The sequence below is a fragment of the Streptomyces sp. NPDC028331 genome, assembly GCF_055565775.1.
Genome location: NZ_JBVHTR010000018.1, coordinates 92,223 through 146,627, shown reverse-complemented (window position 1 = coordinate 146,627; position 54,405 = coordinate 92,223). Strand labels below are relative to the sequence as shown.

The 54,405-nt window shown below is 72.0% G+C and carries 54 protein-coding genes and 1 pseudogene (1 of these 55 cut by a window edge); 32 read left to right on the top strand and 23 right to left on the bottom strand.

Features of this window, described 5'->3' with window-relative positions; translation table 11 throughout:
* Positions 1–20, top strand: partial view of an ABC transporter ATP-binding protein gene (locus ACZ4SW_RS25515; RefSeq protein WP_468250171.1) — the 3' portion only. Its footprint begins 1,123 nt before the window's first position; 20 of the gene's 1,143 nt are visible here — the last part of the coding sequence; the start codon falls outside the window, past its left edge; its stop codon occupies positions 18–20.
* A gap of 291 nt (positions 21–311) precedes the next feature.
* Here ACZ4SW_RS25515 and ACZ4SW_RS25510 read toward each other — a convergent pair whose 3' ends face one another.
* Genes ACZ4SW_RS25510 through ACZ4SW_RS25490 form a run of 5 tightly spaced genes read right to left on the bottom strand, consistent with a single transcriptional unit; the run spans position 312 to position 6,130 of the window.
* Positions 312–1,328, bottom strand: a complete 1,017-nt coding sequence (locus ACZ4SW_RS25510) for an oligopeptide/dipeptide ABC transporter ATP-binding protein (RefSeq protein WP_468250168.1) — start codon at positions 1,326–1,328, stop codon at positions 312–314.
* Entirely contained in the window at positions 1,325–2,323 is a 999-nt protein-coding gene (locus tag ACZ4SW_RS25505; RefSeq protein ID WP_468250165.1) for an ABC transporter ATP-binding protein, read from the bottom strand. Before ACZ4SW_RS25505 ends, ACZ4SW_RS25510 begins: the two co-directional genes overlap by 4 nt.
* Positions 2,320–3,276 carry an ABC transporter permease gene (locus tag ACZ4SW_RS25500; protein ID WP_468250162.1) on the bottom strand — a complete coding sequence of 319 codons (957 nt, stop codon included), beginning with the start codon at positions 3,274–3,276 and terminating at the stop codon, positions 2,320–2,322. The genes ACZ4SW_RS25505 and ACZ4SW_RS25500 overlap by 4 nt, the downstream gene beginning before the upstream one ends.
* Positions 3,273–4,283, bottom strand: a complete 1,011-nt coding sequence (locus tag ACZ4SW_RS25495) for an ABC transporter permease (RefSeq protein ID WP_468250160.1) — start codon at positions 4,281–4,283, stop codon at positions 3,273–3,275. The genes ACZ4SW_RS25500 and ACZ4SW_RS25495 overlap by 4 nt, the downstream gene beginning before the upstream one ends.
* Positions 4,283–6,130: an ABC transporter substrate-binding protein gene (locus ACZ4SW_RS25490; RefSeq protein WP_468250156.1), complete on the bottom strand. Its 1,848-nt coding sequence runs from the start codon at positions 6,128–6,130 to the stop codon at positions 4,283–4,285. The genes ACZ4SW_RS25495 and ACZ4SW_RS25490 overlap by 1 nt, the downstream gene beginning before the upstream one ends.
* 354 nt (positions 6,131–6,484) lie before the next feature.
* Here ACZ4SW_RS25490 and ACZ4SW_RS25485 point away from each other — a divergent pair, with 354 nt between their 5' ends.
* From ACZ4SW_RS25485 to ACZ4SW_RS25465, 5 genes are read left to right on the top strand one after another with little or no spacing between them, the layout of a single operon-like run.
* Positions 6,485–8,101 (top strand): peptide ABC transporter substrate-binding protein, encoded by a 1,617-nt coding sequence (locus ACZ4SW_RS25485; RefSeq protein ID WP_468250153.1) that lies wholly within the window; start codon positions 6,485–6,487, stop codon positions 8,099–8,101.
* A 36-nt stretch (positions 8,102–8,137) separates the two neighbouring features.
* Positions 8,138–9,061 (top strand): ABC transporter permease, encoded by a 924-nt coding sequence (locus ACZ4SW_RS25480; protein ID WP_468250149.1) that lies wholly within the window; start codon positions 8,138–8,140, stop codon positions 9,059–9,061.
* Positions 9,054–10,022 carry an ABC transporter permease gene (locus ACZ4SW_RS25475; RefSeq protein WP_468250145.1) on the top strand — a complete coding sequence of 323 codons (969 nt, stop codon included), beginning with the start codon at positions 9,054–9,056 and terminating at the stop codon, positions 10,020–10,022. The genes ACZ4SW_RS25480 and ACZ4SW_RS25475 overlap by 8 nt, the downstream gene beginning before the upstream one ends.
* A gap of 5 nt (positions 10,023–10,027) precedes the next feature.
* A complete protein-coding gene (locus ACZ4SW_RS25470) occupies positions 10,028–11,008 on the top strand; it encodes an ABC transporter ATP-binding protein (RefSeq protein ID WP_468250141.1) in 981 nt (326 codons plus the stop codon).
* The gene (locus tag ACZ4SW_RS25465; protein ID WP_468250137.1) at positions 10,995–12,113 is read left to right on the top strand and encodes an ABC transporter ATP-binding protein; all 1,119 of its coding nucleotides are present in this window, start codon (positions 10,995–10,997) and stop codon (positions 12,111–12,113) included. Before ACZ4SW_RS25470 ends, ACZ4SW_RS25465 begins: the two co-directional genes overlap by 14 nt.
* A 215-nt stretch (positions 12,114–12,328) precedes the next feature.
* Here the strand turns inward: ACZ4SW_RS25465 and ACZ4SW_RS25460 are convergent, their stop codons facing one another.
* Entirely contained in the window at positions 12,329–14,449 is a 2,121-nt protein-coding gene (locus ACZ4SW_RS25460; RefSeq protein ID WP_468250133.1) for a S9 family peptidase, read from the bottom strand.
* Positions 14,450–14,626: 177 nt separating this feature from the next.
* On the opposite strand from ACZ4SW_RS25460, the gene ACZ4SW_RS25455 reads away from it, so the two are divergent.
* Positions 14,627–14,821 (top strand): hypothetical protein, encoded by a 195-nt coding sequence (locus ACZ4SW_RS25455; protein WP_468250129.1) that lies wholly within the window; start codon positions 14,627–14,629, stop codon positions 14,819–14,821.
* Positions 14,822–14,899: 78 nt separating this feature from the next.
* Here ACZ4SW_RS25455 and ACZ4SW_RS25450 read toward each other — a convergent pair whose 3' ends face one another.
* Positions 14,900–15,055: a hypothetical protein gene (locus ACZ4SW_RS25450; RefSeq protein ID WP_468250126.1), complete on the bottom strand. Its 156-nt coding sequence runs from the start codon at positions 15,053–15,055 to the stop codon at positions 14,900–14,902.
* Between ACZ4SW_RS25450 and mshB the strand changes: the two genes are divergently transcribed.
* The 7 genes from mshB (at position 15,054) to ACZ4SW_RS25415 (ending at position 22,538) form a co-directional block, all read left to right on the top strand.
* The gene (gene mshB, locus ACZ4SW_RS25445; protein ID WP_468250123.1) at positions 15,054–15,977 is read left to right on the top strand and encodes an N-acetyl-1-D-myo-inositol-2-amino-2-deoxy-alpha-D-glucopyranoside deacetylase; all 924 of its coding nucleotides are present in this window, start codon (positions 15,054–15,056) and stop codon (positions 15,975–15,977) included. The two genes, ACZ4SW_RS25450 and mshB, sit on opposite strands and share 2 nt — an antisense overlap.
* The gene (locus ACZ4SW_RS25440; RefSeq protein ID WP_468250120.1) at positions 15,974–16,393 is read left to right on the top strand and encodes a DUF6113 family protein; all 420 of its coding nucleotides are present in this window, start codon (positions 15,974–15,976) and stop codon (positions 16,391–16,393) included. Before mshB ends, ACZ4SW_RS25440 begins: the two co-directional genes overlap by 4 nt.
* 228 nt (positions 16,394–16,621) lie before the next feature.
* Positions 16,622–18,910, top strand: coding sequence for a hypothetical protein (locus ACZ4SW_RS25435; protein WP_468250117.1), 2,289 nt, complete (start codon positions 16,622–16,624; stop codon positions 18,908–18,910).
* 166 nt (positions 18,911–19,076) lie between these two features.
* A complete protein-coding gene (locus ACZ4SW_RS25430) occupies positions 19,077–20,000 on the top strand; it encodes an ABC transporter ATP-binding protein (protein WP_468250114.1) in 924 nt (307 codons plus the stop codon).
* Positions 19,997–20,728 carry an ABC transporter permease gene (locus ACZ4SW_RS25425; protein WP_468250111.1) on the top strand — a complete coding sequence of 244 codons (732 nt, stop codon included), beginning with the start codon at positions 19,997–19,999 and terminating at the stop codon, positions 20,726–20,728. The genes ACZ4SW_RS25430 and ACZ4SW_RS25425 overlap by 4 nt, the downstream gene beginning before the upstream one ends.
* A gap of 5 nt (positions 20,729–20,733) precedes the next feature.
* Positions 20,734–21,927 (top strand): sensor histidine kinase, encoded by a 1,194-nt coding sequence (locus ACZ4SW_RS25420; RefSeq protein ID WP_468250259.1) that lies wholly within the window; start codon positions 20,734–20,736, stop codon positions 21,925–21,927.
* Positions 21,924–22,538, top strand: coding sequence for a response regulator (locus ACZ4SW_RS25415; protein ID WP_468250107.1), 615 nt, complete (start codon positions 21,924–21,926; stop codon positions 22,536–22,538). Before ACZ4SW_RS25420 ends, ACZ4SW_RS25415 begins: the two co-directional genes overlap by 4 nt.
* A gap of 27 nt (positions 22,539–22,565) precedes the next feature.
* Here ACZ4SW_RS25415 and ACZ4SW_RS25410 read toward each other — a convergent pair whose 3' ends face one another.
* Both ACZ4SW_RS25410 and ACZ4SW_RS25405 read right to left on the bottom strand, forming a co-directional pair.
* Positions 22,566–23,417 carry a transglutaminase family protein gene (locus ACZ4SW_RS25410; protein WP_468250104.1) on the bottom strand — a complete coding sequence of 284 codons (852 nt, stop codon included), beginning with the start codon at positions 23,415–23,417 and terminating at the stop codon, positions 22,566–22,568.
* A 17-nt stretch (positions 23,418–23,434) separates the two neighbouring features.
* Positions 23,435–24,448, bottom strand: coding sequence for a GNAT family N-acetyltransferase (locus ACZ4SW_RS25405; RefSeq protein WP_468250100.1), 1,014 nt, complete (start codon positions 24,446–24,448; stop codon positions 23,435–23,437).
* A gap of 140 nt (positions 24,449–24,588) precedes the next feature.
* Between ACZ4SW_RS25405 and fdxA the strand changes: the two genes are divergently transcribed.
* Positions 24,589–24,909 (top strand): ferredoxin, encoded by a 321-nt coding sequence (gene fdxA, locus ACZ4SW_RS25400; RefSeq protein ID WP_043443616.1) that lies wholly within the window; start codon positions 24,589–24,591, stop codon positions 24,907–24,909.
* Positions 24,910–25,035: 126 nt separating this feature from the next.
* Positions 25,036–26,130 (top strand): bifunctional succinyldiaminopimelate transaminase/glutamate-prephenate aminotransferase, encoded by a 1,095-nt coding sequence (locus tag ACZ4SW_RS25395; RefSeq protein ID WP_468250096.1) that lies wholly within the window; start codon positions 25,036–25,038, stop codon positions 26,128–26,130.
* A gap of 93 nt (positions 26,131–26,223) precedes the next feature.
* Here the strand turns inward: ACZ4SW_RS25395 and ACZ4SW_RS25390 are convergent, their stop codons facing one another.
* Positions 26,224–26,658: an ATP-binding protein gene (locus ACZ4SW_RS25390; RefSeq protein ID WP_468250092.1), complete on the bottom strand. Its 435-nt coding sequence runs from the start codon at positions 26,656–26,658 to the stop codon at positions 26,224–26,226.
* 341 nt (positions 26,659–26,999) lie between these two features.
* On the bottom strand, positions 27,000–27,959 hold the full coding sequence (locus ACZ4SW_RS25385) for a heavy metal transporter (RefSeq protein ID WP_468250088.1): 960 nt from the start codon (positions 27,957–27,959) through the stop codon (positions 27,000–27,002).
* A 97-nt stretch (positions 27,960–28,056) separates the two neighbouring features.
* On the opposite strand from ACZ4SW_RS25385, the gene dapE reads away from it, so the two are divergent.
* Together dapE and ACZ4SW_RS25375 are read left to right on the top strand one after the other, a co-directional pair.
* Positions 28,057–29,136 (top strand): succinyl-diaminopimelate desuccinylase, encoded by a 1,080-nt coding sequence (gene dapE / locus ACZ4SW_RS25380; protein ID WP_468250085.1) that lies wholly within the window; start codon positions 28,057–28,059, stop codon positions 29,134–29,136.
* A gap of 113 nt (positions 29,137–29,249) precedes the next feature.
* On the top strand, positions 29,250–30,008 hold the full coding sequence (locus ACZ4SW_RS25375) for an LOG family protein (RefSeq protein ID WP_468250081.1): 759 nt from the start codon (positions 29,250–29,252) through the stop codon (positions 30,006–30,008).
* Positions 30,009–30,541: 533 nt separating this feature from the next.
* Here ACZ4SW_RS25375 and folP read toward each other — a convergent pair.
* Positions 30,542–31,402 (bottom strand): dihydropteroate synthase, encoded by an 861-nt coding sequence (gene folP, locus ACZ4SW_RS25370; RefSeq protein WP_468250076.1) that lies wholly within the window; start codon positions 31,400–31,402, stop codon positions 30,542–30,544.
* Between the two features lie 160 nt (positions 31,403–31,562).
* Here folP and ACZ4SW_RS25365 point away from each other — a divergent pair, with 160 nt between their 5' ends.
* Together ACZ4SW_RS25365 and ACZ4SW_RS25360 are read left to right on the top strand one after the other, a co-directional pair.
* The gene (locus tag ACZ4SW_RS25365; protein WP_468250074.1) at positions 31,563–31,910 is read left to right on the top strand and encodes a DivIVA domain-containing protein; all 348 of its coding nucleotides are present in this window, start codon (positions 31,563–31,565) and stop codon (positions 31,908–31,910) included.
* Positions 31,907–32,485: a DNA-3-methyladenine glycosylase I gene (locus ACZ4SW_RS25360; protein ID WP_468250071.1), complete on the top strand. Its 579-nt coding sequence runs from the start codon at positions 31,907–31,909 to the stop codon at positions 32,483–32,485. The genes ACZ4SW_RS25365 and ACZ4SW_RS25360 overlap by 4 nt, the downstream gene beginning before the upstream one ends.
* A 34-nt stretch (positions 32,486–32,519) precedes the next feature.
* Here the strand turns inward: ACZ4SW_RS25360 and chcB are convergent, their stop codons facing one another.
* Entirely contained in the window at positions 32,520–33,323 is an 804-nt protein-coding gene (gene chcB, locus ACZ4SW_RS25355) for a 2-cyclohexenylcarbonyl CoA isomerase (RefSeq protein WP_468250068.1), read from the bottom strand.
* 372 nt (positions 33,324–33,695) lie between these two features.
* Here chcB and ACZ4SW_RS25350 point away from each other — a divergent pair, with 372 nt between their 5' ends.
* A complete protein-coding gene (locus tag ACZ4SW_RS25350; protein ID WP_003966491.1) occupies positions 33,696–33,863 on the top strand; it encodes a DUF3117 domain-containing protein in 168 nt (55 codons plus the stop codon).
* Positions 33,864–33,989: 126 nt separating this feature from the next.
* On the opposite strand, the gene ACZ4SW_RS25345 is transcribed toward ACZ4SW_RS25350, so the two are convergent.
* Positions 33,990–34,688, bottom strand: coding sequence for an O-methyltransferase (locus tag ACZ4SW_RS25345; RefSeq protein ID WP_468250257.1), 699 nt, complete (start codon positions 34,686–34,688; stop codon positions 33,990–33,992).
* 224 nt (positions 34,689–34,912) lie between these two features.
* On the opposite strand from ACZ4SW_RS25345, the gene sigE reads away from it, so the two are divergent.
* From sigE to ACZ4SW_RS25320, 5 genes are all read left to right on the top strand, one after another.
* Positions 34,913–35,614, top strand: a complete 702-nt coding sequence (gene sigE, locus ACZ4SW_RS25340; RefSeq protein WP_468250066.1) for an RNA polymerase sigma factor SigE — start codon at positions 34,913–34,915, stop codon at positions 35,612–35,614.
* Positions 35,611–36,585, top strand: a complete 975-nt coding sequence (locus ACZ4SW_RS25335; protein WP_468250063.1) for an anti-sigma factor family protein — start codon at positions 35,611–35,613, stop codon at positions 36,583–36,585. The genes sigE and ACZ4SW_RS25335 overlap by 4 nt, the downstream gene beginning before the upstream one ends.
* Before the next feature lie 210 nt (positions 36,586–36,795).
* On the top strand, positions 36,796–38,634 hold the full coding sequence (locus ACZ4SW_RS25330; RefSeq protein ID WP_468250060.1) for a S1C family serine protease: 1,839 nt from the start codon (positions 36,796–36,798) through the stop codon (positions 38,632–38,634).
* Between the two features lie 198 nt (positions 38,635–38,832).
* On the top strand, positions 38,833–39,279 hold the full coding sequence (locus tag ACZ4SW_RS25325; RefSeq protein ID WP_468250057.1) for a sec-independent translocase: 447 nt from the start codon (positions 38,833–38,835) through the stop codon (positions 39,277–39,279).
* A gap of 244 nt (positions 39,280–39,523) precedes the next feature.
* Positions 39,524–40,183: a hypothetical protein gene (locus ACZ4SW_RS25320; RefSeq protein ID WP_468250053.1), complete on the top strand. Its 660-nt coding sequence runs from the start codon at positions 39,524–39,526 to the stop codon at positions 40,181–40,183.
* Between the two features lie 99 nt (positions 40,184–40,282).
* Here the strand turns inward: ACZ4SW_RS25320 and ACZ4SW_RS25315 are convergent, their stop codons facing one another.
* From ACZ4SW_RS25315 to ACZ4SW_RS25305, 3 genes are read right to left on the bottom strand one after another with little or no spacing between them, the layout of a single operon-like run.
* Entirely contained in the window at positions 40,283–41,416 is a 1,134-nt protein-coding gene (locus ACZ4SW_RS25315) for an Mrp/NBP35 family ATP-binding protein (protein WP_468250051.1), read from the bottom strand.
* A gap of 42 nt (positions 41,417–41,458) precedes the next feature.
* Positions 41,459–42,037, bottom strand: coding sequence for a DUF1003 domain-containing protein (locus tag ACZ4SW_RS25310; RefSeq protein WP_468250047.1), 579 nt, complete (start codon positions 42,035–42,037; stop codon positions 41,459–41,461).
* On the bottom strand, positions 42,027–43,307 hold the full coding sequence (locus ACZ4SW_RS25305; protein ID WP_468250044.1) for a magnesium transporter MgtE N-terminal domain-containing protein: 1,281 nt from the start codon (positions 43,305–43,307) through the stop codon (positions 42,027–42,029). The genes ACZ4SW_RS25310 and ACZ4SW_RS25305 overlap by 11 nt, the downstream gene beginning before the upstream one ends.
* Before the next feature lie 174 nt (positions 43,308–43,481).
* Here ACZ4SW_RS25305 and ACZ4SW_RS25300 point away from each other — a divergent pair, with 174 nt between their 5' ends.
* A complete protein-coding gene (locus ACZ4SW_RS25300; protein ID WP_468250041.1) occupies positions 43,482–44,231 on the top strand; it encodes a hypothetical protein in 750 nt (249 codons plus the stop codon).
* Positions 44,232–44,478: 247 nt separating this feature from the next.
* On the opposite strand, the gene ACZ4SW_RS25295 is transcribed toward ACZ4SW_RS25300, so the two are convergent.
* Together ACZ4SW_RS25295 and ACZ4SW_RS25290 are read right to left on the bottom strand one after the other, a co-directional pair.
* Positions 44,479–45,000, bottom strand: a complete 522-nt coding sequence (locus ACZ4SW_RS25295) for a hypothetical protein (protein WP_468250037.1) — start codon at positions 44,998–45,000, stop codon at positions 44,479–44,481.
* Between the two features lie 21 nt (positions 45,001–45,021).
* Positions 45,022–46,137, bottom strand: coding sequence for a magnesium and cobalt transport protein CorA (locus ACZ4SW_RS25290; protein WP_468250034.1), 1,116 nt, complete (start codon positions 46,135–46,137; stop codon positions 45,022–45,024).
* 542 nt (positions 46,138–46,679) lie between these two features.
* Here ACZ4SW_RS25290 and ACZ4SW_RS25285 point away from each other — a divergent pair.
* Complete coding sequence (locus ACZ4SW_RS25285; protein ID WP_468250030.1) at positions 46,680–47,264, top strand: suppressor of fused domain protein; 585 nt, start codon at positions 46,680–46,682, stop codon at positions 47,262–47,264.
* A 42-nt stretch (positions 47,265–47,306) separates the two neighbouring features.
* Here the strand turns inward: ACZ4SW_RS25285 and ACZ4SW_RS25280 are convergent, their stop codons facing one another.
* Positions 47,307–48,572: an MFS transporter gene (locus ACZ4SW_RS25280; protein WP_468250028.1), complete on the bottom strand. Its 1,266-nt coding sequence runs from the start codon at positions 48,570–48,572 to the stop codon at positions 47,307–47,309.
* A gap of 173 nt (positions 48,573–48,745) precedes the next feature.
* Here ACZ4SW_RS25280 and ACZ4SW_RS25275 point away from each other — a divergent pair, with 173 nt between their 5' ends.
* From ACZ4SW_RS25275 to ACZ4SW_RS25265, 3 genes are all read left to right on the top strand, one after another.
* On the top strand, positions 48,746–49,387 hold the full coding sequence (locus ACZ4SW_RS25275; protein ID WP_468250025.1) for a DUF6758 family protein: 642 nt from the start codon (positions 48,746–48,748) through the stop codon (positions 49,385–49,387).
* 348 nt (positions 49,388–49,735) lie between these two features.
* Positions 49,736–50,602 (top strand): PHP domain-containing protein, encoded by an 867-nt coding sequence (locus ACZ4SW_RS25270; protein WP_468250022.1) that lies wholly within the window; start codon positions 49,736–49,738, stop codon positions 50,600–50,602.
* A 163-nt stretch (positions 50,603–50,765) separates the two neighbouring features.
* Positions 50,766–51,371 carry a MarC family protein gene (locus ACZ4SW_RS25265; RefSeq protein WP_468250020.1) on the top strand — a complete coding sequence of 202 codons (606 nt, stop codon included), beginning with the start codon at positions 50,766–50,768 and terminating at the stop codon, positions 51,369–51,371.
* 103 nt (positions 51,372–51,474) lie between these two features.
* Here the strand turns inward: ACZ4SW_RS25265 and ACZ4SW_RS25260 are convergent, their stop codons facing one another.
* Positions 51,475–51,627, bottom strand: coding sequence for a hypothetical protein (locus tag ACZ4SW_RS25260; RefSeq protein ID WP_468250016.1), 153 nt, complete (start codon positions 51,625–51,627; stop codon positions 51,475–51,477).
* 250 nt (positions 51,628–51,877) lie between these two features.
* On the opposite strand from ACZ4SW_RS25260, the gene ACZ4SW_RS25255 reads away from it, so the two are divergent.
* On the top strand, positions 51,878–52,774 hold the full coding sequence (locus tag ACZ4SW_RS25255) for an NYN domain-containing protein (protein WP_468250013.1): 897 nt from the start codon (positions 51,878–51,880) through the stop codon (positions 52,772–52,774).
* Between the two features lie 31 nt (positions 52,775–52,805).
* Here the strand turns inward: ACZ4SW_RS25255 and ACZ4SW_RS25250 are convergent, their stop codons facing one another.
* Both ACZ4SW_RS25250 and ACZ4SW_RS25245 read right to left on the bottom strand, forming a co-directional pair.
* Positions 52,806–53,675, bottom strand: coding sequence for an alpha/beta fold hydrolase (locus ACZ4SW_RS25250; protein ID WP_468250010.1), 870 nt, complete (start codon positions 53,673–53,675; stop codon positions 52,806–52,808).
* A gap of 98 nt (positions 53,676–53,773) precedes the next feature.
* Positions 53,774–54,405, bottom strand: a pseudogene (locus ACZ4SW_RS25245) (DEAD/DEAH box helicase); the annotation flags it as partial.

Here is a 54,405-nt window from a genome sequence, read left to right as displayed (position 1 = left end):
ACGTCGTCCACGCGGCGTGACGTCTCCCGGACGCGGCCAGGTTCCCGGCACCACACACAGGTGCCGGGAACCGGCTTTTCGGCTCCTGTCACAGGCTGCCGCTGGTGGGCGACGACCAGAACGGCGTACGGGTACGGGTACGTACCCGTGTCCTGGGCCGGTAGGCGAGTGGGTCGTCGCCCGTGACACCACCTGGGCACCGGCACAGATCGAGCACACGGCTCAGCCGACGCCGGAACGACCTGACGGAGCCGGGGTCGCCACCGTCGTTCCGGGGAGCTGGAAGGGGCGCCGGGTCCGCGTGCTCGACCTCAATCCGTGAGGCCGGGGCGGTCCTCGCCGCTCGCGGCCACCCCGGCCCGGGCCCAATGGCACGCCACCCGCCCCCCGTCGCCGCCGCCCAGCACCTCCAGGTCCCGGGTCCGGCACGCGTCCGCGACGCCCGCTCGCTCCGCCTCCCCGCCCGCCAGGATCTGGCAGCGGGGGTGGAAGCGGCAGCCCGTGGGGATGCGGGAGGGGTCCGGGGGTTCGCCGGACAGGACGACGGGGCTGCCCGGGGCTTCCGGGAGGACCGAGAGCAGCGCCCGGGTGTAGGGGTGCCGCGGGGCCGTCAGGACCTGTTCCACGTCGCCCGTCTCCACGATCCGTCCCAGGTACATCACCGCCACCCGGTCCGCGATGTTCCACGCCAGACCCAGATCGTGCGTCACCACCAGCGCGGACAGACCCAGTTCGGTGCGCAGGCGCAGCAGCAGGGCCAGGATCTCGCCGCGCACCGAGGCGTCGAGGGAGGCCACCGGCTCGTCGGCGACGAGCAGCTCGGGTTCGAGGACCAACGCGCCCGCGATGACCACGCGTTGCCGCTGCCCGCCGGACAACTCGTGCGGGTGGCGCAGGAAGAAGCGCTCCGGGGGGCGCAGTCCCGCCCGGGAGAGGGCACCCGACACCGCCGCCTGCTCGTCCCCGCCGTACCCGTGGATCCGCAGGCCCTCCGCCACCGCCTCGTACACCGTGTGCCGGGGGTTGAGCGATCCGCTCGGGTCCTGGAGCACGAGCTGGACGCGTCTGCGGTACGCCTTCAGGGCCCGTGAGGAGTGGTCCAGCGGTCGCCCCGCGAAGGCGACGCTCCCGGACGTCGGCGTCACCAGGCCGAGCAGCGTGCGGGCCAGCGTCGTCTTGCCGCAGCCCGACTCGCCGACCAGCGCCACGATCTCCCCTGGGCGGATGTCGAGATCCACCCCGTCCACCGCGCGGGACGGCGCGCCCCCACCCCGTCCCGGGAACGTCACCCGCAGCCCCCGTGCGCTCAGCAGCGGTGCAGTCGTCATGGTGTGCTCCTCGCGTCCTGAGCCGCCGTCGGACCGGGAGCCGGCCCCGGCGGCACATGCACGCAGGCCGCCCGGCGGTCCGGGCCGGCGTCCCGCAACTCCTGGTCGTTCGTGGTGCACTGGTCCAGGGCCACCGGGCAGCGCGGATGGAAGGCGCAGCCGGACGGCAGGGCGGAGGGGTCGGGCGGATCGCCCGGCAGGCCGCGCGGGGCGTAGCGGGAGGCCGGATCGCCGATGCGGGGAAACGCCGCCGACAGGGCGGCGGCGTACGGATGCCGCGCGTCGTCGTAGAGCTGCCGGGCCGGGCCCTCCTCGACCACCCGGCCCGCGTACATCACCGCCAGCCGGTCGCACGTCTCGGCGAGGACGGCCAGATCATGACTGATCATGATCAGGCCCAGGTCCTGTCCGGTCACGAGCTCACCGATCAGCCGCAGGATCTGCGCCTGGATCATCACGTCCAGGGCCGTCGTCGGCTCGTCGGCGACGACCAGCCGCGGATCGCAGGCCAGCGCCATGGCGATCATCACGCGCTGGCGCTGGCCGCCGGACAGCTCGTGGGGGAACGCCGTCGCCCGCGCGGCCGGCAGGCCCACCTGCTCCAGCAGCTCGCCGGTCCGCCGCTTGGCCCCGGCCGCGGTCGCCTTCCGGTGCAGCAGGATCGGCTCGGCGATCTGGTCGCCGACCCGGTGCACCGGGTTCAGGGAGTGCATCGCGCCCTGGAAGACGATCGAGGCCCCCGCCCAGCGGACCGCGCGGACCCGCCCCCACCGCATCGCCAGCACGTCCTCGCCGTGCAGCAGCACCTGCCCGCCGACCCGGGCGCCGGACGGCAGCAGCCGCAGCAGGGCCAGCGCCAGGGTGGACTTCCCGCAGCCCGACTCGCCCGCGATGCCGAGCTTCTGTCCGGCCTCCAGCACCAGGTCGACGCCCCGCACGGCGGCGGCCCCGCCGGCGTAGGTCACCTCCAGGTCCCGTACCTCCAGCAGCGTCAACGGTCCACCGCCAACCTGGGGTTCAGGACCGTCTCCACCGCGCGCCCGCACAGGGTGAACGCGAGGGCGACGACGGCGATCGCGATGCCCGGCGGCACCAGGTACCACCAGTCGCCGGAGCTGACCGCGCCCGCCTCGCGGGCGTCCTGGAGCAGACCGCCCCAGGAGACGACCGTCGGATCGCCCATGCCGAGGAACGCCAGTGTTGCCTCGGCGAGGATGGAGGACGAGATCATCAGGGTCGTCTGCGCCAGTACCAGCGGCATCACGTTCGGCAGGACGTGCCGGAGCATGATGTGCGCGTGGCCGCCGCCGAGCGCCCGCGCCCGCTCGATGTAGGGCCGGGACTCCACCGCCAGGGTCTGCGCCCGCACCAGCCGGGCCGTGGTCGGCCAGGTCGTCACGCCGATCGCCAGGACGACCGTGCCGAGCGAGCGGGACATCACGGTGGCGAGCGCGATGGCGAGGACCAGCGTCGGCATCACCAGGAACCAGTCCGTGACCCGCATCAGCACGGTGGCGTACGCGCCGCGGAAGTGCCCGGCGGTGATCCCGACCAGCGCGCCGATCGCCACCGACAGCACCGCCGCGAGCAGCCCGACCAGCAGCGAGATCCGCGAGCCCCACACCAGCAGGCCCAGCAGGTCCCGCCCGAACCGGTCCGTGCCCAGCGGGAACGCACCGCTCGGATGCTCCAGCGGCCGGCCCCGCGCGCCCGTCACACTGGCCACGTCGGAGCCGACGGTCAGCGGCGCGGTCAGCGCGACCAGGGCGAACACGCCGAGGACGGCCAGGCCCACGAGCCCGGCGCGGTGCGTGCGGTAGCGGGCCCAGAAGCGGGCGGCGGAGCGGCGGCGCCGCTGCCAGGTGAGCGTGCGCGGGCTCGCCTTCGCCGCCGGGGGAGCCGGGTCGGTACGGGCCGGTCCGCCCGGGGGAGTCGTGTCGGTCGTCATCGGCCCACCCGGGGGTCGAGCAGCGGATAGATCAGGTCGGCCAGCGTGTTCATGAGGATCACCGCCGAGGCGAAGACGAGGAACAGCCCCTGGACCAGGGGGAGGTCGGGAACGCTCAGCGCCTGGTAGAACAGGCCGCCGAGGCCGGGCCAGGAGAACACCGTCTCCACGAGGATCACTCCCGCGACCGTCCGTCCGAGGTTGACGAAGATCAGGGTCACGGTCGGCAGCAGCGCGTTCGGCACGGCGTGCCGGCGCCGGACCAGGTCGTCCCTGAGGCCCTTGGCGCGTGCGGTGGTCAGATAGTCGCTGCCCATCTCGTCCAGCAGTGCCGAGCGGGTCACCAGCAGCGTCTGCCCGTATTCGACCGCGACCAGCGTGATCACCGGCAGGACGAGATGGTGGGCGACGTCGACGGCGTGCGCGAAGCCCTCCTCACCGCCCGACTCCATGCCGCCGGTCGGGAACAGACCCGGGACCGGGCCCACGCCCACCGCGAACACGATGATGAGCAGCAGGCCCAGCCAGAAGGAGGGGACCGAGTACAGGGTCAGCGCCAGACCGGTGTTGAGCCGGTCGCCGAGGCGGCCGTGGCGCCACGCCGAGCGGGTGCCGAGAACGATGCCCAGGAGCGTGTAGAGGACGAACGCGGTGCCGGTGAGCAGCAGCGTGTTCGGCAGCGCCTCGGTGATCTTGTCGATCACGGGGGTCCGGAACTGGTACGACGTGCCGAGATCACCCGTGAGCGCCTTGCCGCAGTAGTCCGTGAACTGCCGCCACAACGGCAGGTCGAGACCGAACTCCCGGCGGTAGGCGGCCAGTTGCTCGGCCGACACCGGACGGCCGCCCGTCATGAACTTCACCGGGTCGCCGGGGATCAGGCGGAAGAGGAAGAAACCGGTCACCAGGACGGCGAGCAGGGAGACGGCGGCGCCGCCCGCCTTGCCCGCCGCGTACCGCGGGTACCCGGTGCCCGCCCGTGTCCGCAGCTCGCGCGCCGGTTCCACTACTCACGGTCCTCGGCGGTGGCGCGACGCCGCAGGGCGAGGAGTCCCCCGGCGCCCGCGAGGACCACGACGCCCGCGACGATGCCGATGACGACCCCGGTGGACGAGGAACCGCCCGAGGAGCCGGCGGAGTCCGCCGGTACGGCCGACCACCAGCTCCAGTAGCCGTCCTGGCCGTAGATGTTGCCCGCCTTCGAAGGCATGGTCGTGATCGACGCGATCTGGTCCGTCCGGTAGGCCTCGACCGCGTTCGGGTACGCCATGACGTTCATGTAGCCGAGGTCGTACAGCCGCGACTCCGCCTGCTTGACGAGGGCGGCGCGGGCGGCGGGGTCGTACTCCGCGAGCTGCCGGGCGTAGAGGTCGTCGTACGCCTTGTCGCAGATGAAGTTGTCCGTGGCGCCGGTGTCCTTGGGGGTCGCCGGGAGCGCCGCGCAGGTGTGGATCGACAGCACGAAGTCGGGGTCGGGGTTGACGGACCAGCCGTCGAAGGCGAGGTCGTACTTGCCGGCGAGCCAGGGGTCGGTCACGTTGTCGAGGCAGTCGAGGGTCAGGCCGATGCCGAGCCTGCCCCACCACTCCTTGAGGTACTGGCCGACCGCCTTGTCGTTCGGGTCGGTGGCGTGGCACAGCATGCGGTAGGTGAGGGGCTTGCCGTCCCTGCCCACGCGCCTGCCGTCGGCGTTCTTCCGGTAGCCCGCCTGGTCGAGGAGCCGGCCGGCCTTCGCCGGGTCGTAGGCCAGGTCCTGGCTCGCCGACGGCTTCCAGAAGTACGTGGAGAAGCGGGGCGGTATGTAGCCCTGGCCCTCGACGGCGTGGCCCTGGAACACCTTGTCGACGAGCGTCCTGCGGTCGACCGCCATGAACAGGGCGTGCCGCACCCGCTCGTCCAGGAGGGACGGGTCGCCGTCGCCGAACTTCTGCCCGTTCTTCGCGCGGGCGCCGGGATTGGTGGCGATGGCGTAGAAACGGCGGCCCGGGGCGTCGTTGACCCTGATGTTCTTCTCACCCTCGAGGGAGGCCGCCTGAGCGGGAGTCAGGGACGGGGAGCCCGCGACGAAGGAGACCTCTCCCTTGCGCAGGGCGGCCACCGCCGCGTCCTGGTCCTTGTAGTACCGGAACACCAGCTCGTCGAACTTGGGGGCGCCCCGCCAGAAGCTCTTGTTGGGCTTGAGCCGCACATAGCTGTCGGGCTTGTAGTCGGTGAGCACGAACGGGCCGTCACCGACGACGGGGAAGCTCTTGTCGTTGTTGAACGTCCCGAAGTCCCCGACCTTCTCCCAGACGTGCCTGGGGACGATGGGCACGTCCAGCGCGGTCATCGTGGCCTGGGGCTTCTTGAGTTCGATGACGAGCGTGGTGGGGTCCGGGGCCGTGACCTTCCTGAAATTGGCGACGAAGCTGCCGTTCGCCGTGGCCGCCTTCTCGTCGGTCATCATCTTGGTGAACGTCCACGCCGCGTCCTCGGCGGTGACCTTCCGGCCGTCCGACCAGGTGGCGTCGGAGCGGATCGTGTACGTCCAGGTGAGCTTGTCGGCGGACGGCTTCCAGAGGGTGGCGAGACCCGGGACCGGGTGGGCGTCCCCCGGGTCGTAATCGGTCAGGTACTCGTACATCAGCCGGTTGATGCTGGTACTGACCAGGCGGGTCGCGAGGAACGGGCTCAGCGAGTCCACGCTCTGCGCGACCGCCACGGTGAGGACCGAGTCACCCCGTTCCGCCTGGGCCTGCTGGGGTGACGCGAGAACGGCCGAGACCGTGAGGGCGGCGGCGACGAGCCGCGGCGAACGGTGTCGTGGGCGGTCCGGGCGCGAGCGCCCTCTGCCGTGGTGGCCTTGCGTGCTCATCGATGCTGACCTCACGTCATCAGTGCACGGGACGGCGGATCGGGGAACGGCTTGATCGGGACCGGACCGGCTGACGCCGGATGGGTGATGAGTGTGTCTATCAGCGGTGCTCCACGCCCGTCAACGGTGCGTCAAATGCCGTTTGGCCTGCGGAAACGAGGGAATCGATGGCGCTGCGGCAGTCATTGGTCCACACCTGTGAAGCCCCGCTGGTGGGGGCCTGACGCCGTCGTACGGACGGGGCGCGGCCAGTCGGGTGGCGGTGCGTGCGATGAGGGGCCTTCGGGTCGATAGTGGCCGATAACGGACAGTGTCCCGGCGTCGAGGTCAGGCGCACACCCCGAGGAGGCACCCATGCGCGGAGCCAGGCTCGCCCCGTGGGCGGCGGTGGCCGTCCTCATGGTGGCCGCCTGCGGCGGGGGCGCGGACGGCGGCGGCACCGCGCCCGGGGTGTTCAGCTCCTCCTGGGGCGATCCGCAGAACCCGCTCGAGCCGGCCAACACCAACGAGGTCCAGGGCGGCAAGGTGCTCGACATGCTCTTCCGCGGGCTCAAGCGGTACAACCCGCGGACCGGCGCGGCCGAGGACATGCTCGCCGAGCGGATCGAGACCGCCGACTCGCGCACCTTCACCGTGACCGTCAAGGACGGCTGGACGTTCAGCAACGGGGAGCCCGTCACCGCCCGGTCCTTCGTCGACGCCTGGAACTACGGCGCGAGCCTGAGGAACGACCAGAAGAACGCGTACTTCTTCGGCTACATCGAGGGCTACGACAAGGTGCACCCGGCCTCCGGCGCCCAGAGCGCCGACACCCTCTCCGGGCTGAAGGTGACCGGCCGGCGCACCTTCACCGTCCGGCTGGGCCAGAAGTTCTCCACCTTCCCGGACACGCTCGGCTACGTGGCCTTCGCCCCGCTGCCCCGGGCGTTCTTCGACCACCACGCGGACTGGCTGAGGAAGCCCGTCGGCAACGGCCCGTACCTGGTCCGCTCCTACACGCGTGGCTTCATGATGTCCCTGCGGAAGTGGGACGCCTACCCCGGCCCGGACAAGGCCCGCAACAACGGTGTGGACCTGAAGGTCTACACCGACAGCAACACCGCCTACACCGATCTCCTGGCCGGCAACCTCGACCTCAGCGACGACGTCCCCGCCTCGCAGCTCAGGAACGTGCAGTCGGATCTCGGCGGCCGGTACCTCACCGCCCCGGCCGGCATCATCCAGACCCTCGCCTTCCCCTACTACGACCCGCGCTGGAACAGGCCGGGGATGGAGAAGGTCCGCACCGGCCTGTCCATGGCGATCAACCGGGACCAGATCACCGACACGATCTTCCACCACACCCGCACCCCCGCCAGTGACTGGACCTCACCCGTCCTCGGCACCGACGGCGGCTTCAAGGAGGGATTGTGCGGCGACGCCTGCCGCTACGACCCGGGCCGGGCCAGGAAGCTCATCCAGGAGGGCGGGGGACTGCCGGGAGGCCAGGTGAGGATCACGTACAACGCCGACTCGGGCTCGCACCGGGAGTGGGTGGACGCCGTGTGCAACTCCGTCAACAACGCCCTCGGCAACGACCGGGCCTGCGTCGGCAACCCGGTCGGCACCTTCGCCGACTTCCGCAACCAGATCGGGCGGCACAAGATGTCCGGGCCGTTCCGCGCCGGATGGCAGATGGACTACCCGCTCATCCAGAACTTCCTCCAGCCGCTCTACTACACGAACGCCTCCTCCAACGACGGCAAGTGGTCGAACAAGGACTTCGACAAGCTCGTCGACCGGGCGAACGCCGAGAGCGACAAGGCGGCCGCCGTGGGGCTGTTCCAGCAGGCCGAGGGCGTCGTGCGGGACAACATGGCCGCCATCCCGCTCTGGTACCAGAACGGGAGCGCCGGCTACTCCGCGCGCCTCGCGAACGTGGCGCTCAACCCCTTCAGCGTTCCCGTCTACGACCAGATCCAGGTCCGCTGAGCCGCACGCCCGCCCGCCACCCCCCCGGAGGCCCCATTGGGACGGTACGTCGTCCGGCGCCTGCTGCAGATGATCCCGGTCTTCTTCGGCGCCACCCTGCTCATCTTCCTGATGGTCAACGTGATGGGCGACCCCGTCGCCGGCCTGTGCGGCGAACGGCAGTGCGACCCCGCCACCGCGGCCCAGCTGCGCCGGGAGTTCGGCCTCGACAAGCCCCTGTGGCAGCAGTACGCGACCTACATGGGCAACGTCTTCACCGGCGACTTCGGCACCGCCTTCAACGGGCAGAAGGTCACCGAGCTGATGGCGACCGCCTTCCCGCCCACCATCCGGCTCACGATCGTCGCGATCGTCCTCGAGGTCGTCTTCGGGATCGCGCTGGGCGTCGTCACCGGGCTGCGCCGCGGACGGCCCGTCGACACCACCGTCCTGCTGCTCACCCTCGTCGTGATCTCCGTGCCGACCTTCGTCACCGGCCTGCTGCTCCAACTGCTGCTCGGCGTGAAGTGGGGCTGGACCAGACCGTCGGTCTCCCCGGCGGCCACCCTCGGCGAGCTGATCGTGCCCGGTCTCGTCCTCGCCTCCGTCTCCCTCGCCTACGTCACCCGGCTCACCCGGACCTCGCTCGCCGAGAACAGACGGTCCGACTACGTCCGCACCGCCGTCGCCAAGGGGCTGCCGCGCCGCCGTGTGATCACCCGGCATCTGCTGCGCAACTCGCTCATCCCCGTCGTCACCTTCATCGGCACCGACATCGGCGCCCTGATGGGTGGCGCGATCGTCACCGAGCGGATCTTCAACATCCATGGTGTCGGCTACCAGCTCTACCAGGGGATCCTGCGGCAGAACACCCAGACGGTCGTCGGGTTCGTGACCGTGCTCGTGCTGGTCTTCCTGATCGCCAACCTGCTCGTCGACCTCCTGTACGCCGTACTCGACCCGAGGATCCGCTATGCCTGAGCAGCCGCGGTACGAGCGGAAAGGGGCCGTCGCCGGGACGGGCATGGGCGGCGCCATGGACCTCGCCGCCAGCGAGGCGGCCACCCTGGAGAGGGGACCGGAAGGCCCGGCCGGACGGCCCCGCAGCCTGTGGTCCGACGCCTGGCGCGACCTGCGCCGCAACCCGGTGTTCCTCGTCTCCGCGCTGGTGATCCTCTTCCTCGTCCTGATCTCGCTCTGGCCGTCCCTCATCACCTCCGGCAACCCCCTCACCTGCGAGCTGTCCAAGGCCCAGGAGGGCTCCCAGCCCGGGCACCCGTTCGGATTCGACGGGCAGGGGTGCGATGTGTACACCCGGACCGTCTACGGCGCCCGCACCTCCGTCACGGTCGGCGTCTGCGCCACGCTCGGCGTCGCGGTCCTCGGCTCGGTCCTCGGCGGACTCGCCGGGTACTTCGGCGGCGGCTGGGACGCGATCCTGTCCCGGGCGACCGACATCTTCTTCGCCATCCCGGTGGTCCTCGGCGGGCTCGTCCTGCTCTCCGTGGTGACCGGCAACACCGTGTGGCCGGTCGTCGGGTTCATCGTGCTGCTCGGCTGGCCCCAGATCTCCCGGATCGCGCGCGGTGCGGTCATCACCGCCAAACAGCACGACTACGTCCAGGCCGCCCGTGCCCTCGGCGCCTCCGACACCCGCATCCTGCTGCGGCACATCGCGCCCAACGCGGTCGCACCGGTGATCGTCGTCGCGACCATCGCGCTCGGCACGTACATCGCGCTGGAGGCCACCCTGTCCTACCTCGGCGTCGGGCTGAAACCGCCGAGCGTGTCCTGGGGGATCGACATCTCCGCCGCCTCCCCGTACATCCGCAACGCCCCGCACGCGCTGCTGTGGCCCTCCGGGGCCCTGGCGATCACCGTGCTCGCGTTCATCATGCTCGGCGACGCGGTGCGCGACGCCCTCGACCCGAAGCTGAGGTGACGGCCGTGCTGCTGGAAGTGCGGGACCTGCACGTGGAGTTCCGGACCAGGGAGGGGATCGCCCGGGCCGTCAACGGGGTCGACTACGCCGTCGACGCCGGCGAGACGCTGGCGGTGCTCGGGGAGTCCGGCTCCGGCAAGTCCGTCACCGCGCAGGCGGTCATGGGCATCCTCGACACGCCGCCCGGACGGATCACCGGTGGCCAGGTCCTCTTCCGGGGGCGGGACCTGCTGACCCTCAAGGAGGAGGAGCGGCGCAGGATCCGCGGTGCCGGGATGGCCATGATCTTCCAGGACGCCCTCTCCGCGCTGAACCCCGTCCTCACCGTGGGCGACCAGCTCGGCGAGATGTTCGTCGTACACCGGGGGATGTCGAAGAAGGACGCGCGCGCCCGGGCGATCGAGCTGATGGACCGGGTCCGGATCCCGGCCGCCCGCCAGCGCGTGCGGGACTATCCGCACCAGTTCTCCGGCGGGATGCGCCAGCGCATCATGATCGCCATGGCGCTGGCGCTGGAGCCCGCCCTGATCATCGCGGACGAGCCCACCACCGCGCTGGACGTCACCGTGCAGGCCCAGGTCATGGACCTGCTGGCCGAGCTGCGGCGCGAGTACGGCATGGGCCTCGTCCTCATCACCCACGACCTCGGAGTCGTCGCCGACGTCGCCGACCGGATCGCCGTCATGTACGCGGGCCGGATCGTGGAATCGGCCCCCGTGCACGACATCTACAAGAGCCCCGCTCATCCCTACACCAGGGGCCTGCTCGACTCCATCCCCCGGCTCGACCGCAAGGGCCGGCACCTGTACGCCATCAAGGGCCTGCCGCCGAGCCTCACGCACATCCCGCCGGGCTGTCCCTTCCACCCCCGCTGCCCCCTGGCCCGCGACGTGTGCCGCACCGACGAGCCGCCACTGTACGAGGTGGACGAGCGGCGGGGGAGCGCCTGCCACTTCTGGAGGGAGTGCCTGCATGGCCGGTCCTGAGACGATCCTGGAGGTCAGCGGGCTGGTCAAGCACTATCCGCTCACCCGGGGCATCCTCTTCAAGAAGCAGATCGGCGCGGTCAGGGCGGTCGACGGCGTCGACTTCACGCTGGGCCGGGGCGAAACCCTCGGGATCGTCGGGGAGTCCGGGTGCGGCAAGTCGACGCTCGCCCGCCTGCTGGTCAACCTCGAGCCGCCGACGGCCGGTTCGATCCGGTACCGGGGCGAGGACATCACCCGGCTGTCCGGACGCGCGCTGAAGGCGGTGCGGCGCAACATCCAGATGGTGTTCCAGGACCCGTACACCTCCCTCAACCCCCGTATGACGGTCGGCGACATCGTGGGGGAGCCGTACGAGATCCACCCCGAGGTCGCCCCCAAGGGGGACAGACGGCGGCGGGTGCGGGAACTGCTGGACGTCGTCGGGCTCAACCCCGAGCACATCAACCGCTATCCGCACCAGTTCTCCGGGGGGCAGCGCCAGCGCATCGGCATCGCCCGGGGGCTGGCGCTGCGCCCGGAGATCATCGTGGCGGACGAGCCGGTCTCCGCGCTCGACGTGTCGGTGCAGGCCCAGGTGATCAACCTGATGGCGCGGCTCCAGGAGGAGTTCGGGCTGAGTTACGTCTTCATCGCGCACGACCTGTCGATCGTGCGGCACATCTCCGACCGGGTCGGGGTGATGTACCTCGGCAAGATCGTGGAGATCGGCACCGACGAGGAGATCTACGAGCATCCCACGCACCCCTACACCCAGGCGCTGCTGTCGGCGGTTCCCGTGCCGGACCCGGAGGCCCGTGAGCACCGCGACCGGATCATCCTCAGCGGTGACGTGCCGTCCCCGGCGGACATCCCGTCCGGCTGCCGGTTCCGCACCCGCTGCTGGAAGGCCCGGGAGCGGTGCGTGCTCGAGGTGCCGCCGCTCGCGGTGCCGGAGGAGTTCCGGGGGACGGGCGGGCCGGCCGCGCACGACTCGGCGTGCCACTTCGCGGAGGAGAGGGGCGTGGTGCCGCCCGGGACGCTCCCCGAGGCGCCGCCCGCGGAGCCGCCCGAGGAGCCGCCCGAAGAGCCCCACAGCTCCCCAAACGCACACGAACTCCGTTAACACGCAGGCAACTTGGCTGACGCGGTTCCGATATACGGACGCAGCAGAGTGAACAGCGTACGGCCGTGCGGGTGCCGTGAACGGGCCGGGGTGCCAGTCACCCCGGCCCGTTGCCGTTCTCTGCGCCTGCACCGGCGCCGCTCTCGCGGACCCGGCCGGCGTCTCGCCGTCGTTCCTCAGTTGATCGTTGCTGTGCTCTGTGGGGTTTTTCCTGCTCAGCCCAAGTCCAGACTGCGGCGCAGGAAGTCCCGCTGGAGGAGCAGCAGGTTTTCCGCGACCGTTTCCTGCGGGGTCATGTGCGTCACCCCGGACAGCGGCAGCACCTCGTGCGGGCGGCCGGCGGCCAGGAGGGCCGAGGACAGGCGCAGGGAGTGGGCCACCACCACATTGTCGTCCGCCAGGCCATGGATGATCATCATCGGGCGGGCCGGCTCCGCCGCGTCCACCAGGCCCGCGTCGTCGATCAGTGAGTTGCGGCGGTACACCTCGGGCTGCCGGCCCGGGTCCCCCAGGTAGCGCTCCTGGTAGTGGGTGTCGTAGAGGCGCAGGTCGGTCACCGGCGCGCCCACCACGGCCGCGTGGAAGACGTCCGGGCGGCGCAGCACCGCGAGCGCCGCGAGGTAACCGCCGAAGGACCAGCCGCGGATCGCGACCCGGGACAGATCGAGCGGGAAGTCCCCCGCCAGGGCGTGCAGCGCGTCCACCTGGTCCTGGAGCACGACCGCGGCGAGATCGTCCTTGACCGCCTTCTCCCAGGCGGGGGAGCGCCCCGGGGTGCCGCGCCCGTCCGCGACGATCACGGCGAATCCCTGGTCGGCGAACCACTGCGAGGTCAGGTGCGGATTGTGCGCGGCCACCACGCGCTGGCCGTGCGGGCCGCCGTAGGGGTCCATGAGGACGGGGAGGGAGGCGTCACCGGAGTAGTCCGTAGGCATAAGCACGGCGCATGGGATTCGGCGTGCGCCCCCCTGTGTCAGCCGCACACGCGGGGACATACCGGGATGTTCCGCATGGGACGCCACGATGGCCGGACGCTTGCCCTCGCGCAGCACCCGCACCTGGACGCCGGGGCGGTCGAGGACCGAGGAGACGAGCACGGTCACGCCTCCCGCGCGCACGGCCGAGTGCACACCCGGCTCCTGCGACACGCGCTCCACCCCGAGTTCGTTCACGCGGTAGACGTGGACCTCGCCGGTCTCCGGATCCGTCGCCGCCTCGCCCGCCGACGCCGCCACCAGCACATCGGCGTCCGAGACGTCGAGCACCGCCCGCAGGTGCAACTGCGGTCCGGTCAGCGGCCGTTCCCCCACCGCGAGCACCCGCGCGCCGCCCTCGTCGGCGATCCGGACGAGCTGCCCGGAGGGGCTCCAGCACGGGACACCGGCGAAAAGTTCCAGCCAATATGGATCTTCATCCGCGTGCACCATCCGGGTCGCCCCGGTGTCCGGGTCCACGGCCAGGTAGAGCTGGCTGCGCTGGTCCCGCGCCTGCACCAGAATCAGCGGCGCACCCGCCTGTGACCAGTGCACTCGCGCCAGATACGGGTACCGCGCCCGGTCCCAGACGACCTCGGTGCGCGCTCCGTCGAGCCCCACGACGAACAGCCGTACGTCCGCGTTGTCGGTGCCCGCCGCCGGATACGGAACCCGCTGCGGCTCCCGGTCCGGATGTGCCGGATCGGAGATCCACCACCGCCGCACCGGCGTGTCGTCCACGCGCGACACGAGCAGCCGGTCGGACTCCGGCGACCACCAGAAACCCCGGGAACGGGCCATCTCCTCGGCCGCGACGAACTCGGCGAGCCCATAGGTGACCGACTCCGACTCCGGTTCGGCGAGCGCCCGGTCGCCCTCGCCCTCGGCCCCCACCACCCGCAGCGCGCCCCCGCGGACATAGGCGACGTGCCGGCCGTCGGGCGCCGGCCGCGGGTCGACCACCGGTCCCGCGACGGGCAGTTCGCGTGCCGTGCCCGCGCGCAGCTCCGCCGTGAAAAGCCGCCCTGACAAGGCGAAAGACGCCAACTCCACGGCCGCGTCGGTGGCGTAGCCGACGATGCCGGCGCCGCCCTCGCGGCTGCGTTCCCGGCGGGCGCGCTCCTCGGGCGGCAACTGCTCGGCGGCGCCCCCGAGGAGGGCGCCCGGGTCGGCCGCGAGGCGCTCCGCGCCGTCCGCCAGGTCGAGGACCCACAGGTGGTGCGCGCGGTCCGTGCCGGAGGCGGACCGCAGGAACACGACACGGGAACCGTCGGGCGCGACGGTGAACGCACGCGGCGCGCCGAGCGTGAACCGCTGGGTCCGCGCGTGCCGTCGGGGGAAGGAAGCAGGCTCGGTGGTCATGCCCTGACCATATTGGCCATGCGCCCCCTTGTGCGGCCGTGCGCCGATCGATGCGCACGTACGGATAGTTATGATCACTAGCGCATAGTGGGTATGAACGAGCTGCCTGTTGTGTGGATTTATCTGCCCCCATAGTCCGAACCCCCCGCGTCCTGGGATCTTTGGAGGTGAGCCGCCGTGGCACTCTCGATTTCGGCGGTGGTGCTGCTGGCGATCGTCGTCATCCTTCTGATCAGGAAGTCAGGGCTGAAGGCCGGGCATGCGATCGTGTGCATGCTCCTCGGCTTCTACCTCGCCTCCTCCACGGTCGCGCCCACGATCAGCGAGCTGACCACGAACATCGCGGGAATGATCGGCAGCATCAAGTTCTAGGGGCCGCGGAGGACGGGCCTGTCTCGCCCGCAGGGGTGACGGCCGGGAGGGCCGTCATTCCATCCCGGACGGCCCCCGCTACGCCACCCGCAAGGGCTTCGTCCACGGCGACGACGTCGCCATCGCCGACTGGACCATTTCGACCGAAGGCCCGCCTACGAGGACGAGGGCGCCGAGGGCGAGCATCAGGGGTGATACCGGCAGGGAGCCGAGGCACTCGTAGGGTGGTTCCATGACCGATCTGCCCGACCGGCGTCTGCTCCTGGTGCACGCGCACCCGGACGACGAGTCGATCAACAACGGCGCGACCATGGCCAAGTACGCGGCCGAGGGCGCCCGGGTGACGCTGGTGACCTGCACCCTCGGCGAGGAGGGCGAGGTCATCCCGCCGGAGCTCGCGCACCTCGCGCCCGACCGGGACGACGCGCTGGGCCCGCACCGGGCCGGCGAACTGGCCGCCGCCATGAACGAACTCGGCGTCGCGGACCACCGCTTCCTCGGCGGCCCCGGCCGCTACCGCGACTCGGGGATGATGGGCGCCGAGCAGAACCACCGGCCGGGGTCCTTCTGGTCCGCGGACCTCGACGAGGCCGCCGCGCACCTCGTGGCGGTCGTCCGCGAGGTACGCCCCCAGGTCCTCGTCACCTACGACCCCGACGGCGGCTACGGCCACCCGGACCACATCAAGGCCCACCGCGTCGCCATGCGCGCCGCCGGCCTGGCCGCCGACCCCGGCTTCCGCCCGGACCTCGGGACGCCCTGGCGGATCGCGAAGATCTACTGGAACCGGATGCCGCGCTCGGTCGCCCGGGCCGCGTTCGCCCGGCTCGGCGAGGCGCTCGACAAGACGCCCTTCGCCAAGGCGGCGAGCATCGACGACGTTCCCGGCGTGGTCGACGACCAGGTCGTCACCACAGAGATCGACGGCACGGCGTTCGCTGCGGCGAAGGCCGCGGCGATGCGTGCGCACGCCACCCAGATCGAGGTCGCCGAGCCGTACTTCGCGCTGTCCAACGCGCTCGCCCAGCCCCTGTTCACCACCGAGTACTACGAGTTGGCGCACGGTGAGCGTAGCGAGATGGGGGTCCCCCCGGCCGGAGGCTGGGGGAAGACCGGGGCCCGGGCGACGGATCTGTTCCAAGGAGTGACCCCATGACGGCGCCGAGCAAACAGCCGAACGCACTCGCACAGCCCCTGACCCTGCCCTCGCCCGGACGGATGGCCGCCTACCTCGGGTTGCTGGTGCTGGGGGCGGCCGTCGGCGTGGCGGGCGGTCTGCTGCAGGGCGCCTGGTTCCCGGGCGGACTGCTCCTCGCGCTCGCGGGCGCGGCCGGAGCCTTCCTGGGCGGCGCCCAGGCCACCGGCGCCCGCGCCGGGGCCCTCGCGCCCGCCGCCGGATGGCTGGTCGCCGTCATGCTGCTCACCGTCAGCCGCCCGGAGGGCGACTTCCTGTTCGGCGCGGGCATCGGCTCGTACCTGTTCCTGCTCGGCGGAATGGCCGTCGCTGTGATCTGCGCCACCCTTGCCCGCGGTCGGCAACCCGGCGGCCCCGGCGCCCGACTTGGCAAGTGACGTACCACTTCGTCGCCGGGGGTCATGGGATGTCCCCCGGAAAACGCGGTGCGGACGTGGGGGTCCCGTGCGGGTTTTCCCTCGCGGGCGCGGTCTGCGTTGCGCAAGCGGCCAGTATGGTGGTGCGCGCCGCCGAGCCTCCCCCACGCTCTCGGCTTCGCTCGAGCAGGGGGGACTCCCACCTGTTGAGGTCGAAACAGGCGGTGGAGCCAACCGGGAGAACCTGCCTTGAGTCGTGAAACTGACAACTCGTCCGCCGGACCCAACGGGCGTGGCGCAGCCGCGTACCCGTCGGGTACGCCGCCGTACGGAACCCCCCTGGTTGCCGAGGACGGTGTCGACGGGAGCCGTTCGGCCTCGCCGTCGGAGGAACGCAAGACCGAGACCACGCTGACGACCCGCGTCCGGATCAACATCCCCGGGTCCCGGCCCATTCCGCCGGTCGTCGTGCGCACCCCCGTCGCGGATGCCGACAGCGCGACCGACGAAGCGGGCCCGGACACGCGGGCGACACAGTCCGTGGGCGCGGTGAGCACCCTGGACACCCCGGCGGAGCCGGCCGCACCGGCCGAGGGGAAGACGGCGACCAGCGACTGGTTCGCACCGCGCAAGCCCGCGCAGGGCAGCGGGTCCACCAACGGGGCGGGCATGTCCGGGATTTCCGGCATACAGGGCCCGAACGGCGCGTCCGGCGTGGGGGCGCCGGGCGAGGGTGCCGGTAACGGCGCGGGTGCGCGGGGCGCGAACGGAGCGTCCGGTCGTCCGGGTGCGCCGATCGGTCCCGGCGCGAGCGGCGCGCGACCGGGTGGTTCGGGCGCGAACTCCGCGGGTGGCGCACGCCCCGGCGGTTCCGGTGCGCCGGGCGCACGGCCCGGGGACGGCCCGGGCGGCGCGGGCGCCTTCGGTGCACGACCGGGCGGCACGAACGGCGCGGGACTCCCGGGTGCCACCAGCGCCGGACCCGTCGCGCCGGGGCACGGCGGCGGCACCGGCTCGTTCGACGTGTCCGACGCTGTGGCGGCCAGCACGGCCTCCTTCCCGGCGATCGGCGCCGACGAGAGCGACGAACCCCGCCGCGACGACCTTCCGTACTTCTCCGAGCCGGGCCGGCGCGGCCCCTCCGGCCCGACCAGCGGCCCGGTCACCGGCGACAGCACGATCACCTCCAGCCCCGGCGGCCCCGGCCTGACCCCTCCGGGTACGGGAATCGGCGGCCCGGGCCTTCTGGCACCCGGCGCCCGGAGCACCCCCGGCGGACCGCTCGGCCCGGGAGCGCCCGGCGCGCCCGGCGCCGCTGCGGACCAGGGCCGTCCCGGCGGCGGGCTCAGCGACGACACCGCGATCCTCACCCCGCAGAAGCCCGCCCCCGAGCCGGGCCCCCAGGGTTTCGCCGGTCCCGGCGGCAATGTCTCCGGGCACACCGTCACCAGCGGCATCCCCGTCGTCCCGCCGGGCGACCGGAGCGGCGGCCCGTTCGGCCCGGGCTCCCCCTCCCAGGCGCCGACCCCGCACACGCCCCCGAAGCTGCCCGATGCGCCCAAGCCGCAGAGTGCCGGCGCCTCGAAGCCGGCCAAGAAGGGCCGCAGCAAGCTGGTCCTGCTGGGCGGCGGCGTGGTCCTCGTCGCCGGTGTCGCCTACGGCGCCGGCCTGCTGATGAACCACTCCGACGTGCCCAAGGGCACCACGGTGCTCGGCGTCGACATCGGCGGCGGCACCCGGGACGAGGCGGTCGAGAAGCTCGACGCCGCGCTCGGCAGTCGAACCGACAAGCCCCTGCAGCTCTCGGTCGACGGCAGGACGGTCCCCCTCAGGCCGGACCAGGCGGGCCTCCAGTTCGACAGCAAGGCCACCGTCGCCGCCGCCGCGAAGAGCGACTACAACCCGGTGTCGGTGATCGGCTCGCTGTTCGGGCAGCACCGGGTGGTCCAGCCCGTCATGCCCGTCGACGAGGAGAAGCTGCAGGCCGCCCTCCAGCGTGTCGCGGGAGGCTCCGGATCGATGGTCGAGGGCACGATCAGGTTCGAGCCCGGCCGGGCCGTTGCCGTCTACGGCAAGGCGGGCAAGGGGATCGACGTGGCGGCGTCGACCGCGGCCGTCCAGGAGGCGTACCGCACCCAGGTGGAGACCGGATCCGGCACGCCCGTGCGGGTGGCCACCACGACCCGGCAGCCGGCGGTCACGAACGCCGAGGTCGACCGGGAGATGAAGGCCTTCGCCGAGCCGGCGATGTCCGGCAAGGTGACGGTGCAGACGGACGCGGCGCACTCGATCCCGATGAGCCCCCAGAAGTCCCTGTGGAAGTTCCTCGGCGTGACGGCCGTCGACGGCAAACTGGTCGACAAGCCCAACCTGGCCGCCCTCAAGGAGCTCTACGGCCAGACGTTCGACGGCGTGCTCATCACCCGGGGCAACGGCAAGAAGACGCCCGTGACGCCCGAGGACGTCTACCTCGCCCTGCGCCAGGCGCTGATGAGCACGACCAACCGGGTCGCGGTCATCGACACGAACCCGCACTAGTCCCACCGCGCGGCCGGCGGCCGGCCAGGGGGGCGCCCGGGGAGTGCCCCCCTGCCGTGTCGGCCGTCGGTCCACCCCTGTCATGCCGTCGGCATGACATCTGTCATGCGGGAGTGACGACACCCGGCACTGCCGCGGAGGCCTCCGGGCCCGGGACGATGGGGCCATGACGACGACAGGGGCGACCACCGACGTGGTGGTCGGGTTCGATCAGGTGACCAAGGCCTATGGGGACGTGAAGGCCGTGGACGGGTTGTCGCTCGCGCTGCACCCGGGGGAGACCGTGGCCCTGCTGGGGCCCAACGGCGCGGGCAAGTCGACCACCCTCGACCTGCTCCTCGGGCTCAAGCAGAGCGACAGCGGCACCGTGCGCGTGTTCGGAACCAGTCCGCGCGAGGCCATCGTCGCCGGGCGGGTGGGCGCGATGCTGCAGAGCGGCGGCCTGATGGACGAGGTGACGGTCGCCGAACTGGTCAAGCTCGGCTGCGACCTGCACCCGCGGCCCTACAAGGTCAGCGACGTGCTCGCCCGCGCGGGCATCGCCCAGATCGCCGACCGCAAGGTCAACAAGCTCTCCGGCGGCCAGGCCCAGCGCGTCCGCTTCGCCCTGGCCACCGCGGGCGACAGCGACCTGATCGTGCTGGACGAGCCGACCACCGGCATGGACGTCTCCGCCCGCCAGGCCTTCTGGGCCACCATGCGGGAGCAGGCGGACCAGGGCCGTACGGTCCTGTTCGCCACGCACTACCTGGAAGAGGCCGACGCCATCGCGGACCGGGTGCTCGTGCTGCACCGCGGGCGGCTCCTCGCCGACGGCACCGCCGCCGAGATCAAGGCCAAGGCCGGCGCCCGCCGTGTCCGCTTCGACCTGGAGGGCCCGATCGACGAGGCCCCGTTGCGCGCGCTGCCGTTCCTGACCGCCATGGACGTATCCGGGCAGAGCGTACGCATCCAGTCGTCCGACGCCGACGCGACCGTCCACGCCCTGTACGGGCTCGGCGTCTACCCCCGCAACCTCGAAGTCGCCGGGCTCGGGCTCGAGCAGGCGTTCGTCGCCATCACCGAGGCCGAGGAGGCCAAGCAGTCATGAACGCGCTCATCAGGCTGGAACTGACCCGCGCCCTGCGCAACCGAAAGTTCCTGTTCTTCTCGGTGATCTACCCGACGGCGATCTTCCTGCTGGTCTCCAGCCAGACGGGAAACGTCGACGGCACCGGCCTGAGCGTCGCGAAGTACGTCATGGTCTCCATGGCCTCCTTCGGCGCCCTGACCGCCGTCCTGATGGGCAACAGCGAGCGCATCGCCAAGGAGCGCGAGAGCGGCTGGGTGCGGCAACTGCGGCTGACCACCCTGCCGGGCCGCGGCTACGTCCTCGCCAAGACGGCCAGCGCCGCCGTCGTCAGCCTGCCGTCCATCGTCGTCGTCTTCCTGGTCGCCGCGACCGTGAAGGACGTACGGCTGGACGCCTGGCAGTGGCTCGCCCTCACCGGCGCCATCTGGGCCGGCAGCCTGGTCTTCGCCGCCCTCGGAGTCGCCATCGGCTACCTCGCCAGTGGGGACGCGGTCCGCCCGATCACGATGATCATCTACTTCGGCCTGTCGATACTCGGCGGTCTGTGGATGCCCTCCACCACCTTCCCCACCTGGCTGCAGGACATCGCCAAGTGGCTGCCCACCCACGCGTACGCGGCCCTGGGACGGGCGATAGAACAGAGCCAGGCCCCGCACGCCCAGGACGTCGCCATCCTCGTCGCCTTCTTCCTCCTCTTCGCGGGCGGCGCGGCCTGGCTGTACCGGAAGGACACGCTGAAGGCGTGAGCACCATGACGGAAGACCAGCGGTCGGACGAGGTCCGGGCGGAGCGGCTGATGCGCATGGGCCAGCCGCCCCGCAACCTGGCCGAGGCGCTGCGCAAGCTGGTGTGGATCGTGCCCTGGCTGATCTTCCTCAGTTCTCCGGTGCGGGACCTGACCTCCGGTGACCACTCGGCCGCCGCCGACGCGGCAGGCTGGGTGGGCTTGGTGACCTTCGTCGGTGTCTACCTGGCGGTCATCTTCCGGAACATGGGCCGGCCGTTCTCGGGACGGACCGTCGCGTCCCTGGTCGTCCTGCTCGGCACGCTCGCGGTCGTCCTGTGTCTCACGCTCGGCGGCAACTGGATCGGCCTCTTCGTCTACGTCTCGGTCACCTGTGGCGCGACCCTGCCGTTGCGCATCGCCTACTGGGTGATCCCGCTGAACAGCCTCACGATGCTGCTCGTCGGCCGGTACACCGGCCTCCACGGCATGTGGAACCTCTTGCTGATGGTGACGATGCTCGGCTTCGCGATGACGGGCGTACGGCAACTGGTGCGGACGACGGTGGAGTTGCGCAAGGCGCGCGCCACCGTGGCACAGCTCGCCGCCAACGAGGAGCGGCTGCGTCTGGCCCGCGATCTGCACGACCTGCTCGGCCACTCGCTCTCCCTCATCACGCTCAAGAGCGAGCTGGCCGGCCGTATGCTCCCCGACCACCCCGACAAGGCGGCCCAGCAGGTCGCCGACATCGAACGGGTCAGCCGCCAGGCCCTCGTCGACGTGCGCGAGGCGGTCACCGGCTACCGGCGCCCGCGCCTGTCCGCGGAACTGGCCGGGGCGCAGGTGGCCCTGACGGCGGCCGGAGTCACCGCGGACGTCCCCACGGAACCCGACCTCACCGGGGTCGCCGAGGAGAGCGAGTCCGTGCTCGCCTGGGCACTGCGCGAGGCGGTCACCAACGTCGTACGGCACAGCGGGGCCGACCGCTGCACGGTGGAGGTGCTGCAACGGCAGACCCTGGACGGGCGGATGCTGGAGCTCTCCGTCGAGGACGACGGATCGGGCGGGGCGGGCAACGGCCCCGGCAACGGCCTGACGGGGTTGACCGAGCGCCTGGAGAAGGTCGGCGGGACGCTGGAGGCGGGCCGCGTCCGGCGTGGTTTCCGGTTGGTCGCACGCGTGCCGGTGCGCGTCGCGGCCGACGTAGGATCCGGGGCATGAGCCGTACGATCAAGGTCCTTCTCGCCGAGGACCAGTCGATGGTCCGCGAGGCGCTGGCCGCGCTGCTCGGCCTGGAGGAGGACATCGAGGTCGTCGCCCAGGTCGCGCGCGGGGACGAGGTGCTGGCGGCGGCACGCGCCCACGAGGTGGACGTGGCACTGCTCGACATCGAGATGCCCGGCGCCACCGGGATCGAGGCGGCGGCCCGGTTGCGCCGCGAGCTGCCGGCGCTGAAGGTGGTCGTGCTGACGACGTTCGGCCGCCCCGGCTACCTGCGCTCCGCGATGGAGGCGGGCGCCGCCGCGTTCCTGGTGAAGGACGCCCCGGCGGCCCAACTCGCCGAGGCCGTACGGAAGGTGCTCGCCGGGGAACGGATCATCGACCCCACGCTGGCGGCCGCCGCCCTGGCCGACGGCGCCAACCCGCTCACGGAGCGGGAGCGCGAGGTCCTGCGGGCGGCGGCGGACGGCGCGACGAACGCCGAGCTGGCGGCGGCGCTCCACCTCTCCCAGGGGACCGTCCGCAACTACCTGTCCACCGCCATACAGAAGCTGGCGGTGAGGAACCGGGCCGAAGCCGTGCGGATGGCTCGTGAGAAGGGGTGGCTGTAGCGCCCCACCACGGCGCGTGGGCGGACCTCAGTTGAGCATGGCCCGCGCAGCCCGAGCCTGTCCCCGCACCCGCTCCGCAACCGTGTCGTCGACGGCGGAGACGATCTCGGCGTACGCGTCCAACTCCGCGGCCCCCCGCAGGAACTCCCCCCGCTGCACCAGAAGCTGCGCGTACTCGTACCGCAACCGCGCAGCGTGCGACGGCACCAGCAGCGACAACTCCACCGCCCACAGGGCCACGTCCGACCGCTCGGGCCGGGCGGCGGCCCACGCCCGGATGTTGTTCAACACCCGCAGCACCACATCCAGCGGATCGGCCGGGCCGAGCATCGAGGGATCGAGCGGCGCCCCCGTGGCGCCGACCACCAGCATCTCGGCGTCACCCCCGGTCAGCACCCGGCCCCCGTCGAAGGGATCGGCCAGCACCTGCCGGTCCGTGGGCCCGAACCCCACGACGAAGTGCCCGGGCAGGGCGACCCCGTACACCGGCGCCCCCGCCCGCCGTGCCACCTCGATCCACACCACCGACAGCAGGATCGGCAGCCCGCGCCGCCGCCGCAGCACCGAGTGCAGCAGCGACGACTCCAGACGCTCGTAGTCCGCGGCGGAGCCGCGGAACCCGCAGCGGCCGCCGAGGACGTCCGCCAGCGCCTCGGCCCAGGCGCGCGGCCCGTCCGGCCGGAACGGCACCAGCCCGGCCAGCCGGTCCAGCTCGACCTGCGCGGCGTCGATCCCGGCCTCGTCCAGCTCTCCGTCCGCCGCCGCGCCCACGAGCAGGCACAGCGTCGCGAGGTCGGGCCGCTCGGACCGCGCCTCCTCGCCGAACCGCCGCCGCACCTCGGCGGCCCGCTCCGGCTCCGGGGGACGGGGGCCACGCATCACAACCTCGAACCCTCTCACGCCACCGGTTCACGGGAGCCCTCCGGCTCCCGGTAGTGGTGATATGCATGATGCGCCCCGAACCCCAGTCCCGCGTACAGGGCCCGCGCACCCTCGTTGTCCGTCTCCACCTGGAGCCAGGCCGCCGAGGCGCCCTCGTCCAGGGCCTGCCGGGCCAGCGCGGCCATCACGGCGGTGGCCAGGCCCCGCCGGCGCTGCTCCGGGTCGACCTCGACCGCCGCGAAACCGGCCCACCGACCGTCCACCACGCACCGCCCGATCGCCGCCGGCGGGGCGCCCTGAGCCCCCCGCACCGTCGCGAACCACACCGAGGGACCACTGCTCAGCACCGTCAGGGCCACCTCGCTCAGCCCCTTGCGCTGGTAGCGGCCGAGCCACGCCTCATCGGCCGTGCGGGACAGCTCCACCCCGGGCGCCTCGCGGTCCGCGAGCGGCGCCAGGGAGCCGGTCCACAGCTCGGCGGTCACCTCCCGCGTCCACCCGCGCGCCTCGAGCTCCGCGCACAGCATCTCCTGTGTGCCCTCCGCGCCGGTCGCGAGCTGTATGTAGGCGGGCAGGCCACGGGCCGCGTACCAGCGCCGTACGGCCGCCAGCGCCTCGTCCAGCGGCAGCCCGGGGTCGCCGAGGGGCAGCACCGAGTTGGCCCGGCGCGTGAACCCGGCGGCCGCGCGCAGCTCCCACTCACCGAGCCGCTCCCGCTCCACCGGCTGCCAGGCCCGGGCGGAGATCCGCGCCAGCTCCTCGTAGGACGCCGCGGGACCCCGGCGACGCGCCGGAGCCGCGGGGACCACCTTGCCCGCGACCAGCGACGATTCCGCGATCCGGACACTTTGACCATCCCGCCGTGTGATCAGCAGCACACCGTCATCCCATGATGTGAGAACTCCGACCGTGTCGGTGAACTTCTCACCCTCGGCGGCATGTTCGTTCCACCGCCGTACGGAGACGCGTTTTCCCACGTCAGCAGCGGTGATACGGATCTCGAGCCGTCCGCCCGCAGAGATTTCCACAGGTCAGTTCACCCCTCCTGTTCGGATCATGCCCGGGAACGGAGATACTAGGTGCGGGCATCGACGACGCCGCGCTCCCGCGCGCCAGGCGGCGGAGCCTGAGGAGGCCCGCCAGCGCCCTACCGAGGAGGAACGACAGCGTGACCTACGTCATCGCAGAGCCTTGTGTCGACGTCAAGGACAAGGCGTGCATCGAGGAGTGCCCGGTCGACTGCATCTACGAGGGCCAGCGGTCCTTGTACATCCACCCGGACGAATGCGTCGACTGTGGGGCCTGTGAACCGGTCTGCCCGGTCGAGGCGATCTTCTACGAGGACGACACTCCCGAGGAGTGGAAGGACTACTACAAGGCGAACGTCGAGTTCTTCGACGAGCTCGGCTCGCCCGGTGGCGCCAGCAAGCTGGGGCTGATCGAGCGCGACCACCCCTTCATCGCGGCGCTGCCCCCGATGAACCAGTAATCGGCCCGGAGGCCGGTTGATTCGGTCCCGTACGGTGCCCGCCCCGGCGCCGCACGGGACCGAGGCGTTTGGTCCCCGTACGCTCGTACGGGGGCGCCCGTCGTTCCAGAAAGTGAGCCGATCCCCGTGTCCGCAGTCTCCGACCGCCTTCCGACCTTCCCCTGGGACAAGCTCGAGCCGTACAAGAAGACGGCCGCCGCGCACCCGGACGGGATCGTCGACCTGTCCGTCGGCACTCCGGTCGACCCCGTGCCCGAGCTGATCCAGAAGGCGCTGGTCGCGGCGGCGGACTCCCCGGGCTACCCGACCGTCTGGGGCACGCCGGAGCTGCGGGACGCGATCACGGGCTGGGTGGAGCGCCGCCTGGGTGCCCGCGGGGTCACCCACCGCCACGTCCTGCCGGTGGTCGGATCGAAGGAACTCGTCGCCTGGCTCCCGACCCAGCTCGGCCTCGGCCCCGGCGACACGGTCGCCCACCCGCGTCTGGCCTACCCGACGTACGAGGTCGGCGCGCGCCTGGCCCGTGCCGATCACCAGGTCTACGACGATCCGACCGACCTGGACCCGGCGAACCTGAAGCTCCTGTGGCTGAACTCCCCGTCGAACCCGACGGGCAAGGTGCTCGGCAAGGACGAGCTGACGAGGATCGTCGCCTGGGCGCGCGAGCACGGCGTGCTGGTGTTCTCCGACGAGTGCTACCTCGAGCTGGGCTGGGAGGCCGACCCCGTCTCGGTCCTGCACCCGGACGTGTGCGGCGGCTCCTACGAGGGGATCGTCGCCGTCCACTCCCTCTCCAAGCGCTCGAACCTGGCGGGCTACCGCGCGGCCTTCCTGGCCGGGGACCCCGCGGTCCTCGGGCCGCTCCTGGAGATCCGCAAGCACGGCGGCATGATGACGCCGGCGCCCACGCAGGCGGCGGTGGTGGCGGCGCTGGGCGACGACTCGCACGTCCGTGAACAGCGTGAGCGCTACGCGGCCCGGCGTACGGCCCTGCGCGCCGCCCTCCTGGAGCACGGCTTCCGGATCGAGCACAGCGAGGCGAGCCTGTACCTGTGGGCGACCCGCGACGAGTCCTGCTGGCAGACGGTCGCCCACCTGGCCGACCTCGGCATCCTGGTCGCGCCGGGCGACTTCTACGGCGAGGCGGGCGAGAAGTTCGTACGGGTGGCCCTGACGGCGACGGACGAGAGGGTCGCGGCCGCGGTGGAACGGCTCGGCTGATCTGCGACCGCCGTGGGCAGCCGCTCACCGGCACAACGGACGGAGGGTCCGGGGAGACTTCCCCGGACCCTCCGCCGTACCACCCCGGAGGGGTCAGCCGCCCAGCGGCAGGCCCTTCGGCAGCCCGCCCTTGGCCGCACCCCCGAGCAGGCCCCCGGCCTGCCCCGCCGCGTCCCCGGCGACCTTCTGCGCGACCGGCGCGGCCGTCCCGACGACCTTCCCGCCGGTCCGGCTCACGGCCGGCACCGCCTTCCTGGCCGCCTGGCTGCCGGCCGCGACCGCGTGGCTGCCGGTGTCACCCGCGACCCCGGTGACCTGCCGCGTCGCACCGTCGACCTGCCGGGCCGCGCCGTCGACGCCGGTGCCGGCCTGCGCGGTGTCGAGGGCGGTCACCCCACCGAGGTCGGGGGTGGCCGGCAGATCGGTCGTCGCCGCGCTGGCGGAGCCGGCCGCACCGACCACGGGCGCCGCTCCCGCTGCGATCAGCAGCGCGGCACGGGCGATCCGGTGGGTCAGGGGGAGGGACATGATGCTCCTTAGACGGGAGAGAACGGTGAAGTGTTCAGCTGGGCCCGGGAGTTCGGCCGATTCGGCTGTTCATCGTTCCGGGCTCGGACGCAGTGACTACCGCTCGAAGCCCGCGAAGGTTGCGGTGACCCGACGTAAAGAGTTGGTAATGCGTCGCATTATCAGGTGGGGATGAAATCGGGCAAACGACAACGGGCCGGAAAGCCTGCCGAATCCTTACAGCCCTTTGTTCACAAGGGGCCCGGCAGATACGCCGGTGGCCCTGCGAAAAAGGGCGCGCCCCGTCGACGAGGCGCGCCGCGCATTACCCGCAGGGGTGAGAACTCGTACTGCTGGCCGGACTACTCCCCGGTCACGATGCGGACTTCGGCGTCCGACGCCTCGGCGTCGGCGGACCCGGTCGTGCGCCACTCGTCGGCGAAGCCTCCCCGGGACCACTCGCGGCCCGCGAAGGAGACGCGTGAGATGTGCAGTGCCGTGGAGTTGGCCACCGCCCAGTGCGCCAGCTCCCAGCCGTGCTCGAGGGCGGTCCCCGAAGCGGTGGACCTCTTGGGCACCGGGATCGTCACCGCGTCGTCGGCGGCCCGCGCCGGCGTGGCCGTGGGGGACGGCGACGGGCGCCGTGGGACCACCTCCGCGCCGGCCGTCTGGAGCACATCGCGCCCGAAGTCCCGCACCAGCGCCGCCCGGACCGCGTCGGGGCCGCCGGTCGCCGCCGGCGCGGGGCGTCCCTGGCAGGTCAGCGTGCCCGCCGCCCGGCCGGTCAGCGCGGCGGCGAGCAGCGCGGCGTCCGGCTCGTGCTTCGCGTACGCCTCCGGAAAGCCGCTGCGCTGCACGCGCTGCGCGGCGACCGTCAGGGGCAGACTCGTGTAGTCCGGGACCTTGGACAGGTGTTCGTAGAACACGCCCGCCGCGTACGTCGGGTCCATGATCTGCTTCTCGGTGCCCCAGCCCTGCGACGGACGCTGCTGGAACAGGCCGAGCGAATCCCGGTCGCCGTGCTCGATGTTGCGCAGGCCCGACTCCTGCAGGGCGGTCGCGAGCGCGATGGTCACCGCGCGCTCCGGCATGCCACGGGTGGTGCCGACGGCGGCGATCGTCGCCGCGTTGACCGCCTGCTCCGGCGTGAACTCGTACGAGGCGCCGTCGTCCTTGCCGGAGACGACGCGGCATCTCGGCGCCGCCGAACCGGTGAGGTACTGGACGACGAGATAACCCGCGACGGCGAGCAGGACCACGAAGGCCGCCCCGAAACGGAGGAGGCGGCCACGTCGGACGGAAACAGGGGACAGCTCTGACACGCCGTACAAGGTACTTGAGGTGAACAGGGGGTTGCCCCGGCGCTGTGGACAACTCCTGCGGCAGGCGCGCACGGTCGGGCACGCTAGGGTCGAGGACATGGCCGATACCCCACTTGACCTCACGCTGGACGCCGCTCGGCTCACCGCGCGGCTCGTCGACTTCCCGTCCGAGAGCGGTACCGAGAAGCCCCTCGCGGATGCCGTCGAGGCGGCGCTGCGCGCCCTGCCGCACCTGACGGTCGACCGGTACGGCAACAACGTGGTGGCGCGGACGGACCTGGGGCGGCCCGAGCGCGTCATCCTGGCGGGCCACATCGACACGGTCCCGATCGCGGACAACGTGCCCTCCCGCCTGGACGCGGACGGGGTGCTGTGGGGCTGCGGCACCTGCGACATGAAGTCGGGCGTCGCCGTCCAGCTCCGCATCGCGGCGACGGTCCCCGAACCCAACCGCGATCTGACGTTCGTCTTCTACGACAACGAAGAGGTCGACGCACACCTGAACGGTCTGAAGCATGTGTCCGAGGCCCACCCGGAATGGCTCCAGGGCGACTTCGCCGTGCTCCTCGAGCCCTCCGACGGCCAGGTCGAGGGCGGCTGCCAGGGCACGCTGCGGGTGGAGCTGAGGACCAGGGGCGAGCGGGCCCACTCGGCGCGCGCCTGGATGGGCTCGAACGCGATCCACGCGGCGGCCCCGATCCTGGCCCGCCTGGCCGCGTACGAACCGCGCCGCCCGGTCATCGACGGGCTGGAGTACCGGGAGGGGCTGAACGCGGTCGGCATCTCCGGCGGGGTGGCCGGGAACGTGATCCCCGACGCATGCGTGGTGACGGTCAACTTCCGGTACGCGCCGGACCGCAGCGAGGATGAGGCGGTCGCGCACGTCCGTGAGGTGTTCGCGGACTGCGGCGTGGAGGGGTTCGAGGTGGTCGACCACAGCGGCGGCGCCCTGCCGGGGCTGTCGCACCCGGCCGCGGCGGCGTTCATCGAGGCGGTCGGCGGCACCCCGCAGCCCAAGTACGGCTGGACGGACGTCTCCCGCTTCAGCGCGCTCGGCGTCCCGGCGGTCAACTACGGTCCGGGCAACCCGCTCCTGGCGCACAAGCGGGACGAGCGGGTGGAGACGGCGAAGGTCCTCGCGGCGGAGGAGCGCCTGAGGTCCTGGCTGACGTCCTGACCTGCCGCGGACCGCGGGGACGGTGGCGCGAGCCGGACATGCACACGTCCCCCCTCCGTAACCCGCGCGGATCTACGCTGGGGTGGAACCACCCCCGAGCGGAGGGAGCGCACATGCCTACCGGCAACCCCGAGGGGAAGAAGATTCCGCCGGATGAGCAGCGGCTGGGTCCGGTGCTGCGCAGACGGGGCCAGGTGACGAGGAGCACGACGGACCAGCGGCTGCTGGACGAGCGCGCTCCCACGGACTGGGTCCACACGGATCCGTGGCGTGTCCTGCGCATCCAGTCGGAGTTCATCGAGGGTTTCGGCACGCTGGCCGAACTCCCGCCCGCGATCAGCGTGTTCGGCTCGGCGCGGACGCCGGTGGACTCGCCGGAGTACGACGCGGGCGTACGGCTCGGGCGCGGCCTGGTGCAGGCGGGCTGGGCGGTGATCACCGGCGGCGGCCCGGGCGCGATGGAGGCGGCGAACAAGGGGGCCTGCGAGGCGAAGGGGATCTCGGTCGGCCTCGGCATCGAGCTGCCGTTCGAGCAGGGGCTGAACCCGTACGTCGACATCGGCCTGAACTTCCGCTACTTCTTCGTCCGCAAGATGATGTTCGTCAAGTACGCGCAGGGGTTCGTGGTCCTGCCGGGCGGCCTCGGCACGCTGGACGAACTGTTCGAGGCGCTGACCCTGGTGCAGACCCAGAAGGTGACACGCTTCCCGATCGTGCTGTACGGCACGTCGTACTGGGGCGGCCTGGTGGACTGGATCAAGAACACCCTGGTGGCCCAGGGCAAGGCCACGGAGAAGGACCTGCTCCTGTTCCACCTCACGGACGACGTGGACGAGGCGGTGGCCCTGGTCTCCAAGGAGGCGGGACGCTAGTGCTGTGACCGGAAAGGTTCACCGGCTCGCGACGCCCGGCACGGCACCTCGCCGCGTTGTCGCATCACCCGAGTACATCCAGTACGCGGGCGATGCTCCGCCTTGCGATGTACCGCACCGGACGCCGCGAGCTTCCCGGCAAACCTTTCCGGTCACAGCACTAGGCGCTGCGCCTGAACCGGGCGGCGGGTCGTCCGGTGGCGAGTACGCCCCCGGCGCGTGGGTGCCGCCCTGGGGGCTCCGCCCCCGGCCTCCTTTCGGCCCCCTTTCGGCCTCCTTTCGGCCTTCGGCCCGAAGACCGGAGGCGACTCGCGGGTGCCCGGCTGTGAGCCGGACGCGGCTGGTCGCGAAGTTCCCCCGCGCCCCTTCAGGGGCGCGGCCCCCTGGTCAGGGGTACAGGGGGCGCAGCCGCCGCCGCGCCGGGGTTCGCGGAGCCCCTGGTGGGGTCGAAGGGGCGGAGCCCCTGGTCGGGTCGAAGGGGCAGAGCCCCTGGAGGTGGGACGGGCAGGGGCGGCGGGGGCGAGGGACCGCCGTCAGGCCAGGCCCCGCCGGGCCACCGCCGGCGGGCGGTGGCCCGCGATCGACGCCACCATGTCCAGCACCTGCCGCGTCTCCGCCACCTCGTGCACCCGGTACACCTGCGCCCCCAGCCACGCCGACACCGCCGTCGTCGCCAGCGTCCCCAGCACCCGTTCCTTCACCGGCCGGTCCAGCGTCTCCCCGACGAAGTCCTTGTTGGACAGCGACACCAGCACCGGCCACCCCGTGGCGACCATCTCGTCCAGCCGCCGCGTCGCCTCCAGGCTGTGCCGCGTGTTCTTCCCGAAGTCGTGGCCGGGGTCGATCAGGACCGACTCGCGCGGCACCCCCAAAGCCACCGCCCGTTCCGCCAGCCCCACCGTCACCTTCAGGATGTCGGCCATGACGTCGTCGTACGTCACCCGGTGCGGCCGCGTCCGCGGCAGCGCGCCCCCGGCGTGCGTGCACACCAGCCCCACCCCGTAGCGCGCCGCCACCTCGGCCAGCCGCGGATCGACCCCGCCCCACGCGTCGTTCAGCAGGTCGGCGCCCGCCTTGCACACGGCCTCGCCGACCTCGTGCCGCCAGGTGTCCACACTGATCACGACGTCCGGGAAACGCCGCCGCACCTCCGCGACGAAACCGACCGTCCGCCGCGCCTCCTCCTCGGCCGTGACCTCCTCGCCCGGCCCGGCCTTCACCCCGCCGATGTCGATGATCGCGGCGCCCTCGGACACGGCCTGCTCCACGCGCGCGAGGGCCGGCTCGTCGCGGAACGTGGCCCCCTGGTCGTAGAAGGAGTCCGGGGTCCGGTTCACGATCGCCATGATCACCGGCTCGTGCTCGCCGAATTCGCGCCTGCCCAGCCTGAGCATCCCGTGTGACCTCTCCCAGTACGTCCCGTTCCTCGGCCGCCTGTGACCTTAATTGTCGGCGACGCATGGCACGATCTGACCCAGAGAGAAAGACAGACTCGACATCGGCACTTCCGCGTCGGCGCGCAGCGCGCCGGCACCGAGCGTGGGGACCTCAGTGATGCTCATGTTCTTGTTCCTGGTCGTCGCGCTCGCCGTCGTGGTCGCCGCGGTGACACTGGCCGTGGTGGGCGGCGGCGAGAGCACCCCCCTGCCGGAGGCGGCCCCGGAGCGGTTCGACGACCCGCTTCCGCCGGACCGCCCCGTCGGCCGCGACGACGTGGAGGCCCTGCGCTTCCCGCTCGCCGTCCGGGGCTACCGCATGGCGGACGTGGACGACGCGCTCGGCCGCCTCGGCGCCGAGATCGCCGAGCGGGACTCCCGTATCGCCGACCTGGAGGCCGCGCTCGCCGGCGCGCGCTCCGCCGGACCGGCCGGCGACCCGCGGACCGAAGGAGACGACCAGTGAGCGGCGCGGCCATCGCGGGACCGGACGGCCTGCTGCGCTGTCCCTGGGCGCTGTCCACCGAGGACTACGTGGCGTACCACGACGAGGAGTGGGGCCGCCCCGTCCACGGCGACGACGCGCTGTACGAGCGGCTGTGCCTGGAGGCGTTCCAGTCGGGCCTGTCCTGGATCACCATCCTGCGCCGCCGCGAGGGCTTCCGGGCCGCGTTCGCCGACTTCCGGATCGCGAAGGTGGCCGCGTTCACGGAGGCCGACCAGGAGCGCCTGCTCGCCGACCCGGGCATCATCCGCAACCGCGCCAAGATCGAGGCGACACTCGCCAACGCGCGCGTACTGGCCGAGTGGGCACCGGGGGAGCTGGACGAGCTGATCTGGTCGTACGCCCCCGACGCGTCCCGCCCGGCCCCGAGGACCCTGGCCGACGTCGCCCCGGTCACCGACGAGTCCACAGCGCTCTCCAGGGCCCTGAAGAAGCGCGGCATACGCTTCGTCGGCCCGACCACGGCGTACGCGCTGATGCAGGCCTGCGGCCTGGTGAACGACCACCTGGCGGACTGCGCCGCCCGCGGCGACTGACTCGGCAGCCCACCGGGGCGGCGCCCGGCCGCCCCTACCGGCCCAGGTACTTCGGCCGCTCCTTGTTCACGAACGCCTGCACCGCGATCGCGTGGTCCTCGGACGAGCCCGCCCGCGTCTGCAACTCGTCCTCCTTCTCCAGGGTCTCCTCCAAGGAGTGGGTCAGGCCGTACGCCACCGCCTCCTTGATCGCCGCGTACGCCACCGTCGGCCCCCCGGCGAGCGCCACGGCCACCTTCTCCGCCTCGGCCCGCAGCTCGTCCGCGGGGACGACCCGGTTCGCGATGCCCAGCTCCAGCGCCTCCTGGGCGCCGATGCTCCGGGGGAAGAGCAGCAGGTCGGTGGCGCGCCCGGGACCGACCACACGGGGCAGCGTCCAGGAGACGCCCGAGTCGGCCGTCAGCGCCACCCCCGCGAACGACGTGTTGAAGGACGCCGTGCCCGACACGATCCGGTAGTCCGCGGCCAGCGCGAATCCGAAGCCGGCTCCGGCCGCCACCCCGTTCACCGCGGCCACCACCGGCTTGGGCGCACTCACCAGCGCCCGGACGATCGGGTTGTAGTGCTCCCGGACCGTGCTCATGGTGTGGCCCGAGCCGGTCTCCCGGTCGGAGGCCAGCAGCCCGATGTGCTCCTTGAGGTCCTGCCCCACACAGAACGCCCGGTCCCCGGCGGCGGTGAGCAGGATCGCGCGGACGGAGCCGTCGTCCGCCGCGGAGCGCACCGCGTCGCGGAGGGCGACCTTGGTCGCGATGTTCAGCGCGTTCATCGCCTCGGGACGGTTCAGCGTGATCGTCGCGAGCCCGTCGCTCACCTCGTAGAGCACGGTGTCGGCCATGGTGGTCCCCTCCGGTGTCGCGCCTCGGGCCTACCGGTCGGTACGCCCGCGTCCGAAGGACAGCATGGCCGAGATCACCGTCCGTGGAACGGACCGTACGTGTGACCTGCGTCAAAGAATTCCCGACCGCATCCGGTCGGCGGATGTGCGTGCGAGGGCGAAGTATCACAGCCACATCGCCGAATTGAGTGGTTTTGCTCGCGCGTGTTGCCCAAGCGATGCCGACTGATGTTGGTCATCGGGTCATGAGATGCGGGATAATGGCCTGGAAGCAATGTGTTCGATGCCGGTGTCGCGTGTCCTGTGAAGGATCGCGTGCCCTTCAAGGGGCCGTCGGCTGACGATGAGCTGGTTTCAGGAAGGGGAACGAGCATGGCGGCCATGAAGCCGCGGACGGGCGACGGCCCGCTCGAGGTGACCAAGGAGGGGCGGGGCATCGTCATGCGCGTTCCGCTCGAAGGCGGCGGTCGGCTCGTCGTCGAGCTGACCCCGGACGAGGCCGACGCACTCGGCGACGCCCTCAAGAAGGTCGTCGGCTGACGCGACAGACCCCGGATTTCAGCTGCCCCGGCATCGTACGCGGTGCCGGGGACCGCTGTTTTCCAGGGGGCTTCCCGCGGGTGATTCCATGGACGGGGCCGACCCTTCCCGCCCCCGCCTCCGTGCTCACCGCCTGACCGCGCACAACAGCCCGTCCCCCACGGGGAGCAGCGAGGGCACCAGATCCGGGCTCTCGCGCACCGTGCGCAGCAGCTCCCGCAGCCGCAGCACCTCGGTGGGCTGCGGCCCCGAGCCGACCGTGCGGCCGTTGGCGAAGGCGCCCTCGAACACGACGAGCCCGCCGGGACGCAGCAGACGCAACGATTCAGCGAGGTAGTCGAGCACCTCGAGCCGGTCGCCGTCGCAGAAGACGAGGTCATAACCGGCGTCCGCCAGGCGCGGCAGGACGTCCAGGGCGCGGCCCGGGATGAAGCGGGCCCGGTTGCTGGCGAAGCCGGCGGCGCGGAAGGCCTGGCGGGCGAACTGCTGGTGCTCCGGCTCGGGGTCCACCGTGGTCAGCACCCCGTCCGGCCGCATGCCGTGCAGCAGGTGGATCCCGGAGACACCGCATCCCGTCCCGATCTCCGCCACCGCCTTGGCGTCCACGGTGGCGGCGAGCAACCGCAGCGCGGCGCCCGCGCCGGGCGACACCGAGCGCAGCCCTGCCTCACGGGCCCGTTCCCGTGCCCAGCGCAGCGCGTCGTCCTCGGCGACATAGGCGTCGGCGAACGCCCAGCTCGTCTGCCGGTTGCCGGTAATGACCCTCTCCTGTCCCCGTGATTGCTTGGGCGTGACTGTATCCGTTGACGGCGGGAACCCGCAGATGGGACCGGGCGTTGAGGAGGGGGGAAGAGGGCGCGGGGAAGGACCGGGGAAGACGCGTGGACCTGGGTGCCGAGCAAGTGCTGACGCAGCCGTATCAGCGCGCATCAAATTCTCGTAAAACCGCTTATCCGGAGCTAACGGGCGAGGTGGCTATGGTAGGGGCTCCACTGGACACCACCAGAGCCGACAGGGGAGGTGCGGCTGCGCCTGTGGATCGGGGAGGGGTGCTACGGCGCCTTCTCGGGTCGGCGGGTGAGCCGAAATCCGTGACCGACATCGCTGACAACCACCACGCTGCCGACACCGCGCACATCGCGACCTTCGCCACCGACGCGGACGCGCAGGCGTGGGCTCCGCCCACCTGGGAGGAGATCGTCAGCACCCACAGTGGCCGGGTCTACCGGCTGGCCTACCGCCTGACCGGAAACCAGCACGACGCCGAGGACCTCACCCAGGAGGTCTTCGTACGGGTCTTCCGCTCCCTGTCGACGTACACGCCCGGCACCTTCGAGGGCTGGCTGCACCGCATCACCACGAACCTGTTCCTGGACATGGTCCGCCGCAAGCAGCGCATCCGCTTCGACGCGCTCGGCGAGGACGCCGCGGAGCGCCTGGCCAGCCGCGAGCCGACGCCGCAACAGGTCCTGCACGACGCGCACTTCGACGCGGACGTCCAGCAGGCGCTGGACACGCTCGCGCCCGAGTTCCGGGCGGCCGTCGTCCTGTGCGACATCGAAGGACTGTCCTACGAGGAGATCGCCGCGACCCTGGGCGTCAAGCTCGGCACGGTGCGCTCCCGGATCCACCGCGGCCGCTCGCAGCTGCGCAAGGCGCTCGCGCACCGGTCGCCCCAGGCCCGCGCGGCCGAGCGCCGTTCGTTCGTGCCCCGAGTGCCCGCGCTGGGGGGAGGGGGCGCGACCGCGTGAGTGGATCCCGTCGCCCCACACCGGCAGAGCAGCACCTGGGAGACCGTCTCTCCGCCCTCGTGGACGGAGAGCTCGGTCATGAGATGCGCGAGCGCGTACTGGCCCATCTGGCGACGTGCGCCAAGTGCAAGGCCGAGGCCGACGCCCAGCGCCGGCTGAAGAACGTCTTCGCGGAGGCGGCCCCGCCGCCTCCCTCCGAGAGCTTCCTGGCCCGGCTCCAGGGCCTGCCCACGGGAGGTGACGTCGACGGCGGTGGTACGCCGCTCGGCGGGGGAGGACTCGGCAGAAGGCCGCAGGGCACCGCGGGGCCGTCCTCGCGACTCGGCGTCTTCGGACTGAGGGGCGAGCCCTTCGGCTATGTCCCGACGGGGCCGCATGCCGCGGCGCTCGCGCCCTCCGAGGACCGGACCGTCACCGGGGACCGCGGCTTCCGTATCCATCCCGTCGGCCGGCAGGAGGGCGAGCGGTCGGCGTCCCGCGGGCGACGGTTCGCGTTCGCCGCCGCGGGCGCCGTGTCGCTGGCCGCGCTCGCACTCGGCGGCGTGTCCGGAGTGGCCGGTGACACGGGCGTGGAGGCGCGCGGCGGTTCGGGAGCCGGGAGCAACGTGACCCCGCTGCGCTCACCGGGCACCGGCGGTGTCACGCCGTCCGAGGCGCAGCGGCGGCGTTCCTCCGGAGCGCTGCCCGGCCGGCGCGCCCTGGACCGGGCGCCCGTCGCGCCCACGGAGGCCGCGGCGCCGCTGCTGCCCGGAGTGCACGCTCCCGGCGTCCGGGACGTGGCGGAGATCCGTGCGCTGACCGCTCCGGTGCTGGCCGGGGCGGCCGTGATGTCCCCGCTCATACGCCCGCTCACCGAGACCGGCCCGTTCATGCTGCCGACCGCACCCGTGCCGACGGCTCCCGGCCTGCTGGCCGTCCCGCTCCCGACCACGTCCCCCACGCCCTCGTCCTCCGCGGACCCCGGCCGCTGAGCGGCTGCGCGGCCACGCGGGGAACCTGGTTGAATCCATGGTGCCCGCGCCCGCGCCAGCGGTTCCGGGCGTGGAATCGACAGTCCAACGGCGACCTCCGTGCCGCCGGCCGGGTGTGGGGAGACCATGAACGAGGGGAAGCCGGTCCCTGCGGGGGGAACGGAGCGGGGGGCGAGCGAGCCCGAGGCGGCGCCCGAGGCAGAGGGGTCGATGAGCGGGGGCACGGCGCCGGGAGGAGAGGCCGGCGACTTCGAGCTTCCCGCCCCTGCGGGGGCACGCCCGCGGGGCGGGGCCGGCACCGGGGGCGACTTCGAGTGGGAGCGGCCCGTTGTGGCGGACGCCGCCGATGGTGCCGCTGTCGCCGCTGAGTCCGGGGCCGGAGTCGCCGCTGAGTCCGGGGCCGGAGTCGTCGCGGGGTCCGAGGCCGGAGTCGTCGCGAGGCCCCAGGAGGTCGACGGGACCGGTGATTTCGAGTGGGAGCGGCCGGTCGCGGCGGGGCCCGGGGACGGGGCCGGTGTCGTCGCCGAGACCCGGAAGGCCGACGGGGACGGCGACTTCGAGCTGGAGCGTCCGGCCGCCGCGGGTGTCGTGCGGTCAGGTTCCGCCGGGAGCTTCGCCCCTGGGCAGGCCGACGACGCCTCCGGCGCCCCGGACGGTCGCGTCAAGCCCCTTCACGACCCGGACCCTTACAACACCCCGCCCTACGGCGAACCGGGCCCGTGGGCGCCCGCGCCGCCGGTCCAGCACCCGGCGCTGACGCCCCCGCACGGCGCCGCCCCGCAGAGCGCCCCCACGCCCCCGGCCGCGCCGGTGCCGGGCGGCCCCGCCGACCCCGGCGGCGCCCCCTCGACCCCTTCCCCCTGGGGGCACTACGACCCCTGGGCGCCCCGGGCCCCCTTCCAGCAGACGGGCGCCGCCGTGCTCGGCGAGGAGCAGCGGCGGCGGCGCGGCCGCAAGGCGCTCGTTCTCACCGGTGTGCTGATCGCGCTCGTGTCCGGTGTGGCCGGCGGTGTCGTCGGCGCCGCGTGGGAACGGGACGGCGGCGTCGGGGAGGTGCGGCTGCCGCAGGCCGGGAAGGAGCCCGAGGGGCGGTCCCCGGACAGCGTCGCCGGGATCGCGGCGCGGGCGCTGCCCAGCGTCGTCACCCTGCACGTCAAGGGCGCCGGCGAGGAGGGCACCGGCACCGGCTTCGTCCTCGACGGGCGCGGACACATCCTTACCAACAACCACGTCGTCCGACCCGCCGGAGACGGCGGCGAGATAACGGTGACGTTCAACGGCGGCGAGAGCGCCAAGGCCACCGTCGTCGGCCACGACACCGGCTACGACCTCGCCGTCGTCAAGGTCACCGGCGTCCGCGGTCTCACCCCCCTGCCCCTCGGCAACTCCGACAACGTCCAGGTGGGCGACCCCGTCGTCGCCATCGGCGCGCCCTTCGATCTGTCCGGCACCGTCACCTCCGGCATCATCAGCGCCAAGGAGCGGCCCGTCACCGCCGGCGGCGAGGAGGGTGACGGCAGCGACGTGTCGTATGTCGACGCCCTGCAGACCGACGCCCCGATCAACCCCGGCAACTCCGGCGGCCCGCTCCTCGACGGCAAGGGGCGTGTCGTCGGCATCAACTCCGCCATCCGATCGGCCGGCAGCGGCTCCGACCAGAGCGGTCAGGCCGGTTCCATCGGGCTCGGCTTCGCCATCCCGGTCAACCAGGCCAAGCGCGTCGCCGAGGAGCTGATCAACACCGGCCGGGCCACCCACCCGGTGATCGGCGTCACGCTCGACATGAACTACACCGGAGACGGCGCCCGTGTCGGCGCAAAGGGCACCGACGGCGGCCCCGCCGTCACCACGGGCGGCGCCGGCGACAAGGCCGGCATCAAGCCGGGCGACGTCATCACGGAGGTCGACGGCGTGCGCGTCCACTCGGGGGAGGAGCTGATCATCAGGACGCGGGCCCACCGCCCCGGCGACCGGCTGGAGCTGACCGTGGTCCGCGGCGACTCCGAACGGAGGATCACGCTCGTCCTCGGCTCGGCGGACGGTACCTGACGCGAACCCCGCGAACACGGGACGGAATCCGCCCCGCAAGGCAAACAACCCGGAAAACCCGCCGCGCGGACGCGGCCGGTGCGCCGGGACAGTACCGGTACGACAGGGCCGCCGGGTACCGTGGACCCGGCCCGGACCACGGAAGACCCGCACAGACCACCGAGGGCCGAGGACCGAGGACATCGCAAGGAGCTTCAGGTGTTCAATGACATAGGACCGCTCGAGCTGGTCACGCTCGTGGTCATCGCCGTGCTCGTCTTCGGTCCGGACAAGCTCCCCAAGGTGATCCAGGACGTCGCGCGCACGATCCGCAAGATCCGCGAGTTCTCGGAGAGCGCCAAGCAGGACATCCGCGAGGAACTGGGTCCCGAATTCAAGGACTTCGAGTTCGAGGACCTCAACCCCAAGACGTTCATCCGCAAGCACCTGGACAACGACGACCTGGGGCTCAAGGAGATCCGCAACGGCTTCGACCTGAAGAAGGAGATGGTCGAGGTCGCGGACGCGGTCCGCGACGTCGAGTCGTCGTCCTCGTCCTCCTCGCCGGTGTCCTCCTCTTCCACCGGCGGCACCGTCGACATGACGAAGAAGGCCGCGAGCCCCGACCCCGACGAGCGCCCGCCCTTCGACGCGGACGCCACCTGAGCCGTACGCGCCACACCGGGCCCGGTACCCGCCGGACCCGGGTGACGTGACGCAGGTCATACGCCCATCGGCGTGCGTACGGCCGTATTGCGCCGCACACGGGGTGGTACGCGCCGGGCGTTTCCCTGCTGTTCGGAGTGCTGTGGCTATGCTGCCCAGTTGTTGTGCGGACCGTTTGTGAGCGAGGACGCCCGTGGGGGGCGGGCCGCTCGGGTCCGACGAGAGCGAGGAGGCGTCCGGGCAGATGGAGACGACGAGTCGGGTGGACGCGCAGGCGTCGGCCGCGGAGGGCGGACAACAGCTCCCCTTCGCCCGCCGCACGGTCGACGGCTACCTCCGGGCACCCTTCCCGTGGTACGGCCTCGACGAGGCGTTCACGGGGCCGCGCTGGCTGATGCAGGTGGGCACCGCGGCGGACGGGACCGTGGAACACGGGTCCATCGGACACGGGGACGAGCCCTCCGTGCGCAACGAGGCGACCGAGGACAAGGAACGGTTCGCGGTCGTGGTCACCGTCGCCGCGAACCCGGTACGGCGCAGCCCGGACGGCACCGGTGTGCTGGAGGCCACGTCGGTCTCGTCCGCGGCGTGGCTGGCGGGCGTGGGGCTGCTGTCGTTCACCTGGCCGGGCCAGTTGGACCACACCCTGCGCGACGACTGGCTGGACCAGCAGACGGAGACGGCGTGGGTCCTCGCGGACGACCTGACCGGTCCGGCCTGGTCGACGCTGTCCCTGCCGGTGGACGGCGTGCCGACGTCCTTCCACTACCGGGAGTCCGAGTTCGGCTGGGTGCTCGCCGGCTCCACGGAGGCCGGGGTGCATGTCGGCGCGTACGGCAGAGGCATGAGCGCGTACGGACTCGGTTTCGCCGTGGTCAAGGACATCACCGCCTACGCCGCCTAGCCGGACGCGGCCGTACCGACCTACCGACGACCCGCGGACCTACGGGCGTACGACGAGGGGGCGCCGTCACACCGACGGCGCCCCCTGGTCGTAGCGGCCCTAGAACTTGTTCTTCGGCGTGATCCCGAGCGACAGCCCCGCAAGGCCCCGCTGCCGCCCACCGAGCTTGCCCGCGATGGCACGCAGGGCCGAGCCCGCCGGGGAGTCCGGGTCCGTCAGGACGACCGGCTTGCCCTCGTCGCCGCCCTCGCGCAGGCGGACGTCGATCGGGATGGAGCCCAGCACCGGGACCGTGGCACCGGTCGTGCGGGTCAGGCCGTCGGCGACGAGCTGGCCGCCGCCCGTGCCGAAGACGTCGACCATCTCGCCGCAGTGCGGGCAGGGCAGGCCGGACATGTTCTCCACCACGCCCACGATCTTCTGGTGGGTCTGCACGGCGATCGAGCCGGCCCGCTCGGCCACCTCGGCGGCCGCCTGCTGCGGGGTGGTCACGACCAGGATCTCGGCGTTCGGGATGAGCTGGGCCACGGAGATGGCGATGTCACCGGTGCCGGGCGGCAGGTCGAGCAGCAGCACGTCGAGGTCGCCCCAGTACACGTCCGCAAGGAACTGCTGGAGCGCGCGGTGCAGCATCGGGCCGCGCCAGACGACCGGGGCGTTGCCCGGCGTGAACATGCCGATCGAGATGACCTTCACGCCGTTCGCGGACGGCGGCATGATCATGTTCTCGACCTGGGTGGGGCGCCCGTCGGCGCCCAGCATGCGCGGCACGCTGTGGCCGTAGATGTCGGCGTCCACGACACCGACCTTCAGACCGTCGGCGGCCATCGCGGCCGCCAGGTTCACCGTCACCGAGGACTTGCCGACGCCGCCCTTGCCGGAGGCCACCGCGTACACCCGGGTGAGGGAGCCCGGCTTGGCGAAGGGGACCTCGCGCTCGGCCTGGCCGCCGCGCAGCGCGGTCGCCAGCTCGCGGCGCTGCTCGTCGCTCATCACGTCGAGCGTGACGTCGACGCGGGTGACGCCCTCGACACGCGAGACGGCCTCGGTCACGCGCTGGGTGATCGTGTCGCGCATCGGGCAGCCGGAGACCGTCAGGTACACGGTGACCGCGACCGCTCCGTCCGCACCGATCTCCACCGATTTGACCATCCCCAGCTCGGTGATGGGCCGATGGATCTCGGGGTCGTTCACCGTCGCCAGCGCTTCGCGCACCGCGTCTTCCGTAGCCATAAGGAGATGGTACGGCCCGGCACGACGGCCGCGGTAAGCCCGTCAGTGGTCGTCTACGTCACGTCCGCGCGACCGTTCCGCCGGGACCACGACATGCCCGTCGGAGCGCCGCCGGTCCTCCAGCTCCTTCATGAGGTCCTGCAGTTCGGACCGTATCCAGTCCCGGGTGGCGACCTCGCCGAGGCCCGAGCGCAGCGCGGCGATCTCCCGGGTCAGGTACTCGGTGTCCGCGATGGACCGCTCGTTCTGCTTGCGGTCCTGTTCCAGGTTCACCCGGTCACGGTCGTCCTGGCGGTTCTGGGCGAGCAGGATCAGCGGGGCGGCGTAGGAGGCCTGCAGCGACAGCACCAGGGTCAGGAAGATGAACGGGTACGGGTCCCAGCGCAGGTGGGCCGGGGCGGTGATGTTCCAGCCAAGCCACACGATGATGACGCCGGTCATCCAGACGATGAACCGCCCGGTGCCCAGGAAGCGCGCGATGCGCTCGGACAGGCGGCCGAAGGCCTCGGGGTCCCACTCGGGCAGGAGGCGGGAGCGCCGGCGGGGCATGGGCTGGTCGAGCCTGAGGCGCCGGGTGGCGGCGGTCGCGCCGGAGGGGAGCTTCTCGCGGTCAGGTGCCATCGGTGACCCCCTCCTCGTGCAGGTCGAACTCCGTCTCGCGCCAGTCGTCGGGGAGCATGTGGTCCAGTACGTCGTCCACGGTCACCGCGCCGAGCAGCGAGCCGGCCTCGTCGACGACGGGCGCCGCGACCATGTCGTAGGTGGCGAAGAACCCGGCCACCACGGGCAGCGGCGCGTCCGGCGCGAGCGGCTGCAGGTCGTCGTCGACGAGCGAGCTGACCAGCGTGTACGGCGGGTCCCGCAGCAGCCGCTGGAAGTGGACGGTCCCCAGGTACTTGCCGGTCGGCGTCTCGTCCGGAGGGCGGCAGACGTACACCTGTGCGGCGAGCGCGGGGGACAGGTCGGGGTTGCGGACGCGGGCGAGCGCGTCGGCGACGGTGGCGTCGGGCCGCAGCACGATCGGTTCGGTGGTCATCAGACCGCCCGCGGTCCTCTCCTCGTACGCCATCAGACGGCGCATGTCGGCCGCGTCCGCGGGCTGCATCAGGCTCAGCAGCCGTTCCTGCTCCTCCTTCGGCAGCTCGGCGAGCAGGTCGGCGGCGTCGTCCGGGTCCATCGCCTCCAGGACGTCCGCGGCGCGCTCCTCCTTCAGCTTGCCGAGGATCTCGATCTGGTCGTCCTCGGGGAGTTCTTCGAGGACATCGGCGAGCCGGTCGTCGTCGAGGGCTGCGGCGACCTCCGCGCGGCGCTTGGGGGACAGATGGTGCAGGACGTTGGCGAGGTCGGCGGGCCTGAGCTGTTCGAAGGTGGCCAGCAGGCTCTCGGCGCCCTGCCCGTGCTCCTCCAGGGAGAACCCGGTGACCGCCGACCACTCCACCGTCAGCGTCTCGCCCTTGCTGCGCCGGAACGCGCCGCCCTTCCCCTTGCGTACGAAGACCCGGTCGATCTCCCAGTCCCGGCGGGCCGGCAACTGCTGCACGGACAGGTCGAGGACGGTGACCTGCTCGCCCGTCTCGACGAGCGTGACGTGCCGGTCGAGCAGCTCCCCGAAGACGAGCCGCTCGGTGGGCCGCTGCTCGAAGCGGCGCACGTTGAGCACGCCGGTGGTGATGACCTGGCCGGACTCGATGCCGGTGACCCGGGTCATGGGCAGGAAGATGCGGCGGCGGGTGGCGAGTTCGACGACCAGGCCCAGCAGCCGCGGGGGGCGACGTCCCACCCGCAACATGACGACCAGATCGCGCACGCGCCCCACCTGGTCGCCGGTGGGATCGAAGACGGCGATCCCGGCCAGGTGTGAAACGAAGATCCGAGGGGCGCTCGCGGCCATGCCCGCGCCTCCTTTTCCTGCAGTTTTGTCCGCTCGCGTGGGCTTCAGGCTAGCCCGTCCCGGTGCGCCACGCCCTCGCGGGGGGTGCGGATGGACCGGCTCCGGAAGGCCTTCGGGGCACCGGTACCCTGCGGTACGCCGATGAGGACTCCCGTATGAGAGGTAGCCCCGCCTGTGACCGCTGTTTCCCAGGGCCGTACCCGCAGGGCCGCGCTGGTGCGCGCGATGTGCGCGCTGGTCGTGACGGGGGCGGGGCTCGCGGGATGCGGCGGCGGCGACCCGGACGCCGGGACCAACGGCGTCGGCAAGCTGTCCGCCGACAAGATCCAGAGCCGGACGCGTACGGCGGCCAAGTCGGCGTCGTCGGTCCACCTCTCCGGCACCGTGGTCAGCGGCGGCGGCACGTACACGCTGGACATGCGGCTGAAGGGGGACGGCGGCAGCGGGTCGGTCACCTCCAAGAACGGGACGTTCCGGCTGCTGCGGGTCGGCGAGCACCTGTTCCTGAAGGCCGACGCCGCGTTCTGGAGCCGGCAGGACGGCTCGGGGAGCGGCGACGGCTCGGCGGCCGGCAAGCTGGACGGGAAGTACGTGAAGGTGCCGTCGGGGGACCCGGCCTACCAGCGCTTCAGCGGCTTCACCGACAAGGACGTCCTGCTGGACGGGCTCCTCACCCTGCACGGCACGCTGACGACCGACGGCCACCACGAGCAGGGCGGCGTCCGCACGATCCGCATCGCCGGCGACAAGGGCGCCGGCGGCAGCCTGGACGTCTCCCTGGAGGGAAGCCCGTATCCCCTGCTCCTGGTCCGCGCCGGCAACGCGGGGACGCTCCGCTTGTCGGAATGGGGGAAGGACTTCACCTTGGCGGAGCCGCCGAAGGAGCAGACGGTGGACTACGGAAAGCAACTGCCGTCGTCCTAGGGTGTGCTGCGGCACCAGGTCGCCTGAGCTGCGGGCCGTCGTACCTCCCCCGGTGCCGTGACGGTCCGGGAGGTACCCCCGGGGCGATGGGGGTCCCACCTGGTCGGGCGAAGCCGAATGCGTCGGGGAGGGTGGGCGCCGGGGGTGCCTCCCGGGCCGTCGGGGCCCGCGGGAGAGCACACCGGGGCGCCGGACCGCGCAGCCCCGGACGACTGCCCGCAGCGGGCGGCGGCGCGACCGCCCGCAGCTACCTTCCCCTGCGGCGCAGCAGTCGCGGCAGGCCCGCCGGGATCGGCCGGCGCGTCGTGGCCGAGGTCGGGACCGGGCGTGCGGCCTGGGAGTCGGACGGCAGCGGTAGCGTCGTCCCCCGGGGCTCCAGCCGGAGCACCCGGCACTCCCGGCGCCACCGCTGCGGCATCTCCTCCCCGTCGGGGGCGTTCAGCCGCTTGCCCTTCAGCTCCGCGACCGCGCCCTCCCACTCGGGAGACCCGGGCGCCAACTCCACCACCCGTGCCGGCCAGGTGACGATCCGGCCGCCCTTGTCCTTGCTGCGCACCGTCACCACCGCGTCGCCGCCGTCGGTCAGGCCGGGCAGCGGCTGCTCGCCGGGTCCGTCGCCCACCACGCACGCCGCACCCTCGTGCCACACGTGCCACAGCGCACGCGCGGGCGCACCGCCGGCGGCCGGTGCCGCGCCCTGGACCCAGATCAGCCCGGACTTCTTCGTGGCCTCCTCGACCAGGGCCTTCTCGAGCAGCTCGCTTGTCATACGTCCAGCCTAGTGCGGCCCTCACAACCAGCCGTTCCGCTTCAGCATGCGGTGGATGCCGACACAGATGCCCACCGTGATGCCCATGATCGCCGGGTAGCCGTACTTCCAGTGCAGCTCGGGCATGTACGTGAAGTTCATGCCGTACACCCCGCACACCATCGTCGGCACGGCGATGATCGCCGCCCAGGCGGTGATCTTCCGCATGTCCTCGTTCTGCGCCACGGACGCCTGCGCCAGGTTGGCCTGGAGGATCGAGTTCAGCAGTTCGTCGAAGCCCAGCACCTGCTCGTTGACGCGGGCGAGGTGGTCGGCGACGTCACGGAAGTACTTCTGGATGTCCGGGTCGATCAGCCGCATCGGCCGCTCGCTCAGCAACTGCATGGGCCGCAGCAGCGGTGCCACCGCCCGCTTGAACTCCAGCACCTCGCGCTTGAGTTGGTAGATCCGGCCGGCGTCCGTGCCGCGAGGCGTGCCCTTGCGGCCCGGCGAGAACACCTCGGTCTCCACCTCGTCGATGTCGTCCTGCAGGGCGTCCGCCACCGCGATGTACCCGTCGACGACGTGGTCGGCGATCGCGTGCAGCACCGCCGAGGGGCCCTTGGCGAGCAGTTCGGGCTCGTCCTGCAGCCGGTGCCGCAGCGTCCTGAGCGAGCCCTTGCCGCCGTGCCGGACGGTGATGAAGAAGTCCCGCCCGGTGAAGCACATCACCTCGCCGGTCTCGACGACCTCGCTGTTGGCGGTCAGCCGGTCGTGGTCGACGTAGTGGATCGTCTTGAAGACGGTGAAGAGGGAGTCGTCGTACCGCTCCAGCTTGGGGCGCTGGTGCGCCTGCACCGCGTCCTCGACGGCCAGCGGGTGCAGCCCGAACTCGCGGGCGATACCGGCGAATTCGGCCTCGGTCGGCTCGTGCAGCCCGATCCACACGAATCCTCCGTCGCGCCGCACCAGCCGCATCGCCTCGTGCGGGGACAGCGGCTGCTGCGTCTGGACGCGGACGCCGTCGCGGTAGACGGCGCAGTCGACGACGGCGGACGGCGTCGCGGGGTCACGCGTGGTGTCGTAGGCGCCGCTGTCCTTCCGCAGGGGGGTGCGGGACGGGCGGACCACGGCGCGCAGGTCACGGATCATCGACATGGCAGGGCTCCTTCGCGACGAGCAGCGAAAGGCCACGACAAACGGGTGGAACTACCCGGAATGGGGACGTCCTGGCTGCGGAGGTTTGGCACGTCCACAAAGCGGGGAGCACCGCACCGTCACGGTGGCGGGCTTCGCTGCTGATTCAGCTACTGACTGAGATCAGACAGATCAGGCAAAGCGAAACGAAGTGCTCTTCCGTGGCGACGCGAACGCGAGATGCGAGAGGTGACAGCCGACGGGAGTCAGAACAACCGCGTCAGCGGCCGGAAGAGCGGGTGGTACTGCACGGTCGACTTCGATCCATGACAGCCCCACCTCCTCCGGCCGGTCCCTGGTGAGGGACGATCCATACCCTGATTAGAGGGTGCCCCCGTAGGGGAGTCTCATGGGCGTCGGGCTTGACGGGACTTCCCCGGTGCCTCAAGGGCCTGGGACGTACCCCCACTGCGTGCTGCCCGAAACCACCGGCCAAGAGTATCAGCCGACAGAAGTGTCAAGGCGCTGCTTTGCCCGGTGCTGACGAGTTCTATGCTCGCCGCATGGTGGATGTTCTTCCTCTGGTCGAGGCCCGGTTGCGCACCGCGCTGGGCGAACCGGACGCGCGCGCGGCGGTCACCTTCCTGGGCACGGACCGCATCGAGGTGCTCCGCTTCCACGAGGGCGACATCGTCCGCTACGCCACCCTCGGCATGTCCGCACAGCCCATGGCGGACCCCACCGCGCTGCTCGCCGATCCCGTCAAGGGACCCCGCGCCGAGCTGGTCCTCTCCGTGCGCGGCGGCCTCGCCGACACCGACAAGGTGCTGCGCCCGCTCGCCGTGCTCGCCGCGTCCCCGCAGGTCGAGGGTGTGGTCGTGGCCCCCGGCGCGGCGCTGGAGGTGGGCGAACCGCTGTGGCCCGGCGCCCCGTTCACCTCGGTCCTGGTGGCCGAGCCCGGCGGCCTGGTCGAGGACCTGGAACTGGACGAGCCGCTCGACCCCGTGCGGTTCCTGCCGCTGCTGCCAATGACGCCGAACGAGGCCGCCTGGAAGCGGGTGCACGGCGCAGCGGCCCTTCAGGAGCGCTGGCTGACGAACGGGACGGACCTGAGGGATCCCTCCCGCAGGTCCGTCCCGCTGGACTGACGCCGGAGGTGAGCAAGCTCACCAACGCCCGGCCGGAAACGGTCACTTGGCGAAGACCGTGACACCGTCCTCGACCGCGTGCCGGGTCTCCAGCTCCTCGGCCTCGTGCGTGAGCGCCCTGCGCCGCAGAAGGACCACGACCGCCCCGAGAAGCGCCGTGAGCGCTCCCGCCACGAACGGCATGTGGATGTCGCTCCACTCCTCGATCTTCGGCGCGAGGTAGGGGGCGGCAGCCGCCGCGAACCACCGCACGAAGTTGTAGCCCGCGCTCGCCACCGGGCGCGGTGCGTCCGAGACGCCGAGGGCCAGTTCGGTGTAGACGGTGTTGTTCACGCCGATGAACGCGCCGGACAGGATCGTGCAGACGATCGCGGTGGTGTGGTCGCCGTAGCCCAGCACGGCCACGTCGGCCGCGAGCAGCACCAGCGAACCGCCGAGTACCTTCAGCGACCCGAACCGCTCCTGCATGCGCGGCGCCACGATGACCGAGAACACGGCGAGCAGCACGCCCCAGGCGAAGAACACGGCACCCGATTTGTAAGGCGTCATGTTCAGCACGAACGGCGTGAAGGCCAGCACGGTGAAGAACGTGTAGTTGTAGAAGAACGCCGAGACCGCCGCGGAGGCGAGGCCGCGGTGGCCCAGCGCCTTGATCGGGTCCAGCAGTGAGGTCTTCCGTGCGGGCCTCGGCTGCTCCTTCAGGAACGCCGTGATGCACAGGAAGCCGACCGCCATCAGCGTGGCCGTGCCGAAGAACGGGTAGCGCCAGCTGATGTTCCCGAGCAGCGCGCCCAGCAGCGGGCCGCACGCCATGCCGAGGCCGAGCGCGGACTCGTAGAGCAGGATGGCCGCCGCGCTGCCCCCGGCCGCGGCGCCGACGATCACGGCGAGGGCCGTGGACACGAAGAGCGCGTTGCCGAGGCCCCAGCCGGCCCGGAAGCCGACGAGTTGCGCGACCGAGCCCGAGGTGCCCGCGAGGGCCGCGAAGACCACGACGAAGGCGAGTCCGAGCAGCAGGGTCTTGCGGCCGCCGATGCGGCTGGAGACGAAGCCGGTGACCAGCATCGCGACGGCGGTGATCAGGAAGTAGGAGGTGAACAGCAGGGAGACCTGGCTCGGTGTGGCCTGCAGGCCCTTGGCGATGGACGGCAGGATCGGGTCGACGAGTCCGATGCCCATGAACGCGACGACGGACGCGCCGGCGGTCGCCCACACGGCCTTCGGCTGCCGCAGGATGCCGAAGGCCCCCTCGTCGAACGGGTCCGCTCCGGCTGCTGTGGCGGGCTCTCCTCCTGTGGTGCTCCTCATGTGTCTCCTCGCACGTCCTGGATCGGAATGGTTGGCGTATACACATATTAAGTTAGATCCGCTAATTAATGCAAGGAGCATCTAGTTCCGCAGGTGAAGCGGGCGTGAGGGGCACACGCCGGACGGGTGATCGTCCTTGACGCGGCGCGGGACGGGGAGGACCGTGGGGGCCTATGAGGGGCGAACCCAGTTGCCCGAAGTGCGGTGGCCGGGTCAGGGCTCCGGGACTCTTTGCCGACTCCTGGCAGTGCGATGTCCACGGCACCGTGCATCCGCTGCAGCCCGTGATCCCGCCCAGCGTCGAGGCCCTCAGCGTCGTGGTGCACCGCGCCCGGGTGCCGGTGTGGATGCCGTGGCCGCTGCCGGTCGGCTGGCTGTTCACGGGGGTGGCCTACGCGGGCGACGACCGCAGCGGGGGCCGCGCCACGGCCGTGGCCTGCTCGGGCCCGGGACCGCTCGGCGGCATGGGCGAGCTGATCCTGGTCGCCGAGGAGCTGGGCGTCGGGCTCGGTGCGCGGTACGCGGGCATCGACGGGCCGGACCCCGGGCCGTACATGAACGTGGAGAAACCGCCTCAGGCCAAGGTGCTCGCCGTCGGCCGCCCCACCCCCCTGTGGCACGTCTCGGGTGCCCCGGGCGACCGCGCGGTCTTCGCGGGCGAGGCGCGCGGCCTGTGGCTGTGGGCCGTCGTCTGGCCGGAACAGTCGGGCCTGCTGATGTACGACGAGATGGTCCTGACGGATCTGCGGGACGCCGGGGCGGAGGTCGACCTCCTGCCGATCGGGGCGTTGTCGCCGCGCCTGCTCGAGCCGTGAGGCCGGCCTGTCGGTCTTGGTATCCGGCCTGCTCGAGCCGTGGCGTCGGCCTGCCGGTCTTGGCGTCCGGCCTGCTCGAGCCGTGGCGTCGGCCTGTCGGTCGTGGCACCCCGTTTGCTCGAGCCGTGAAACCGGCCCGCCGGTCGTGGACCCTGACCCGGCCTGCTCCGGCGTGATGTCGGCATGCTCGGGCCCTGACGCACGGCCTGGTCGGCCGTGACGCGGCCCGCCGGACGGCGGGAGGGGGTCGTAGGGGGCGCAGTGGTCGTGCGGGTGTGACAGGGGTTCCGGAACTGCCGTTATCCTTGAGCGTCCCCTTCCGTCCCGTCACCGCCTGGAGTACGTGTCGTGCGCATCGACCTGCACACCCACTCCACCGCCTCCGACGGTACGGACACCCCGGCCGAGCTGGTGCTGCGCGCCGCCGCCGCGGGACTGGACGTCGTCGCGCTCACTGACCACGACACCACCCGCGGTCACGCGGAGGCGATCGAGGCGCTGCCCGCGGGGCTGACCCTGGTCACCGGTGCGGAGCTCTCCTGCCGGTACGACGGCATCAGCATGCACATGCTGGCCTACCTCTTCGATCCCGAGGAGCCCGACCTGCTCGCCGAGCGCGAGCTGGTTCGGGACGACCGGGTGCCGCGCGCCCACGCCATGATCGCCAAGCTGCGGGAGCTGGGCGTGCCGATCACCTGGGAGCAGGTGGCCCGCATCGCCGGCGACGGCTCGGTGGGACGGCCGCACATCGCCTCCGCCCTGGTGGAACTCGGCGTGGTCGGCAGCGTCTCCGAGGCGTTCAGCCCCGAGTGGCTGGCGGACGGCGGGCGCGCGTACGTGCAGAAGCACGAGACCGACCCCTTCGAGGCGATCCGGCTGGTCAAGGCCGCGGGCGGGGTGACCGTCTTCGCGCACCCGGCCGCCGCCAAGCGGGGCCGGACCGTTCCGGAGTCCGCCATCGCCGACCTCGCCGCCGCCGGGCTCGACGGCATCGAGGTCGACCACATGGACCACGACCCGGCGACCCGGGCCCGGCTGCGCGGTCTCGCCGCCGAACTGGGCCTGCTGGTCACCGGATCCTCCGACTACCACGGCAGCCGCAAGACGTGCGTGCTCGGTGAGTACACCACCGACCCGGAGGTGTACGGGGAGATCATCCGGCGGGCCACCGGCGCGTTCCCGGTCCCGGGCACCGGCGGACCCCGCGGCGCTTGACCCTTTCGCAGCTCTCTCCTTTCCCCGTTTCCCCTTCCCCCTTCCGGCATCCGGCGATCGCCGCCGCGCTCGCCGTCGTACGTCCTGCCGGACGACGACGGCACGCGGCGGCTGCGGGACGTCCGCCGCCGCATGCTCGTCCGCACCTCATCGCAAGGCACCCATGTTCGACGTCGCCGTCTTCGGTTCCCTCTTCCTGACCCTGTTCGTGATCATGGATCCCCCCGGGATCACCCCGATCTTCCTGGCGCTCACCGCCGGCCGCCCTGCCAAGGTGCAGAAGCGCATGGCGTTCCAGGCCGTCTGCGTGGCCGGCGGTGTCATCGCCGTGTTCGGTGTGCTCGGCCACCAGATCCTGAACTACCTGCACGTCTCCGTGCCCGCGCTGATGATCGCGGGCGGGCTGCTGCTTCTTCTGATCGCCCTGGACCTGCTGACCGGCAAGACGGACGAGCCGAAGCAGACCAAGGACGTCAACGTGGCGCTGGTGCCGCTCGGCATGCCGCTGCTGGCGGGCCCGGGGGCGATCGTCTCGGTGATCCTCGCGGTCCAGAAGGCGGACAGCGTGGGCACCCAGGTGTCCGTGTGGACGGCGATACTCGCCATCCATGTCGTGCTCTGGCTGGTCATGCGCTACTCGCTGCTGATCATCCGCGTCATCAAGGACGGCGGGGTGGTCCTGGTGACCCGGCTCGCGGGCATGATGCTCTCCGCGATCGCCGTGCAGCAGATCATCAACGGGGTCACCCGGGTCATCCACGGAAGCTGACCGCCCGGCCGGGCCCGATACGCGCGGAGCCCCGTACGGCACGATGCCGTACGGGGCTCCGAAGTCGTCCACGCCGTTGTGCGGCGTATGTGTCGTCGAGCCGTTATGAGGCCGGCGCGTCGGCCGGGCGGATCCACAGCCGCTGCCCGATGGCCGCGGCCTGCTGAACGATCTGGTTGACGGAGGCGGCGTCCACGACGGTGGTGTCCACGGGGGTACCGTCGACGTCGTCGAGTCGCATGATTTCGAAGCGCATGGGCTTCTCCCTTCGTCTGGTCATCCTCCTGCGGAGAACTACTGGTGAGTGGAGCGCGGAGCGTCTGTGCCCCGGCCCACGTGAGTAGTCAACGAGGTGCTTGTTACAAACATTCCCTACGCTAAGGAAATTTTTCGAGTCGCTAATTACTGACCGGTAATCAACCGAGTCGACGGTCGTTTTGTGTTCATGGTGCACACGCCGGCATCGGTTGTGATCGCAGCGTGACCGCCGGGAGAATGGAAGACATATGAACGACGACCTGGCGGCGCTCGGCGCCCGTATCGACCGAACGAACGAGCTGCTCCAGCGCATGCTCGCCGAAGTGGCGAAGACGCCCTCGACCCATGCGATCTTCGTGGACGCGGGCTACCTCTACGCGGCCGCAGGACGGCTCATCGCCGGCACCGAGGACCGCCGGGCCTTCGACCTCGACGCCGAGGGGTTGATCGACGCCCTCATCGACAAGGCGCGCCAGGTCTTCGCGGACAGCCGGTTGCTGCGCGTGTACTGGTACGACGGCGCGAGACGCCGCATCCACACCGCCGAACAGCAGTCCATCGCCGAACTCCCGGACGTGAAGGTGCGGCTCGGCAACCTCAACGCCAACAACCAGCAGAAGGGCGTCGACTCCCTGATCCGGACCGACCTCGAATCCCTCGCCCGGCACCGCGCCATCAGCGACGCGGCGCTCATCGGCGGCGACGAGGACCTGGTGTCGGCGGTGGAGGCGGCACAGGGGTACGGGGCCCGGGTACACCTGTGGGGCATCGAGGCGCCCGAGGGCCGCAACCAGGCGGAACCGCTGCTGTGGGAGGTCGACAGCCAGCGCACCCTGGAACTCGACTTCTTCAAGCCCTACGTGAGCCGCCGGACGGCCGCGACCTACGAGCCGTCCTCCACGGCCCGCCCCACCCGCGAGGACGTCCGGTTCGTGGGTGCGCAGGTCGCCGCCAAGTGGCTCGCGGAGCGCGGCCGGGAGTCGATGGCCGAACTGCTGCCCGGCCACCCCTACCTGCCCGGCTCCGTCGACCAGGACCTGCTGGTGGAGGCGGAGAACCTGCTGCAGTACTCGCTGCGCGGCCAGGCCGACCTGCGCCGCGCCCTGCGCGACGGCTTCTGGGAGCACCTGCAGGCGCAGTACTAGTGCCGCGGCCGGGGAGTCCGACGCCCGGGTCTCAGGCGAGCCGGTCCCAGAAGGCGGCGAGGGCGCGGGCCGTCCCCTCGGGTTGGTCGGTGTTGGGGGAGTGCTCCGCGTGCGGTACGACGGTGCGGTGGGCGCCGAGTCGGGCCGCCATGTCGTCCAGCAGCGGGACGGGCCAGGCGTCGTCGCGGTCGCCGGACAGCACATGGACGGGCAGGCCGACGGCGGCGAGTTCGGCCACACGGTCGGGTTCCTCGCACAACTGCCGTCCCGTGGCGAGGAGCTGGGCGGGACTGTTGCTGATCCAGCGGCGGCGCAGGTCGTCCCCGTCGGAGAGCCCCTCCTCCAGGTCGCCGGCGCCGCTGTCCTCCACCGGTTCGAAGGCCTGGATGGCGTCCCAGACCCCGGCCATGTCCAGCACGGCGAGGGCGTCGTGCAGCAGCTTGACGCGCTGCTGCTGGGGGAGGGACACCTGGGCCGGGCCGGAGGCCATCAGGGTGAGCGAGACGAACGCGGAGGCGTCGAGGAGGACGGCGGCCCGGGCGATGTGACCGCCCAGGGAGTGCCCGAGCAGATGCACCGGTGCCCCGACGGCCTGCGCCTGCGCGATCACGTCCCGCGCCAACTCGGCCTGCGCGTACGGTGCCTCGTCGTCCCTGGGGCCGGGGGACTCGTACTGCCCGCGCCCGTCGACGGCGACGGTACGGTACCCGGCCGCCGCGAGGAGCGGCTGCAGGACGATGAAGTCCTCCTTGCTGCCGGTGAAACCGGGCAGCAGCAGGGCGGTCCCCTTCACCCGAGCCGTCACCGCGTCCGCGTCGAGCACGGCGAACTCCCCGCGCTCGGTGGCGAGCCGGTACGCACGGACGCCGGGGGGCGGGGTGAAGGTGGGGGGACGACTCATGGGGGTGAGAGTACCGGGAGCCGAGAACGCCGATGGCCCGCCCCTGTGCGTGACAGGGACGGGCCATCGACGATCAGAGCCGTGGCTCACCGCTGAGGTCAGCCCTCCGCGGGCTCCGCGGCCTTGCGCGTACGGCGCCGGGGCTTGGCCTCGGCGGCCTCCTCCACCTGCGCCGGAATCTCCGCCTCCGCGGCGACGGCCTTCCGCGTACGGCGCCGGGGCTTGGCCTCGGCCTCATCGGCGGCCTGCGCGGGAATCGCGGCCTCGGCGGCCTTGCGGGTACGGCGCGGCTTGGCCTCGGCGACCTCGACACCGTCCACGGCGGCCTCGGCGGCCTTGCGGGTCCGCCGACGGGGCTTGGCCTCGACGGCTTCGGCGGTGTCCACGGCCTGCTCGGCGGTGGCCGGGACCGTTTCCGTCGCCGCGGTGGCCTTGCGGGTGCGGCGCGGCTTGGCCTCGGTGTCCTCGGCGGGAGCCGCCTGTGCCGTCTTGCGGGTGCGCCGCGGCTTGGACGGGGCCTCGGCCTCCGCCGTCACGCCCTCGGCCGTCTCGACGGCGGTCTCGGCGGTCTTGCGGGTGCGCCGACGGGGTGCGGCCTCGGTGACCTCGGTCGCGGTGTCGGCGGCCGGGGCGGCCTCGGCGGCCTTGCGGGTCCGCCGACGGGGCTTGGCCTCGACGGCTTCGGCGGTGTCCACGGCCTGCTCGGCGGTGGCCGGGACCGTTTCCGTCG

What these genes read in the sequence shown, in the direction of transcription:
- ACZ4SW_RS25440 (WP_468250120.1), top strand. Translation starts at nt 15,974, where the DNA reads ATGACGGCGCCGAGCAAACAGCCGAACGCACTCGCACAGCCCCTGACC.
- chcB (WP_468250068.1), bottom strand. Translation starts at nt 33,323, where the DNA reads ATGGCCGACACCGTGCTCTACGAGGTGAGCGACGGGCTCGCGACGATC.
- ACZ4SW_RS25250 (WP_468250010.1), bottom strand. Translation starts at nt 53,675, where the DNA reads ATGAGTCGTCCCCCCACCTTCACCCCGCCCCCCGGCGTCCGTGCGTAC.
- ACZ4SW_RS25260 (WP_468250016.1), bottom strand. Translation starts at nt 51,627, where the DNA reads ATGCGCTTCGAAATCATGCGACTCGACGACGTCGACGGTACCCCCGTG.
- ACZ4SW_RS25265 (WP_468250020.1), top strand. Translation starts at nt 50,766, where the DNA reads ATGTTCGACGTCGCCGTCTTCGGTTCCCTCTTCCTGACCCTGTTCGTG.
- folP (WP_468250076.1), bottom strand. Translation starts at nt 31,402, where the DNA reads ATGCTCAGGCTGGGCAGGCGCGAATTCGGCGAGCACGAGCCGGTGATC.
- ACZ4SW_RS25510 (WP_468250168.1), bottom strand. Translation starts at nt 1,328, where the DNA reads ATGACGACTGCACCGCTGCTGAGCGCACGGGGGCTGCGGGTGACGTTC.
- ACZ4SW_RS25280 (WP_468250028.1), bottom strand. Translation starts at nt 48,572, where the DNA reads ATGAGGAGCACCACAGGAGGAGAGCCCGCCACAGCAGCCGGAGCGGAC.
- ACZ4SW_RS25415 (WP_468250107.1), top strand. Translation starts at nt 21,924, where the DNA reads ATGAGCCGTACGATCAAGGTCCTTCTCGCCGAGGACCAGTCGATGGTC.
- ACZ4SW_RS25425 (WP_468250111.1), top strand. Translation starts at nt 19,997, where the DNA reads ATGAACGCGCTCATCAGGCTGGAACTGACCCGCGCCCTGCGCAACCGA.
- ACZ4SW_RS25500 (WP_468250162.1), bottom strand. Translation starts at nt 3,276, where the DNA reads ATGACGACCGACACGACTCCCCCGGGCGGACCGGCCCGTACCGACCCG.
- ACZ4SW_RS25490 (WP_468250156.1), bottom strand. Translation starts at nt 6,130, where the DNA reads ATGAGCACGCAAGGCCACCACGGCAGAGGGCGCTCGCGCCCGGACCGC.
- ACZ4SW_RS25430 (WP_468250114.1), top strand. Translation starts at nt 19,077, where the DNA reads ATGACGACGACAGGGGCGACCACCGACGTGGTGGTCGGGTTCGATCAG.
- ACZ4SW_RS25450 (WP_468250126.1), bottom strand. Translation starts at nt 15,055, where the DNA reads ATGGAACCACCCTACGAGTGCCTCGGCTCCCTGCCGGTATCACCCCTG.
- ACZ4SW_RS25465 (WP_468250137.1), top strand. Translation starts at nt 10,995, where the DNA reads ATGGCCGGTCCTGAGACGATCCTGGAGGTCAGCGGGCTGGTCAAGCAC.
- ACZ4SW_RS25320 (WP_468250053.1), top strand. Translation starts at nt 39,524, where the DNA reads ATGGAGACGACGAGTCGGGTGGACGCGCAGGCGTCGGCCGCGGAGGGC.
- ACZ4SW_RS25350 (WP_003966491.1), top strand. Translation starts at nt 33,696, where the DNA reads ATGGCGGCCATGAAGCCGCGGACGGGCGACGGCCCGCTCGAGGTGACC.
- ACZ4SW_RS25420 (WP_468250259.1), top strand. Translation starts at nt 20,734, where the DNA reads ATGACGGAAGACCAGCGGTCGGACGAGGTCCGGGCGGAGCGGCTGATG.
- ACZ4SW_RS25275 (WP_468250025.1), top strand. Translation starts at nt 48,746, where the DNA reads ATGAGGGGCGAACCCAGTTGCCCGAAGTGCGGTGGCCGGGTCAGGGCT.
- ACZ4SW_RS25255 (WP_468250013.1), top strand. Translation starts at nt 51,878, where the DNA reads ATGAACGACGACCTGGCGGCGCTCGGCGCCCGTATCGACCGAACGAAC.
- ACZ4SW_RS25485 (WP_468250153.1), top strand. Translation starts at nt 6,485, where the DNA reads ATGCGCGGAGCCAGGCTCGCCCCGTGGGCGGCGGTGGCCGTCCTCATG.
- ACZ4SW_RS25390 (WP_468250092.1), bottom strand. Translation starts at nt 26,658, where the DNA reads ATGTCCCTCCCCCTGACCCACCGGATCGCCCGTGCCGCGCTGCTGATC.
- ACZ4SW_RS25310 (WP_468250047.1), bottom strand. Translation starts at nt 42,037, where the DNA reads ATGGCACCTGACCGCGAGAAGCTCCCCTCCGGCGCGACCGCCGCCACC.
- ACZ4SW_RS25460 (WP_468250133.1), bottom strand. Translation starts at nt 14,449, where the DNA reads ATGACCACCGAGCCTGCTTCCTTCCCCCGACGGCACGCGCGGACCCAG.
- ACZ4SW_RS25290 (WP_468250034.1), bottom strand. Translation starts at nt 46,137, where the DNA reads ATGTCGATGATCCGTGACCTGCGCGCCGTGGTCCGCCCGTCCCGCACC.
- dapE (WP_468250085.1), top strand. Translation starts at nt 28,057, where the DNA reads ATGGCCGATACCCCACTTGACCTCACGCTGGACGCCGCTCGGCTCACC.
- ACZ4SW_RS25475 (WP_468250145.1), top strand. Translation starts at nt 9,054, where the DNA reads ATGCCTGAGCAGCCGCGGTACGAGCGGAAAGGGGCCGTCGCCGGGACG.
- ACZ4SW_RS25295 (WP_468250037.1), bottom strand. Translation starts at nt 45,000, where the DNA reads ATGACAAGCGAGCTGCTCGAGAAGGCCCTGGTCGAGGAGGCCACGAAG.
- ACZ4SW_RS25375 (WP_468250081.1), top strand. Translation starts at nt 29,250, where the DNA reads ATGCCTACCGGCAACCCCGAGGGGAAGAAGATTCCGCCGGATGAGCAG.
- ACZ4SW_RS25410 (WP_468250104.1), bottom strand. Translation starts at nt 23,417, where the DNA reads ATGCGTGGCCCCCGTCCCCCGGAGCCGGAGCGGGCCGCCGAGGTGCGG.
- ACZ4SW_RS25315 (WP_468250051.1), bottom strand. Translation starts at nt 41,416, where the DNA reads ATGGCTACGGAAGACGCGGTGCGCGAAGCGCTGGCGACGGTGAACGAC.
- ACZ4SW_RS25305 (WP_468250044.1), bottom strand. Translation starts at nt 43,307, where the DNA reads ATGGCCGCGAGCGCCCCTCGGATCTTCGTTTCACACCTGGCCGGGATC.
- mshB (WP_468250123.1), top strand. Translation starts at nt 15,054, where the DNA reads ATGACCGATCTGCCCGACCGGCGTCTGCTCCTGGTGCACGCGCACCCG.
- ACZ4SW_RS25365 (WP_468250074.1), top strand. Translation starts at nt 31,563, where the DNA reads ATGCTCATGTTCTTGTTCCTGGTCGTCGCGCTCGCCGTCGTGGTCGCC.
- ACZ4SW_RS25330 (WP_468250060.1), top strand. Translation starts at nt 36,796, where the DNA reads ATGAGCGGGGGCACGGCGCCGGGAGGAGAGGCCGGCGACTTCGAGCTT.
- ACZ4SW_RS25285 (WP_468250030.1), top strand. Translation starts at nt 46,680, where the DNA reads ATGGTGGATGTTCTTCCTCTGGTCGAGGCCCGGTTGCGCACCGCGCTG.